General features: G+C 57.8%; 55 protein-coding genes and 3 pseudogenes (1 of these 58 cut by a window edge). 34 read left to right on the plus strand and 24 right to left on the minus strand.

The genetic code is table 11. The annotated features are described in order from the left end of the window. Window positions 1–197 precede the first annotated feature (197 nt). Complete coding sequence (locus ACI77D_RS21255) at window positions 198–920, minus strand: response regulator transcription factor (protein WP_064449988.1); 723 nt, start codon at window positions 918–920, stop codon at window positions 198–200. A gap of 283 nt (window positions 921–1203) precedes the next feature. Here ACI77D_RS21255 and ACI77D_RS21260 point away from each other — a divergent pair, with 283 nt between their 5' ends. Together ACI77D_RS21260 and ACI77D_RS21265 are read left to right on the plus strand one after the other, a co-directional pair. Further along, a complete protein-coding gene (locus tag ACI77D_RS21260; RefSeq protein WP_407017425.1) occupies window positions 1204–2148 on the plus strand; it encodes a FecR domain-containing protein in 945 nt (314 codons plus the stop codon). A gap of 3 nt (window positions 2149–2151) precedes the next feature. Continuing rightward, window positions 2152–4431 carry a CHASE2 domain-containing protein gene (locus ACI77D_RS21265; protein WP_407017426.1) on the plus strand — a complete coding sequence of 760 codons (2280 nt, stop codon included), beginning with the start codon at window positions 2152–2154 and terminating at the stop codon, window positions 4429–4431. A gap of 182 nt (window positions 4432–4613) precedes the next feature. On the opposite strand, the gene ACI77D_RS21270 is transcribed toward ACI77D_RS21265, so the two are convergent. From ACI77D_RS21270 to glyQ, 4 genes are all read right to left on the minus strand, one after another. Then, window positions 4614–5384, minus strand: a complete 771-nt coding sequence (locus tag ACI77D_RS21270; protein WP_064449991.1) for a 1-acyl-sn-glycerol-3-phosphate acyltransferase — start codon at window positions 5382–5384, stop codon at window positions 4614–4616. 82 nt (window positions 5385–5466) lie between these two features. Further along, on the minus strand, window positions 5467–6006 hold the full coding sequence (gmhB, locus tag ACI77D_RS21275) for a D-glycero-beta-D-manno-heptose 1,7-bisphosphate 7-phosphatase (RefSeq protein WP_208604456.1): 540 nt from the start codon (window positions 6004–6006) through the stop codon (window positions 5467–5469). Further along, window positions 6006–8060 (minus strand): glycine--tRNA ligase subunit beta, encoded by a 2055-nt coding sequence (glyS, locus tag ACI77D_RS21280; protein WP_407017427.1) that lies wholly within the window; start codon window positions 8058–8060, stop codon window positions 6006–6008. The genes gmhB and glyS overlap by 1 nt, the downstream gene beginning before the upstream one ends. Beyond that, window positions 8057–9010, minus strand: a complete 954-nt coding sequence (glyQ, locus tag ACI77D_RS21285) for a glycine--tRNA ligase subunit alpha (RefSeq protein ID WP_003213601.1) — start codon at window positions 9008–9010, stop codon at window positions 8057–8059. Before glyQ ends, glyS begins: the two co-directional genes overlap by 4 nt. Before the next feature lie 81 nt (window positions 9011–9091). On the opposite strand from glyQ, the gene ACI77D_RS21290 reads away from it, so the two are divergent. Together ACI77D_RS21290 and ACI77D_RS21295 are read left to right on the plus strand one after the other, a co-directional pair. Then, window positions 9092–9649 (plus strand): DNA-3-methyladenine glycosylase I, encoded by a 558-nt coding sequence (locus ACI77D_RS21290; protein WP_407017428.1) that lies wholly within the window; start codon window positions 9092–9094, stop codon window positions 9647–9649. A gap of 40 nt (window positions 9650–9689) precedes the next feature. Continuing rightward, entirely contained in the window at window positions 9690–10577 is an 888-nt protein-coding gene (locus ACI77D_RS21295) for a lysophospholipid acyltransferase (RefSeq protein ID WP_064449994.1), read from the plus strand. Window positions 10578–10707: 130 nt separating this feature from the next. Here the strand turns inward: ACI77D_RS21295 and ACI77D_RS21300 are convergent, their stop codons facing one another. The 5 genes from ACI77D_RS21300 to def all read right to left on the minus strand — a co-directional run bounded on the left by ACI77D_RS21300 (window position 10708) and on the right by def (window position 15387). Further along, window positions 10708–11019 carry a hypothetical protein gene (locus tag ACI77D_RS21300; protein ID WP_221295975.1) on the minus strand — a complete coding sequence of 104 codons (312 nt, stop codon included), beginning with the start codon at window positions 11017–11019 and terminating at the stop codon, window positions 10708–10710. 135 nt (window positions 11020–11154) lie between these two features. Then, entirely contained in the window at window positions 11155–12528 is a 1374-nt protein-coding gene (gene trkA / locus ACI77D_RS21305; protein WP_064449996.1) for a Trk system potassium transporter TrkA, read from the minus strand. A gap of 22 nt (window positions 12529–12550) precedes the next feature. Further along, window positions 12551–13861, minus strand: coding sequence for a 16S rRNA (cytosine(967)-C(5))-methyltransferase RsmB (gene rsmB / locus ACI77D_RS21310; protein WP_407017429.1), 1311 nt, complete (start codon window positions 13859–13861; stop codon window positions 12551–12553). Further along, window positions 13858–14811 (minus strand): methionyl-tRNA formyltransferase, encoded by a 954-nt coding sequence (fmt, locus tag ACI77D_RS21315; protein ID WP_262666630.1) that lies wholly within the window; start codon window positions 14809–14811, stop codon window positions 13858–13860. Before fmt ends, rsmB begins: the two co-directional genes overlap by 4 nt. A 69-nt stretch (window positions 14812–14880) precedes the next feature. Next, complete coding sequence (gene def / locus ACI77D_RS21320; protein WP_064449999.1) at window positions 14881–15387, minus strand: peptide deformylase; 507 nt, start codon at window positions 15385–15387, stop codon at window positions 14881–14883. Between the two features lie 135 nt (window positions 15388–15522). Here def and ACI77D_RS21325 point away from each other — a divergent pair, with 135 nt between their 5' ends. From ACI77D_RS21325 to ACI77D_RS21335, 3 genes are all read left to right on the plus strand, one after another. Next, window positions 15523–16302 carry a peptidoglycan-binding protein gene (locus tag ACI77D_RS21325; protein WP_407017430.1) on the plus strand — a complete coding sequence of 260 codons (780 nt, stop codon included), beginning with the start codon at window positions 15523–15525 and terminating at the stop codon, window positions 16300–16302. A gap of 63 nt (window positions 16303–16365) precedes the next feature. After that, complete coding sequence (gene dprA / locus ACI77D_RS21330; RefSeq protein ID WP_407017431.1) at window positions 16366–17460, plus strand: DNA-processing protein DprA; 1095 nt, start codon at window positions 16366–16368, stop codon at window positions 17458–17460. Window positions 17461–17514: 54 nt separating this feature from the next. Next, complete coding sequence (locus ACI77D_RS21335; RefSeq protein WP_053253621.1) at window positions 17515–18072, plus strand: L-threonylcarbamoyladenylate synthase; 558 nt, start codon at window positions 17515–17517, stop codon at window positions 18070–18072. 131 nt (window positions 18073–18203) lie between these two features. Here ACI77D_RS21335 and ACI77D_RS21340 read toward each other — a convergent pair whose 3' ends face one another. Beyond that, a complete protein-coding gene (locus tag ACI77D_RS21340; RefSeq protein WP_407017432.1) occupies window positions 18204–19181 on the minus strand; it encodes an NADPH:quinone reductase in 978 nt (325 codons plus the stop codon). Window positions 19182–19340: 159 nt separating this feature from the next. On the opposite strand from ACI77D_RS21340, the gene hemF reads away from it, so the two are divergent. Both hemF and aroE read left to right on the plus strand, forming a co-directional pair. Then, window positions 19341–20273 carry an oxygen-dependent coproporphyrinogen oxidase gene (hemF, locus tag ACI77D_RS21345; protein ID WP_407017433.1) on the plus strand — a complete coding sequence of 311 codons (933 nt, stop codon included), beginning with the start codon at window positions 19341–19343 and terminating at the stop codon, window positions 20271–20273. Further along, on the plus strand, window positions 20273–21097 hold the full coding sequence (gene aroE / locus ACI77D_RS21350; protein ID WP_064450004.1) for a shikimate dehydrogenase: 825 nt from the start codon (window positions 20273–20275) through the stop codon (window positions 21095–21097). The genes hemF and aroE overlap by 1 nt, the downstream gene beginning before the upstream one ends. A gap of 125 nt (window positions 21098–21222) precedes the next feature. Here aroE and ACI77D_RS21355 read toward each other — a convergent pair whose 3' ends face one another. From ACI77D_RS21355 to betC, 3 genes are all read right to left on the minus strand, one after another. Then, complete coding sequence (locus tag ACI77D_RS21355) at window positions 21223–22791, minus strand: SulP family inorganic anion transporter (protein ID WP_407017434.1); 1569 nt, start codon at window positions 22789–22791, stop codon at window positions 21223–21225. 155 nt (window positions 22792–22946) lie between these two features. Then, on the minus strand, window positions 22947–23867 hold the full coding sequence (gene choX / locus ACI77D_RS21360; RefSeq protein ID WP_407017435.1) for a choline ABC transporter substrate-binding protein: 921 nt from the start codon (window positions 23865–23867) through the stop codon (window positions 22947–22949). Window positions 23868–23883: 16 nt separating this feature from the next. Continuing rightward, window positions 23884–25398 carry a choline-sulfatase gene (betC, locus tag ACI77D_RS21365; RefSeq protein ID WP_221295980.1) on the minus strand — a complete coding sequence of 505 codons (1515 nt, stop codon included), beginning with the start codon at window positions 25396–25398 and terminating at the stop codon, window positions 23884–23886. A gap of 103 nt (window positions 25399–25501) precedes the next feature. Here betC and ACI77D_RS21370 point away from each other — a divergent pair, with 103 nt between their 5' ends. From ACI77D_RS21370 to ACI77D_RS21395, 6 genes are all read left to right on the plus strand, one after another. Then, complete coding sequence (locus tag ACI77D_RS21370) at window positions 25502–26452, plus strand: choline sulfate utilization transcriptional regulator (RefSeq protein ID WP_064450008.1); 951 nt, start codon at window positions 25502–25504, stop codon at window positions 26450–26452. Between the two features lie 30 nt (window positions 26453–26482). After that, window positions 26483–26809, plus strand: a complete 327-nt coding sequence (locus tag ACI77D_RS21375) for a DOPA 4,5-dioxygenase family protein (RefSeq protein ID WP_407017436.1) — start codon at window positions 26483–26485, stop codon at window positions 26807–26809. Between the two features lie 162 nt (window positions 26810–26971). Continuing rightward, a complete protein-coding gene (locus tag ACI77D_RS21380; RefSeq protein WP_407017437.1) occupies window positions 26972–27940 on the plus strand; it encodes a 2-dehydro-3-deoxygalactonokinase in 969 nt (322 codons plus the stop codon). A gap of 1 nt (window position 27941) precedes the next feature. Then, window positions 27942–28562, plus strand: a complete 621-nt coding sequence (locus tag ACI77D_RS21385) for a 2-dehydro-3-deoxy-6-phosphogalactonate aldolase (protein ID WP_407017438.1) — start codon at window positions 27942–27944, stop codon at window positions 28560–28562. 61 nt (window positions 28563–28623) lie between these two features. Continuing rightward, on the plus strand, window positions 28624–29772 hold the full coding sequence (dgoD, locus tag ACI77D_RS21390; protein ID WP_407017439.1) for a galactonate dehydratase: 1149 nt from the start codon (window positions 28624–28626) through the stop codon (window positions 29770–29772). Window positions 29773–29944: 172 nt separating this feature from the next. After that, on the plus strand, window positions 29945–31246 hold the full coding sequence (locus ACI77D_RS21395; RefSeq protein ID WP_064450012.1) for an MFS transporter: 1302 nt from the start codon (window positions 29945–29947) through the stop codon (window positions 31244–31246). A gap of 80 nt (window positions 31247–31326) precedes the next feature. Here ACI77D_RS21395 and ACI77D_RS21400 read toward each other — a convergent pair whose 3' ends face one another. The 3 genes from ACI77D_RS21400 to trpB form a co-directional block, all read right to left on the minus strand. Further along, window positions 31327–31779, minus strand: coding sequence for an anti-virulence regulator CigR family protein (locus ACI77D_RS21400; protein WP_064450013.1), 453 nt, complete (start codon window positions 31777–31779; stop codon window positions 31327–31329). 138 nt (window positions 31780–31917) lie between these two features. Next, window positions 31918–32727, minus strand: coding sequence for a tryptophan synthase subunit alpha (trpA, locus tag ACI77D_RS21405; protein ID WP_407017440.1), 810 nt, complete (start codon window positions 32725–32727; stop codon window positions 31918–31920). After that, complete coding sequence (gene trpB, locus ACI77D_RS21410) at window positions 32728–33954, minus strand: tryptophan synthase subunit beta (RefSeq protein ID WP_064450015.1); 1227 nt, start codon at window positions 33952–33954, stop codon at window positions 32728–32730. A gap of 110 nt (window positions 33955–34064) precedes the next feature. Between trpB and ACI77D_RS21415 the strand changes: the two genes are divergently transcribed. Further along, the gene (locus ACI77D_RS21415; RefSeq protein ID WP_407017441.1) at window positions 34065–34961 is read left to right on the plus strand and encodes a LysR family transcriptional regulator; all 897 of its coding nucleotides are present in this window, start codon (window positions 34065–34067) and stop codon (window positions 34959–34961) included. A gap of 8 nt (window positions 34962–34969) precedes the next feature. On the opposite strand, the gene ACI77D_RS21420 is transcribed toward ACI77D_RS21415, so the two are convergent. Beyond that, entirely contained in the window at window positions 34970–35296 is a 327-nt protein-coding gene (locus tag ACI77D_RS21420) for a YqjD family protein (protein ID WP_003170746.1), read from the minus strand. Between the two features lie 155 nt (window positions 35297–35451). On the opposite strand from ACI77D_RS21420, the gene ACI77D_RS21425 reads away from it, so the two are divergent. Next, the gene (locus ACI77D_RS21425; RefSeq protein WP_016969657.1) at window positions 35452–35667 is read left to right on the plus strand and encodes a dodecin; all 216 of its coding nucleotides are present in this window, start codon (window positions 35452–35454) and stop codon (window positions 35665–35667) included. A gap of 113 nt (window positions 35668–35780) precedes the next feature. After that, a complete protein-coding gene (locus ACI77D_RS21430; protein WP_407017442.1) occupies window positions 35781–36005 on the plus strand; it encodes a DUF1161 domain-containing protein in 225 nt (74 codons plus the stop codon). Window positions 36006–36064: 59 nt separating this feature from the next. Here the strand turns inward: ACI77D_RS21430 and ACI77D_RS21435 are convergent. After that, window positions 36065–37066, minus strand: a pseudogene (locus ACI77D_RS21435) (LLM class flavin-dependent oxidoreductase). Between the two features lie 216 nt (window positions 37067–37282). Between ACI77D_RS21435 and ACI77D_RS21440 the strand changes: the two are divergent. Continuing rightward, the gene (locus tag ACI77D_RS21440; protein WP_064450019.1) at window positions 37283–37714 is read left to right on the plus strand and encodes an OsmC family protein; all 432 of its coding nucleotides are present in this window, start codon (window positions 37283–37285) and stop codon (window positions 37712–37714) included. 250 nt (window positions 37715–37964) lie between these two features. Continuing rightward, a complete protein-coding gene (locus ACI77D_RS21445; protein ID WP_064450020.1) occupies window positions 37965–38204 on the plus strand; it encodes a DUF1161 domain-containing protein in 240 nt (79 codons plus the stop codon). Here the strand turns inward: ACI77D_RS21445 and ACI77D_RS21450 are convergent, their stop codons facing one another. Further along, window positions 38205–38627, minus strand: coding sequence for a hypothetical protein (locus ACI77D_RS21450; RefSeq protein ID WP_221295985.1), 423 nt, complete (start codon window positions 38625–38627; stop codon window positions 38205–38207). A gap of 142 nt (window positions 38628–38769) precedes the next feature. On the opposite strand from ACI77D_RS21450, the gene ACI77D_RS21455 reads away from it, so the two are divergent. Beyond that, a complete protein-coding gene (locus tag ACI77D_RS21455) occupies window positions 38770–39813 on the plus strand; it encodes an aminopeptidase (RefSeq protein WP_407017443.1) in 1044 nt (347 codons plus the stop codon). A gap of 95 nt (window positions 39814–39908) precedes the next feature. Here the strand turns inward: ACI77D_RS21455 and ACI77D_RS21460 are convergent, their stop codons facing one another. Together ACI77D_RS21460 and ACI77D_RS21465 are read right to left on the minus strand one after the other, a co-directional pair. Then, window positions 39909–40568 carry an HAD family hydrolase gene (locus ACI77D_RS21460; protein WP_262666648.1) on the minus strand — a complete coding sequence of 220 codons (660 nt, stop codon included), beginning with the start codon at window positions 40566–40568 and terminating at the stop codon, window positions 39909–39911. Beyond that, complete coding sequence (locus ACI77D_RS21465; protein ID WP_407017444.1) at window positions 40565–41107, minus strand: gamma carbonic anhydrase family protein; 543 nt, start codon at window positions 41105–41107, stop codon at window positions 40565–40567. Before ACI77D_RS21465 ends, ACI77D_RS21460 begins: the two co-directional genes overlap by 4 nt. Before the next feature lie 54 nt (window positions 41108–41161). Between ACI77D_RS21465 and prlC the strand changes: the two genes are divergently transcribed. Together prlC and ACI77D_RS21475 are read left to right on the plus strand one after the other, a co-directional pair. Beyond that, window positions 41162–43261: an oligopeptidase A gene (prlC, locus tag ACI77D_RS21470; protein WP_208604448.1), complete on the plus strand. Its 2100-nt coding sequence runs from the start codon at window positions 41162–41164 to the stop codon at window positions 43259–43261. Further along, complete coding sequence (locus ACI77D_RS21475) at window positions 43258–43530, plus strand: YheV family putative zinc ribbon protein (RefSeq protein ID WP_027608125.1); 273 nt, start codon at window positions 43258–43260, stop codon at window positions 43528–43530. The genes prlC and ACI77D_RS21475 overlap by 4 nt, the downstream gene beginning before the upstream one ends. Before the next feature lie 9 nt (window positions 43531–43539). Here ACI77D_RS21475 and ACI77D_RS21480 read toward each other — a convergent pair whose 3' ends face one another. Further along, window positions 43540–44226 (minus strand): dual specificity protein phosphatase family protein, encoded by a 687-nt coding sequence (locus tag ACI77D_RS21480; RefSeq protein ID WP_064450026.1) that lies wholly within the window; start codon window positions 44224–44226, stop codon window positions 43540–43542. A gap of 275 nt (window positions 44227–44501) precedes the next feature. Here ACI77D_RS21480 and ACI77D_RS21485 point away from each other — a divergent pair, with 275 nt between their 5' ends. The 9 genes and pseudogenes from ACI77D_RS21485 (at window position 44502) to ACI77D_RS21525 (ending at window position 52620) form a co-directional block, all read left to right on the plus strand. After that, entirely contained in the window at window positions 44502–45254 is a 753-nt protein-coding gene (locus tag ACI77D_RS21485; protein WP_221295989.1) for a gluconate 2-dehydrogenase subunit 3 family protein, read from the plus strand. 2 nt (window positions 45255–45256) lie between these two features. Beyond that, window positions 45257–47041 (plus strand): GMC family oxidoreductase, encoded by a 1785-nt coding sequence (locus ACI77D_RS21490; protein ID WP_064450028.1) that lies wholly within the window; start codon window positions 45257–45259, stop codon window positions 47039–47041. Between the two features lie 12 nt (window positions 47042–47053). After that, complete coding sequence (locus ACI77D_RS21495) at window positions 47054–48352, plus strand: cytochrome c (RefSeq protein WP_262666653.1); 1299 nt, start codon at window positions 47054–47056, stop codon at window positions 48350–48352. An 81-nt stretch (window positions 48353–48433) separates the two neighbouring features. Next, window positions 48434–48682 (plus strand): annotated as a pseudogene (locus ACI77D_RS21500) (radical SAM protein); the annotation flags it as partial. Between the two features lie 77 nt (window positions 48683–48759). Next, entirely contained in the window at window positions 48760–49065 is a 306-nt protein-coding gene (locus ACI77D_RS21505) for a hypothetical protein (RefSeq protein ID WP_407017445.1), read from the plus strand. A gap of 687 nt (window positions 49066–49752) precedes the next feature. Continuing rightward, window positions 49753–50364: a replication/maintenance protein RepL gene (locus ACI77D_RS21510; RefSeq protein ID WP_407017446.1), complete on the plus strand. Its 612-nt coding sequence runs from the start codon at window positions 49753–49755 to the stop codon at window positions 50362–50364. Continuing rightward, complete coding sequence (locus tag ACI77D_RS21515; protein ID WP_407017447.1) at window positions 50357–50767, plus strand: hypothetical protein; 411 nt, start codon at window positions 50357–50359, stop codon at window positions 50765–50767. Before ACI77D_RS21510 ends, ACI77D_RS21515 begins: the two co-directional genes overlap by 8 nt. 106 nt (window positions 50768–50873) lie before the next feature. Continuing rightward, on the plus strand, window positions 50874–51236 hold the full coding sequence (locus ACI77D_RS21520; RefSeq protein WP_407017448.1) for a hypothetical protein: 363 nt from the start codon (window positions 50874–50876) through the stop codon (window positions 51234–51236). Window positions 51237–51579: 343 nt separating this feature from the next. Next, window positions 51580–52620, plus strand: a complete 1041-nt coding sequence (locus tag ACI77D_RS21525; protein ID WP_407017449.1) for a hypothetical protein — start codon at window positions 51580–51582, stop codon at window positions 52618–52620. A 69-nt stretch (window positions 52621–52689) separates the two neighbouring features. Here the strand turns inward: ACI77D_RS21525 and ACI77D_RS21530 are convergent, their stop codons facing one another. Further along, a complete protein-coding gene (locus tag ACI77D_RS21530; protein ID WP_407017450.1) occupies window positions 52690–54423 on the minus strand; it encodes a recombinase family protein in 1734 nt (577 codons plus the stop codon). Between the two features lie 20 nt (window positions 54424–54443). On the opposite strand from ACI77D_RS21530, the pseudogene ACI77D_RS21535 reads away from it, so the two are divergent. Together ACI77D_RS21535 and ACI77D_RS21540 are read left to right on the plus strand one after the other, a co-directional pair. Further along, window positions 54444–55280 (plus strand): annotated as a pseudogene (locus ACI77D_RS21535) (PA0069 family radical SAM protein); the annotation flags it as partial. Between the two features lie 228 nt (window positions 55281–55508). Beyond that, window positions 55509–55831 carry the 5' portion of a carbonic anhydrase gene (locus tag ACI77D_RS21540; RefSeq protein ID WP_064450031.1) on the plus strand. The gene runs 409 nt beyond the window's last position, so the window shows 323 of its 732 coding nt (coding positions 1–323); it begins with the start codon at window positions 55509–55511; its stop codon lies off the right edge, out of view.

Here is a 55831-nt window from a genome sequence, read left to right on the forward strand (position 1 = left end):
ACCTGCGCATACAGGTAGGGGTTTTGTTTGTCCGAGAAAAAATTATCCAGGTTTGCCGGGCTTCCCGAGTCGTCTATTTTTAGGAACCTGCGCCAGGTGATGCTGCAAAAACAAAAAGGCCAACGCTCAGCGTTGGCCTTTTTTATTGGGTGATGAATAGGCGCTTTTCAAATGCTCCACGTGGAACATCGCTATTTTTAGCTTGGGGTCGCAGGCGCAACACTCTCCAATCGGTAGCCGTATCCATAGATCGTCAGCAGTTGCCAGCCTCTGTCAGCGGTCAATCCCAGCTTGTTCCGCAACCGATAGATATGGGTATCCAGTGGCCTTGAAGACACCATTTCCTCATGGGACCAAAATCGTTCATACAGGTATTCGCGAGAGAGCGGTCGAGCCAGGTTGGCGAACAAGCAACTGGCCAGTCGGTACTCTCGCTCGGTCAAATTGATCGGCTTGCCTGCCCGCGTGACAGTCAATTCGGCGTCATCAAAGGTCAGGTCGTTGAAGCTTTGCAGCTCATTATTGGCTGATTTTTGCAGCCCATGACGACGTAAGACCGCACTAACCCGAGCTTTGAGTTCGTTAGGCCTAAAGGGCTTACTGACGTAATCATCCGCCCCGCTGTTCAACGCCGTGACGATATCGCTCTCGGCATCCCGGCTGGTGAGCATGATCACGGCGGGCGGTGAATCCATGTGTTCGCGCGTCCAGCGCAGCAGTGCGATACCCGTGATATCGGGCAATTGCCAGTCCAGTATCAACAGGTCAAAAGTTTCCCGGCGCAATTGCCGCAGCAGGTCTTCACCGCGCTCGAAGCAATGCAGGGACCAGGGTTGTTCTGCGGTGCCGGGGATCTGTCGCAGTGTCTGTTCAACCCGGCGCAATTCAGCGGGTTCATCGTCCAGTATTGCGACACGCATGGGTGGGTCCTTCTCCAAAAAAATACGGCAGCCGACGGCCTGTTCAATCACCTACATACAGCGCAGGGTCGGTGGGTGAATCTGAATAATTGTGGCCAGACTCAACGCCTCCTTGGATCTGTCGGTACGCTGATATCAAAGGGCCGTTAATCCGTTTAAAGTCTTCGGTACCTAAGTGGGAAAGATACCGGCTCCCACCCCAGAGGAAAAGGATCAGCCGACACATGCACTGCCGCAGCCATGTGCGTCTTGATGCCAGTTGCCTTCTCGAACCACCAACGTGATGAGCTCCATGACCTTTTCTGCCAACCGATTATGCGGTGCCCTGCCCTCGTTATTAATTTTGGTCATAGGGGCTACGCAGGCTTCTACGGTGCACCGCGCTGCCTATATCGACGATCAATTATTGTGTCGTGCGCAACCGTTGCCGGCGGTTGTGCAGCATCTGACGGGGGAAGCCTGGAAGCTCGATGCCAAGGGCAAGGCACAGCCGCTGCAGGAAGGCATGACCATTGATGAGCAAGAAGGTGTGAAGACATCAACGTCGGCGTTTGTCAGCCTACTGTTGGGGGACGGTTCGAGGGTGGTGCTGCCCTCCAGTTCACACGTGCGATTGCACCTGGTGGAAAAACAGTCGATTCCTCAGGTCATTCTCGAGCAAGGCCAAGTCGAGACGTATGTGATCAAGCGGGTCAGTGATTACGACCGTTTCCAGATCGTGACACCCGTGGGTGTTCTGGGCGTGCGCGGTACACACTTTCGCGTGCGCAGCGATGGCGAGCAATCGGTGTTGGAGGTGCTCAACGGACAGGTCGCGGTCAATCGCGAGATAAAAACCTGGCCCGTCGAAAGTGAAGTAAAGGTGGGTGCACGACAAGGTTTGCTCATCAAAACACAGGGTGAGCTCAAGCCCGTGGAGCTTCTCCCTGCGCCTGAGTTAATCGGTCAAGATGGCCAGAAAGGCGAGGCACCGATCTGGAGTTTGTACCTGCGGCCATTACCCGGTGCACAGCGTTATCGCGCCCAGGTCGCTACCGATACGGCCTTCATGAACATCAAGCAGGAAAACTTTTCCAGTGAGCCGAAAATGCGCTTCACTGGGCTCAAAGCATCGTTCTATCACGTGCGCCTGTCAGCCTACGACGCGGACGGCCTGGAGGGGGAAACCGGGGTTTATGACATCTTCTATTACCCACCTGCTACCCAGGTTCAGGTGTCCGGTGGCTGACCAATGATGCTTTGGCACAAGGCAGAGAAACGCCAACCCACCCACGCCCAACGTTTATTCCATGGGTTGGTTCGCGAGTGGTTGTGGATAGGGCTGTTGTTGTTGCCTATCACTGCCTACCTATCGTTGAGCCCGGGCCTGGCGCTGAACAATCCGTTGTACGACAGCCTTCGGCGTCTGGCGCCGCTGCCGGTGGATCCACGTATCTTGCTGGTGACCATCGACGACCAAAGCTTGAAAGAGCTGGGGCGATGGCCCTGGCCGCGCAATTTGCATGCTGACCTGATCGATCGCCTAAGTGCCGCGCAACCGTCAGCCATCCTGTTCGATGTGATTTTCAGTGAACCTGGCGTACCCGCCAATGACCAACGCCTCGCAGCAGCGGTGTGTCATGCCGGCAATGTCGTGTTGCCTTTGCTGCGTGAAGAAGTCGCCAGTTACAGCCAACCGGAAGCGGAATTGTTGCCGCTGCTCAATTGCGCCAGGGGCCTTGGGCATATCAATGTCGAAGCGGACAGCGACGGCGTAGTACGCAGCCTGTTCATGCGCGAAGGGCCACCCGATAACATGGCGCCGCAACTGGCATGGCTGGCTTACACGGTGAGCGGTCAAGTCTCTGAAATGCCCGGGACGCCTCTGCAGCCGGTTAGTCAGTACTGGCATCGAGAGAATGCCATTCGTATTCCTTTCGTCGCTGCCAATACCCACTTTCCCAGTGTGTCCTACGCCAGCGTATTACGCGGTGAAGTGCCTCCAGGGCGCCTGCGCGGTCGCCTTATCCTGGTGGGCTCCACTGCAACCGGTATGGGCGATCGCTTCGTTACGCCGCTCTCCTCCACCGTCGGCACGACAGCGGGCGTCGAGATCCAGGCCAACGTCCTCAATGGTCTCTTGCTGGAGCGCAGCATTGTCGACCTTCCTGGTGGGGTGTCGGCACTCATGGCGACCGCCTTGGTGGCTCTGTTGCTGGGCTTGTTGCTATACCGCCCACGCTACGCGCTGTGGATGACCCTGGGCTGTATGACTAACGCGTTGCTTGGCGCGTGGGTGTTGTTGCGCCTGGACTACTGGTGGTCGCCTGCTGCGTGTTTGATTGGGTTGCTGCTCAGCTACCTGATCTGGAATTGGCGCCGCCTCAGCGTGATCCTTGCCTACTTCGGCTGGGAGCTCGCGCGGTTGGATAACGAACCCAAGGTGCTTCCCGAACGTCGCCGTGCGCCCGCCAGTAAGGGTGATGTGTTGCAAGCGCGGATCTTTGCCCTGGAGCAAGCGGTAAGCCGCACACGCGACACCCGACGGTTTATGGCTGACGGTCTGGAATGCTTGCCGGTGGCAACTCTCATTACAGACCCCAAAGGCAACATCCTGCTGGCTAACCGTATTGCGCGTGAGGTGTTCGGTAATGACCTGGTGAACGAAAATCTGCTCGAGCAACTTGCCGACCTGGGCTATCCACCGCTGCACAATGGCGTACGCCCTGCTCTGTCAGAGTTAGAGCTCGTTGAGTTTCGTGACATCCACCAACGCAGCCTGCGCATGGAGCTTGCGCCCTTGCTGCCGGCTGAAGGCGACCTCGCCCTTGGCTGGCTGCTGAGCCTGACGGACCTGAGCAAGGAACGTGAAGCCCAATTACACCGCGAGACGATGCTGCGCTTTCTTTCCCACGACCTGCGTGCGCCACACTCGGCGATCCTGGCGATGCTGGATGTGCACAACGACCAATCCCCCATATTTTCCCAGATCGAACAACAGGTGAAGCGCGCGTTGAGCCTCACTGAGTCCTTTGTGCAGTTGGCCAAAGCCGAGGCTGATGGCTACCACTTCCATCCCTCTCTGTTCGCCATGCTGGTAATGGATGCTTTTGACCAAGTGGCGGTGATTGCGCAGCTCAAGGGTATTCACTTGGTTCACGACCTGGACGAGGCGGATGAGGGCATGGTCTCAGCCGATCAATCACTGCTGACTCGGGCGCTGTTCAACATGCTGGAGAACGCTATTAAATATTCCCCATCCGGTACCACTGTCACGTTGAGCCATAGCAGTACGCAAGGGTGGTTGGAATGCAGTATCAGCGATCAGGGGCCCGGCATTGCGCCAGAAGACTTGCCCGAACTGTTCAGCCAGTATCGACGCTTCGACTCGGCCCAGGGCAGTGAGGGTCTGGGGTTGGGATTGACCATGGTCAAGGCCGTGGTGGAGCGTCATGGCGGCCGCATCAGGTGTGAAAGCGAGCTGGGTAAAGGCTCAACCTTCAGCCTGCAACTGCCTCTGCTTGACGAGTGAAAAACGTACCTTTCGCCTGTGCATAAAAAACCGGTCACTAGGACCGGTTTTTTAATGCGCAAAAAAACTTATGCACGTTTTTCGAGATTTTATGAGCTTGAGAAATATGTAATTAAATCAGCTTGTTATGAATCAAAAACGCCAATTCGCCAACAAACCGTACACAGGTTATCCACAGATCCTCAAATCTCAGGTGTCTCGACTACAACAGCCTGCGCAGGCAACGAACCCATGGCCCGTTGCTGCGCTTCATTCCATGCTGCCGCGCGGTCGTTCAACGCGGCAATGGCACGCGGCCCTTCACCTTCGGCGTACATCGGTTCGCCGATGACTACGGTGATGGTGCCTGCAGTTTTGGCCCAACCGGACTTCGGCCAGAATTTGCCGGCGTTATGTGCAATCGGCAATACCGGCAGATTGGCATTGACCGCCAACGCGGTGCCGCCTCGCGAAAACTTGCCCACGGTGCCATAAGGCACCCGAGTACCTTCCGGGAATATCAGCACCCAAACGCCATCCTTGAGCAGCTCGTCACCCTTCTTGGCCACGTGCTTGAGCGCAGCCTTCGGGTTGTCACGGTCGATCGCAATCGGACGCAACATGGCCATCGCCCAGCCGAAGAACGGCACGTACAGCAACTCACGCTTGAGCACCTGGCTCAGCGGCGAGAAGTACGCTGAAAGGAAGAACGTTTCCCAGGTGCTCTGGTGGTTCGACAGAATCACGCAGGGTTGGTCCGGGACGTTTTCAGCGCCCTTGATCTCGAAACGGATGTTCAGGAACACCTTGGTCAGCCATAACGCGCAGCGGCACCAAAAGACGTTGATAAAACGATAGCGCGCCTTGAACGGCAGGAATGGCGCGATAAAAAAGCTCAGGGTGCACCAGAGAAACGAACTGGTGCCCAACAGCAGGTAAAAGAAGAAGGTTCTGATGGCCTGCAAAATCGACATGGCGGCATTTACCGTTGCGGGACAGGGCCCGCCTGTTAAAAGCGCACTCCCGAACAATCCTTGGTCAGGAAGTCGAGGGCGGCTAGTTGTTGATAAGTTCTGCGGCAACGGCCGCCAGATCGTCAAAAATCAAGGTGCCTACCGGCAGGTTTTTCGCCTGGGTCTTTTCGCCTTTCCCGGTTTTAACCAAAACTGGCTGAGAGTCGACGGCTTTGGCCGCCTCCAGGTCACCGAGGCTGTCCCCGACGAACCATAGCCCAGCTAATGGCACCTTGTAATGTTCTGCAATGGTTTTCAACATGCCAGGCTTGGGCTTGCGGCAATCGCAGCCCTCATCCGGCCCATGGGGGCAGTACACCACCAGCCCCACGTCACCGCCCTGCTCAGCCACTAACATGCGCAAGCGCGCGTGCATGGCGTCCAGGGTGGCAATGTCGTAGTAACCGCGGGCGATGCCGGACTGGTTGGTGGCGATGGCCACCGTCCAGCCGGCTTTGCTCAACTGCGCAATGGCCTCGATCGAGCCCGGCAGGGGAATCCATTCCGCCACCGACTTGATGTAAGCGTCGGAGTCGTAATTGATGACACCGTCCCGATCGAGAATCAGCAGTTTCAACATGATCAGCCCAGTACGGAAATGTCAGCGATATTGATGAACAAGCCACGCAGACGCGCCAGCATGGCGTAGCGGTTTTTCCGCACGCCCGCATCTTCGGCATTGATCATCACCGCTTCGAAGAACGCATCCACCGGCTCACGCAAGGTGGCCAGGCGCGCCAATGCTTCGGCGTAGTTGCGTTCGGCGAGCAGCGGTTTCACTGCGTTTTCTGCCTTGGCGATGGCCGAGTTCAGCGAGAACTCCTTGGCATCGGCAAACAGGCCTGGGTCGACTTCGGCATTGCCGAGGTTGTCGGCCTTGCTCAACAGGTTCGACACACGCTTGTTCACAGCGGCCAGTGCCCCGGCTTCCGGCAGTTTGCGGAACGCCTGAACGGCTTGTACGCGTTGGTCGAAGTCCAGCGCCGAACCCGGCTGCAGGGCACGTACCGACAGGTAGACGGAAACGTCCACGCCTTCGTCTTCGTAACGCGCACGCAGGCGGTCGAACACGAATTCCAGCACTTGCTCGGCCAGGCCAGCTTGCTTGACCTTGCCACCGAACTGGCCGACAGCGAACACCACGGCCTGGGTCAGGTCGAGGTCAAGCTTCTTGTCGATCAGGATACGCAGCACGCCCAGCGCGGCACGGCGCAGGGCATACGGGTCTTTGCTGCCGGTAGGCAGCATGCCGATACCAAAAATACCCACGAGGGTGTCCAGCTTGTCGGCGATGGCCACGGCCGCACCGGTCAGGGTGGTCGGCAGTTCAGCACCGGCACCGCGTGGCATGTACTGCTCGTTCAGCGCCAGCGCCACATCGTTCGGCTCGCCGTCATTGAGGGCGTAGTAGTAACCGGCAACACCTTGCATTTCCGGGAACTCGCCGACCATCTCGGTGGCCAGGTCGCACTTGGACAGCAACCCTGCACGCGCGGCCCAGGCAGCGTCACCGCCAATGCGCGGCGCAATGTACGCGGCCAGTTTGGAAACACGCACAGCCTTGTCGTAGACGCTGCCGAGTTTTTCCTGGAACACCACGTTTTGCAGGCGCAGGTTGAAATCTTCGAGCTTCTGCTTCTTGTCTTGCTTGAAGAAGAACTCGGCGTCGGTCAGGCGCGGGCGAACGACTTTCTCGTTACCAGCGATGATCTGCTGCGGGTCTTTGCTTTCGATGTTGGCCACGGTGATAAAGCGCGGCAGCAACTTACCGTCAACGTCCAGCAGGCAGAAGTACTTCTGGTTGTCCTGCATGGTGGTGATCAGGGCTTCTTGCGGCACATCGAGGAAACGCTCTTCGAACGAGCACACCAGCGGCACCGGCCATTCAACCAGCGCGGTCACTTCGTCGAGCAGGCTTGGCGGCACGATGGCGGTGCCTTCCTGCAGGCGCGCCAGTTCTTCGGTGCGCTTGCTGATCAGCTCACGACGCTCATTGGCATCGGCCAGTACATAAGCGGCGCGCAGGTCAGCGGCATAGTTGGCGGGCGAGGTGATGCGCACCGCTTCTGGATGGTGGAAGCGGTGACCGCGCGAATCACGGCCAGCCTTCTGAGCCAGGATCGTGCAGTCGATGACTTGGTCACCGAGCAGCATCACCAGCCATTGGGTCGGGCGTACGAATTCTTCCTTGCGAGCACCCCAGCGCATGCGCTTGGGGATCGGCAGGTCGTTCAGCGAGTCTTCAACAATAGTGGGCAACAGGCTGGCGGTCGGCTTGCCGGTGATGACCTGGCTGAACCGCAGTTTCGGGCCGCTCTGGTCGATCTCGCTCAGCTCGACGCCGCACTTCTTGGCGAAACCAAGGGCCGCTTGAGTCGGGTTACCTTCAGCGTCAAAAGCCGCCTGACGCGGCGGGCCGTCGAGGTTGATGCTGCGGTCCGGCTGCTGGGTTTCCAGCGCGGTCAGCAACACGGCCAGGCGACGTGGCGCGGCGTAGACTTTCTTTGCAGCGAACTTCAAGCCGGCGGTTTGCAGGCCTTTTTCGATACCGGCCAGGAACGCGTCGGCCAGGGTATTCAGTGCCTTGGGTGGCAGCTCTTCGGTGCCCAGTTCAACCAGGAAATCTTGAGCACTCATTGTGCAGCCTCCAGCTTAGCCAACACTTCATCACGCAGGTCCGGGGTAGCCATCGGGAAGCCCAGCTTGGCGCGAGCCAGCAGGTAGGCTTGGGCGACGGAACGCGCCAGGGTGCGTACACGCAGGATGTATTGCTGGCGCGCGGTTACCGAGATGGCACGACGGGCGTCCAGCAGGTTGAAGGTATGGGACGCCTTCAACACCATTTCATAGCTTGGCAACGGCAGCGGCTGGTCGAGTTCGATCAGGCGCTTGGCTTCGCTTTCATAGAAGTCGAACAGTTCGAACAGCTTCTCGACGTTGGCGTGTTCGAAGTTGTAGGTGGACTGCTCAACCTCGTTCTGGTGGAACACGTCACCGTAGGTCACTTTGCCGAACGGGCCGTCAGCCCACACCAGGTCGTAGACCGAGTCCACGCCTTGCAGGTACATGGCCAGGCGCTCGAGACCGTAAGTGATCTCGCCGGTCACCGGGTAGCACTCGATGCCGCCGGCTTGCTGGAAGTAAGTGAACTGCGTCACTTCCATGCCGTTGAGCCAGACTTCCCAGCCCAGGCCCCAGGCGCCGAGGGTTGGCGATTCCCAGTTGTCTTCGACGAAACGGATGTCGTGTACCAGCGGGTCCAGGCCGACATGTTTCAGCGAGCCCAGGTACAGCTCCTGGAAGTTGTCCGGGTTCGGCTTCAATACCACCTGGAACTGGTAGTAGTGCTGCAGACGGTTCGGGTTTTCGCCGTAGCGGCCGTCAGTCGGGCGACGACTGGGCTGCACATAAGCGGCGTTCCAGGTTTCCGGGCCGATGGCCCGCAGGAAGGTAGCGGTGTGGAAAGTGCCGGCGCCTACTTCCATATCGTAGGGCTGAAGTACCACACAACCTTGCTCGGCCCAGTATTGCTGGAGGGCGAGGATCAAGTCTTGGAAGGTACGCACGGCTGGCGTAGGCTGGCTCACGAAATTCACCTGTTACTTGGGCTGCGATTTAAAGAGCGGGAGTATACCCGATTCGGCCGCGCCACCATCCCCTGGAGCCTTATGCCACGCTGCTTTTGGTGTTCTGAAGATCCGCTGTACATGGCTTATCACGATCAGGAGTGGGGAACGCCGCTGCGCGATGCGCAGGGTCTGTTCGAGTTGCTTTTGCTCGAAGGGTTCCAGGCGGGCCTTTCCTGGATCACCGTTTTACGCAAACGCGAGCATTATCGGAAGGTCTTGTTCGGTTTTGATGCCCAGCGTTTGGCGCGACTGACCGACGCTGAGATCGAAGCGTTGATGCTCGACCCTGGCATCGTACGCAATCGCCTCAAGCTCAACGCCACCCGCCGCAACGCCGCTGCCTGGCTGGCCCTGGAAGACCCGGTTGGCTTGCTCTGGTCGTTTGTCGGCGGCGTGCCCAAGGTCAATCACTTCAAGGATCGCAGCCAAGTCCCGGCTATTACGCCAGAGGCTGAAGCCATGAGCAGAGCTCTGAAAAAAGCCGGTTTCACGTTCGTCGGGCCGACCATTTGCTACGCGTTCATGCAGGCCTCGGGCATGGTCATGGACCACACTCAAGACTGCGACCGTTACGCGGACTTGGCCAACGCCGGTTAGAATGGCGGCTTTGCGCACCACACACGATCAGGAGTGACCTGTGGAAAAGTTTAAAGGCGCCTTGCTGGTAGGCGCTCTTCGGTTGTTTGCCCTATTGCCCTGGCGCGCGGTTCAAGCGGTCGGCACGGCGATTGGCTGGATCATGTGGAAAACCCCCAACCGTTCCCGCGAGACGGTGCGGATCAACCTGTCCAAATGCTTCCCCGACATGGACCCCGCCGCACGCGAGCGCCTGGTCGGCCAGAGCCTCATGGATATCGGTAAGTCCCTGACTGAAAGCGCCTGCGCCTGGATCTGGCCCGCCCAGCGTTCCATCGACCTGGTGCGTGAAGTCGAAGGCCTGGAGGTGCTGCATGAAGCATTGGCCTCGGGCAAAGGCGTGGTCGGCATCACCAGCCACCTGGGTAACTGGGAAGTGTTGAACCACTTCTATTGCAGCCAGTGCAAACCGATCATCTTCTACCGACCGCCGAAGCTGAAAGCGGTGGACGATTTGTTGCGCAAACAGCGGGTGCAGTTGGGTAACCGAGTAGCCGCGTCGACCAAGGAAGGCATTCTCAGCGTCATCAAGGAAGTGCGCAAAGGTGGTCAGGTGGGCATTCCCGCCGACCCGGAGCCGGCGGAATCGGCAGGCATCTTCGTGCCGTTCTTTGCTACCCAGGCGCTGACCAGCAAGTTCGTGCCTAACATGCTCGCGGGCCACAAAGCCGTGGGCGTGTTCCTGCATGCCCTGCGACTGCCGGACGGCTCGGGTTACAAAGTGATTTTGGAAGCGGCGCCGGAAGATATGTACAGCACCGACACCGCCACGTCCTGCGCGGCGATGAGCAAGGTGGTGGAGCGCTATGTCGGCGCCTACCCGAGCCAGTACATGTGGAGCATGAAGCGCTTCAAGAAACGCCCGCCCGGTGAGGCGCGGTGGTATTGATGCTCATAGATCTATAAATCAATGTAGATCTAATGTAGGAGCTGGCTTGCCTGCGATGGCATCACCTCGATCTGACTGAAAGACCGAGTCGCCCGCATCGCAGGCAAGCCAGCTCCCACAGGGGTTCCGCTTAGGCCTGGCGATCAAGTTTCTTCAGAAACACCGTCATCTCTTTCTCGGCCTGCTTGTCGCCATGCGCCAGGGCCGCTTCGATACCCTTTTCCCACGCCTGCCGTGCTGCCGCATTATCCCCCAGCCCTTGCTGCGCCTTGCCCAACAACTTCCATGCCGCCGAATACTTCGGGTCAAACTCGACGCATTTTTGCAGATGCTCCGCCGCCTTGGCGTTGTCCTTCACGTCCAGATAACCCTTGCCCAAGCCAAAGCGCAGCAGTGAATTATCCACACCCGTGGCGAGCATTTTTTCCAGGGATTCGAGCATGGCTGTGCATCCTTTAGCTAGGTAGGGGTTTCAATAACGCACCGAGGGCAAACCCGCTCCCACAGCAGCTATCCGATTACCTGTGGGAGCGGGCTTGCCCGCGATGACGGCCGCAGGCTCAGCTGAATGTGTTGATCAGAAAAAGCTCAACCCCACGTGGAACAACTTCTCCACATCGCGGATATGTTTTTTATCCACCAGGAACAGAATCACATGGTCACCCGTGGCGATCACCGTATCGTCGTGGGCGATGATCACCTCTTCGTCACGAATGATCGCGCCGATGGTGGTGCCCGGCGGCAGGCCGATATCGCGGATGGCCTTGCCGATGACCTTGCTCGACTTTGAATCACCATGCGCAATCGCCTCAATGGCTTCCGCTGCGCCCCGGCGCAGGGAGTGCACGCTGACGATATCGCCACGGCGCACGTGGGCGAGCAAAGTGCCAATGGTGGCCAACTGAGGGCTGATGGCGATGTCGATATCGCCGCCCTGGATCAGGTCGACATAGGCCGGGTTGTTGATGATGGTCATCACCTTCTTGGCCCCCAGCCGCTTGGCCAAGAGCGAGGACATGATGTTGGCCTCGTCATCGTTGGTCAGGGCCAGGAAGATATCGGCATCGGCGATGTTCTCTTCCATCAATAGGTCGCGGTCTGAGGCGCTGCCTTGCAGTACGACGGTGCTGTCGAGGGTGTCGGACAAATGCCGGCAGCGTGCCGGGTTCATCTCGATGATCTTCACCTGGTAGCGGCTTTCGATCGCCTCCGCCAAACGCTCGCCGATCTGCCCGCCGCCGGCGATGACGATGCGCTTGTAGGTCTCATCCAGGCGGCGCATTTCGCTCATGACCGCGCGAATATTCGCTTTGGCGGCTATGAAAAATACTTCGTCGTCCGCTTCGATCACCGTATCGCCCTGGGGCAGAATCGGCCGATCGCGACGGAAAATCGCCGCTACGCGGGTTTCCACATTCGGCATGTGCTCGCGCAGTTGGCGCAGTTGCTGGCCCACCAGCGGGCCGCCGTAGTAAGCCTTAACCGCCACCAGTTGCGCCTTGCCCTCGGCAAAGTCGATCACCTGCAAAGCACCGGGGATTTCGATCAGGCGCTTGATGTAGTGGGTCACGACTTGCTCGGGGCTGATCAACACGTCCACCGGAATCGCGTCGTTGTCGAAAAGCCCTGCACGAGTCAGGTAAGCCGCCTCACGTACGCGGGCGATTTTGGTTGGGGTGTGGAACAGAGTGTGGGCGACCTGGCAGGCGACCATGTTGGTTTCGTCGCTATTGGTGACGGCCACCAGCATGTCGGCATCGTCGGCACCCGCCTGGCGCAGCACCGTCGGGAATGACGCGCGGCCTTGCACGGTGCGGATGTCCAGGCGGTCACCGAGGTTGCGCAGGCGCTCGGCATCGGTGTCGACCACGGTGATGTCGTTGGCTTCGCTGGCCAAATGTTCAGCCAGCGTGCCGCCGACCTGCCCAGCTCCAAGGATGATGATTTTCATCCGGTCACTCCCTTAAACCCATTCAGCCGCGTGCGGCGGCAATCTTGATCAGTTTGGCGTAGTAGAAGCCATCGTGTCCGCCTTCCTGTGCAAGCAATTGGCGGCCGTGGGGCTGCTTGATGCCGGCCGTTGTAGCGAGGTCCAGCTCGCGCGCGCCGCTGTTGCGGGCGAGGAAGGCTTCGATCACCTCTGTGTTTTCGGTGGGCAAAGTGGAGCAGGTGGCGTAAAGCAGGATGCCGCCAACTTCGAGGGTCGGCCACATGGCGTCGAGCAGTTCGCCTTGCAGTACGGCCAGGGCGGCGATGTCGTCGGGCTGGCGGGTCAGCTTGATGTCCGGGTGGCGACGGATGACGCCGGTGGCGGAGCATGGCGCATCCAGCAGGATGCGCTGGAACGGTTTGCCGTCCCACCAGGTGGCAGTGTCGCGACCGTCGGCGGCGATCAGGTCGGCACTCAGGCCCAGGCGCGCGAGGTTTTCGCGTACGCGCACCAGGCGCTTGGCTTCCAGGTCGACGGCGACCACACCGGCGAGGTCTTTTTCGACTTCCAGAATGTGACAAGTCTTACCGCCTGGCGCGCAGCAGGCGTCGAGTACGCGCTGGCCTGGCGCCAGGTCGAGCAGGTCGGCGGCCAGTTGCGCGGCTTCGTCCTGCACGCTGATCCAGCCTTCGGCAAAGCCCGGCAGGCTGCGTACGTCGGCGGCGGCTTCCAGCACGATGCCATCAGGGCTATACACACACGGTGTGGCGCTGATGCCGGCCTCGGTGAGCAATTGCAGGTAAGCGTCACGGCTGTGATGACGGCGGTTAACCCGCAAAATCATCGGCGGATGTGCATTGTTGGCCGCGCAAATGGCTTCCCATTGTTCAGGCCAGAAGGCTTTCAAGGACTTTTGCAGCCAGCGCGGGTGCGCGGTGCGCACCACGGGGTCGTGTTCCAGTTCGGCCAGCAGCGCTTCGCTCTCGCGCTGAGCACGGCGTAGCACGGCATTGAGCAGGGCTTTGGCCCAGGGCTTTTTCAGTTTGTCGGCGCAACCAACGGTTTCACCGATGGCGGCGTGGGCCGGCACGCGGGTGTAGAGCAACTGATACAGGCCGACCAGCAGCAGCGCTTCCACGTCGGCATCGGCCGCCTTGAATGGCTTTTGCAGCAGCTTGGCCGCCAGCGCCGACAAGCGTGGCTGCCAACGGGCCGTACCAAACGCCAGGTCCTGGGTGAAGCCGCGATCGCGGTCTTCGACTTTATCCATTTGCGTAGGCAGCGAACTGTTCAACGAAGCCTTGCCGTTGAGGACGGCGGCGAGGGCCTTGGCGGCGGCCAGACGCGGGTTCATTGAGCGACCGCCCCGAGAACCGTGCCCAGGGCGAATTTCTCACGACGGCTGTTGAACAAATCGCTGAAATTAAGCGCTTTGCCACCGGGCAATTGCAGACGCGTCAGACACAACGCCTGCTCTCCGCAGGCGACCAGCAGGCCTTCCTTGCTGGCACCGATGATTTCACCGGGAGCGCCTTTGCCGTCAGCCAAGGTGGCGGCCAACACTTTCAAGGCTTCACCGCTGAGGGTGCTGTGGCAGATCGGCCATGGATTGAACGCGCGCACCAAGCGTTCCAGCTCCACGGCCGGGCGGCTCCAGTCGATACGCGCTTCGTCTTTGTTCAGTTTGTGCGCGTAAGTGGCAAGGCTGTCGTCCTGCACTTCGCCTTCCAGGGTGCCGGCAGCCAGGCCGGCGATGGCCTGGAGCACGGCAGGTGGGCCCATCTCGGCCAAGCGGTCGTGCAGGCTGCCGCCGGTGTCTTCGCCGGTGATCGGGGTGGTGACTTTGAGCAGCATCGGGCCGGTGTCCAGACCCGCCTCCATGCGCATCACGGTCACGCCGCTTTCGCTGTCACCGGCTTCCACGGCGCGCTGGATCGGCGCCGCACCGCGCCAGCGTGGCAGCAGCGAAGCATGGCTGTTGATGCAGCCCAGGCGCGGAATATCCAGCACTGCCTGAGGCAGGATCAAGCCATAGGCCACGACCACCAGCAGGTCTGGCTTCAACGCGGCCAGCTCTGCCTGGGCATCGGTGTTACGCAGGGTCGGTGGTTGCAGCACGGCAATGTTGTGCTCAAGCGCCAGCTGCTTGACCGGGCTCGGCATCAGTTTTTGCCCGCGACCGGCCGGGCGATCCGGCTGGGTGTACACCGCGACGATGTCATAAGGGCTGGCAAGCAGGGCCTTTAGGTGTTCGGCGGCAAATTCAGGAGTGCCGGCAAAAACAATGCGCAGTGGCTCGGTCATGGGAGTTCTCGGTTAAAAACAGTCACAAAAGAAAAAGGCTTGCCGCAGCAAGCCTTTGGAAGAAGGGCATCAAGCTTGCTGGCGATGCTTTTTTTCCAGCTTCTTCTTGATCCGGTCGCGTTTAAGCGTGGACAGGTAATCGACAAACAGTTTGCCGTTGAGGTGGTCGCATTCGTGCTGAATGCACACCGCCAGCAGGCCCTCTGCGATCAGCTCGTAGGGCTTGCCGTCACGGTCCAGGGCTTTGATCTTCACGCGCACCGGGCGTTCGACGTTCTCGTAGAACTCCGGCACCGAGAGGCAGCCCTCCTGGTATTCGCCCATCTCCTCGGTCAGCGGTTCGAACTCGGGGTTGATAAACACCCGAGGCTCGCTGCGATCTTCCGACAGGTCCATGACCACGACGCGCTGATGCACGTTGACCTGGGTCGCGGCGAGGCCGATGCCCGGGGCTTCATACATTGTTTCAAACATGTCATCGACCAACTGACGAACCTTGTCGTCCACTACGGCCACCGGTTTGGCGATCGTGCGCAGGCGCGAGTCGGGGAATTCGAGGATGTTCAAAATAGCCATAAGCGTAATTGCTGCACATGTGAGGTAGAGGCAAATCGGCGGTGGGATGGACCCAGACAGCCGGTGTGAAAGGTTCGAAAGCCGCGAAGGCTATGGCATTTCACGCGAACGTACATAATAAAGGAGATTCACCCCATGAGGAAATCGCTACTCGTCTTGCTGCTGTGGGCGCCGCTCACCATGGCGCTGCTGAAACCGCCCGAACAGCGCCTCAATCAAGCGGCGCAACAGGCCATACAGCGCTTTTTGCTGCATAACCGCATCCTCGATACGCCTCAGGATCTGGATAACGCCCCTTATATTGTTGCGGCCGAGGCGGGTCGAGTGCTGGGCGCCAATGGCGAACGTGTGCACGCCAGGGGCAACCTGGACCCGGTCCAGCCAAGCTATGGAATCTTTCGCCGAGGCAAGGTTTACACCGACCCGGACACCCAGGAACTGCTGGGGGTCAACGCCGACGACATCGGCACCGCGCGGTTTTTGATGGCCGGCGACCTCACCACCCTTGCAGTGCAGCGAGTGACCCAGGAAGTCCGCCCAGGCGACCGATTGCTGCGCGCCGAACCTGGCGTCGAGTTGTCCAGGCTGCAAACGCCGCCGCACCCCGCGGCCCTTATCAAAGGGCACATCATCGACGTTCCCAAAGGCGTGACCCAGATCGGCGTGTTGGACTCCGTCACCTTGAACAAGGGCCGCCGCGACGGCCTGGTCGAAGGCCAAGTGCTCACGGTGATCAAGCAGGGCGCCACCGTAAGGGATGTCCTCAGCGGCGCTTTGACGAAACTTCCTGATGAGCGCGCCGGCACCCTGCAGGTGTTCCGCACCTATGAAAAGCTCAGTTATGGCCTGGTTCTCAGCGCTTCAAGGTCGCTGGCGGTGATGGACCGTTTTGAGACTGCCCAACAAACACAATAAATAGCCTGCTAAATAAGTTACCAACAGAGTTATCCACAGCTTGTTCCGATCAAGGATGATCAAATGTATCCGACAAACAGCCATGAAATTTCCCCGTCAGAACTGGAAGCCCGACTACGCTTGCACAGGCTGCCAGAACTGGGCCCCAAGCGTTTTCGTGTGTTGATCGAAGCATTCGGTTCTGCCTCAAAGGCTATCAGTGCGCCTGCCAGTGCCTGGCGCTCCCTCGGGTTACCGCCTGGCAGTGCGGATGCCCGACGCAGCCCACAAATCCGTGACAGCGCCAGTGACGCGCTCGCGTGGTTGGAGCATCCCGCCCAGCATTTACTGATGTGGGACCAACCTGAGTACCCTGCCTTGCTTGCGCAGATTGACGACGCCCCACCGTTATTGTTCGTCGCCGGCGACCCCAAAATCCTGGAAAAACCGCAGTTGGCCATGGTCGGCAGTCGGCGCGCTTCCAGACCCGGGCTGGACACGGCCGCCGCCTTTTCCCGCAGCCTGGCGAGCGCCGGTTTTGTCATCACCAGCGGGTTGGCCTTGGGCATTGACGGCGCTGCGCATCAAGCGGCATTGGACGTCGGCGGGCAGACAATCGGCGTGCTTGGCACCGGCCTGGAAAATTTTTATCCACAGCGACACCGGCAGCTCGCAGCCGCGATGATTGCCGAAGGTAGCGCGGTGGTTTCCGAGTTTCCGCTGGACGCCGCGCCCCAGGCCGCTAACTTTCCACGGCGCAACCGGATCATCAGTGGCCTGTCGCTGGGGGTGCTGGTGGTGGAAGCCAGCATGGCCAGCGGCTCGCTGATCACTGCAAAGCTCGCCGCCGAGCAGGGGCGTGAGGTGTATGCGATCCCCGGCTCCATCCATCATCCGGGCGCCAAGGGCTGTCATCAGTTGATTCGCGATGGTGCGACGTTGGTCGAGTCCATCGAGCATATTCTTGAAGGGTTGCGCGGCTGGCAGGCCTTGTCTCGCCCGGCACCGATGCCGGTGGCTCACCCGCTGGTAGCGCTGCTGCATGCCGCGCCTCATACCAGCGAGGCTCTGGCGATTGCCAGCGGGCGACCCTTGTCCCACGTGCTGGCGGCCCTTACCGAGCTTGAGCTCGAAGGCCAGGTGATCTGTGAAAGCGGGCGGTGGCTTGCGCGCTGCTAGGTTTTGTAAAGAACATCGGTAAACTGCGCAGAGCTTTAGTTCGGAGAGTGAGCAATGGTCAACAGGTGGCGTGTGCTGGAAACCGCACGAGAAATTCGCGCAGGCGCGGTGATCGCCTACCCGACCGAAGCGGTCTGGGGCCTTGGCTGCGACCCGTGGAATGAAGAGGCGGTGGACCGATTGCTGGCGATCAAGAATCGGTCGGTGGACAAGGGGCTGATCCTGGTGGCGGACAATATTCGCCAGTTCGATTTTCTTTTTGAAGATTTCCCGGACACCTGGATCGAGCGCATGGCCAGCACTTGGCCTGGGCCGAATACCTGGTTGGTTCCCCATCAGGACTTGCTGCCTGAATGGGTGACAGGTGTGCACGACACAGTCGCCTTGCGGGTCAGCGATCATCCGCTGGTGCGGGATTTATGCTCATTGGTCGGGCCGCTGATTTCCACGTCGGCCAACCCGCAGGGCCGCCCGGCAGCACGCACGCGGCTTCGTGTGGAGCAGTACTTCCGTGGCCAGGTTGATCGGGTATTGGGCGGCGCCCTGGGTGGGCGCAAGAACCCAAGCCTGATTCGCGATTTGGCGACAGGCGAGGTTGTGCGGCCCTCCTGATACCGAGGCGTGGCCATCGCGGGCAAGCCCGCTCCCACATTCGATCGCGTTCCTTCAGTTGGAATCCGATCAAAATGTGGGAGCGGGCTTGCCCGCGATGAGGCCCTCACAGCCCCGGTAGATCAGTCGCCTTACGGCAACAGAATGGTCGACCCCGTCGTCCGCCGGCCCGACAATTCCGTCTGCGCCTTCGCCGCCTCAGCCAGCGAAAACCGCTGGTTGATATCAATGCGCACCTTGCCGCTCTTGATCATCGAGAACAGGTCATCGGCCATGGTCTGCAAGTCTTTTGGATTGCTGGCATAGGTCGCCAAGGTCGGCCGGGTGACATACAGCGAGCCCTTCGCGGCCAGAATGCCCAGGTTCACCCCTTCCACAGCGCCTGACGCATTGCCAAAACTCACCACCAGCCCACGCGGCGCCACGCTGTCCAGCGAGGTCAGCCACGTGTCCTTGCCGACGCCGTCGTACACCACAGGCACTTTTTTGCCGTCGGTCAATTCCAGTACGCGTTGTGCGACGTTTTCCTTGCTGTAGTCGATGGTTTCCCAGGCACCGAGAGATTTGGCCAGGGCGGCTTTTTCCGGGGAGCTCACGGTACCGATCAACTTAACGCCCAAAGCCTTGGCCCATTGGCAGGCCAGGGAGCCCACGCCACCGGCAGCGGCGTGGAACAGAATGGTTTCGCCACCCTTCAACTCGTAGGTCTGGCGCAGCAGGTACTGCACGGTCAGGCCTTTGAGCATGGCGCCGGCGGCTTGTTCGAAGCTGATCTCATCCGGCAGGTGCACCAGGTTGGCGGCGGGCAATACATGCAGCTCGCTGTAGGCGCCAAGTGGGCCACTGCCGTAGGCCACGCGGTCACCGACCTTGAACTGGGTGACCTCGCTGCCCACCGCATCCACCACACCGGCACCTTCTGCGCCCAGGCCCGATGGCAGGGCTGGCGGCGCATAGAGACCGCTGCGGAAGTAGGTGTCGATGAAGTTCAGGCCGATGGCCTCGTTGCGCACGCGAACCTGCTGAGGGCCCGGTTCTGCCGGGGTGTAGTCCACATACTCAAGCACTTCGGGGCCGCCATGGGCACGGAACTGGATACGTTTGGCCATCTGCACTTCTCCTGAGGTCGATTCGCGTAGCCCTCTATCGGACTCCTAAGCTTGATCTTCGTCAACTGCGGCTTACTGGAGTGCGGTGGTATCCTGTGCGCCCATTTGCCGCCGACGCCCAATGGCCTCGCGTAGCTTTGCCCGATTCAAGGTGATGCCATGACTACCCGCACCGAGGCTGTTAAAGCCTACCTGCTCGACCTGCAAGACCGCATTTGCAGCGCCCTGGAAACCTTTGAGACGGACACTCGCTTTATCGAAGACGCCTGGACCCGGCCTGCGGGCGGCGGCGGTCGCACCCGTGTGATCGAAAACGGTTCGGTGATCGAAAAAGGCGGCGTTAACTTTTCCCACGTGTTTGGCAGCGGCCTCCCACCGTCCGCCAGCGCGCATCGTCCTGAGCTGGCCGGCCGTGGGTTTGAAGCCCTCGGCGTGTCGCTGGTGATCCATCCGCACAACCCCCATGTGCCGACGTCCCACGCCAACGTGCGCTTTTTCATCGCCGAAAAAGAAGGCGAAGAGCCGGTGTGGTGGTTCGGTGGTGGCTTCGACCTCACGCCGTACTACGGCAATGAAGAAGACTGTATCCATTGGCACCGCGTGGCCGAGCAGGCCTGTGCGCCGTTCGGTGCGGATGTGTACTCGCGCTACAAGGCCTGGTGCGACACCTACTTCCACATCAAACATCGCAATGAGCCACGCGGTATTGGCGGCCTGTTCTTCGATGATTTGAACGAGTGGGACTTCGACACCTGCTTCGCCTTCATCCGCGCCATCGGCGACGCCTACATCGACGCCTACCTGCCGATCGTGCAGCGCCGCAAGGCCGCCGCCTACACCGAGCAGCAGCGTCACTTCCAGGAGTTCCGCCGTGGGCGCTATGTCGAGTTCAACCTCGTCTACGACCGTGGCACGCTGTTTGGCCTGCAATCGGGCGGCCGTAACGAGTCGATCCTGATGTCGCTGCCGCCGCAGGTGCGCTGGAGCTACGACTGGAAGGCCGAGGCTGGCAGCGAAGAAGCGCGCCTCACCGATTACTTCCTGCAAGATCGCGACTGGCTCGGCATCGTTGCGCCCAAGGCGGCTGTCTGATGGACCGTTATGTCGTCTTCGGCAACCCCATCGGCCACAGCAAGTCGCCGCTGATTCACCGTATGTTCGCCGAGCAAACCGGTGAGCAATTGGACTACAGCACCCTGCTCGCGCCGCTGGAGGATTTCACCGGCTGTGCCCGTGAGTTTTTTCAGCAAGGCCGTGGCGCCAACGTCACCGTACCGTTCAAGGAAGACGCGTATCGCCTGGCCACTCGCCTGACCGAACGCGCTCAGCGCGCCGGGGCGGTGAACACCTTGAGTAAGTTGGCCGATGGCGGCCTGCTCGGCGATAACACTGACGGTGCGGGCCTTGTGCGGGACCTGACGGTGAACGCCGGGTTGAGCCTGAAAGGTAAACGCATCCTGCTGCTGGGCGCCGGTGGCGCAGTACGCGGGGCGCTGGAGCCATTGCTGGCTGAGCAACCGGCTTCGCTGATCATCGCCAATCGGACGGTGGAAAAAGCCGAGTTGCTTGCCGAGCTGTTCGACGACCTGGGCCCGGTGTCTGCCAGCGGTTTCGACTGGCTGCGTGAGCCGGTGGACGTGATCATCAATGCCACGTCCGCCAGCCTGTCAGGCGATGTACCGCCGATTGCCGGCAGCCTGATCGAGCCGGGCAAGACCTTCTGCTACGACATGATGTACGCCAAGGAACCGACCGCGTTCTGCCGCTGGGCCTCTGAGCAGGGCGCAGCGGTGTCGATGGATGGCCTGGGCATGCTGGTGGAGCAAGCAGCGGAAGCCTTCTTCCTGTGGCGCGGTGTGCGCCCGGATTCGGCGCCTGTATTGGCCGAGTTGCGCACACAGTTGGCGGCCAACTGATTCCCACCTTGTGACGATCTAATGTGGGAGCTGGCTTGCCTGGCGGTAGTGGTGCATCAGCTCACTCATCTGGTACAGACACACCGCCATCGCATGCAAGCCAGCTCCCACAGTTTTAATCGCGTTCAGTCTTCGAAATGGATGGGGCACTTGTCGGCCCCTTCCAATTTCTTTAACTCCTCCACCACCGGCGGCCGGGCCCGGCGCAGCGTCAAACTACGCCCTAACCCCCGCAAGCGCCGCGCCTCCTGGTGCAACATTTCCACCCCGGAATAGTCGATAAAGTTGATCTGCTGCGCCTCGATCACCACCCGCTCGCCTTGCAGGCTTTGCAGGCGCACTTGCAGGTAATGGCTGGCGCCAAAAAAGATCGAGCCGCCGACCCGCAATACATCCTCGTCACCGTCACGCCATTGCTGAACCCGTGGTTGCGACGTGCGTTTGAGGTAGAAAAACAGCGACGCCAGCACCCCCGCGTAAATCGCCGTCTGCAGCTCCAGCAACAAGGTGGCGACGCAGGTCAGGCTCATCACCACAAACTCGGCACGGCTCACGCGAAACAATGCGCGAATGCCGCGATGGTCCACCAGGCCCCAGCAAATCAAAAGGATGCTCGCGGCCATGCTGGGAATCGGAATGTGCGCGATCAACGCCGCGCCGAACAGCGCAAACAGCGCCACCCACGCTGCGGAAAACACACCCGCCAAGGGCGAACACGCACCCGCTTCATAGCTGAGGCCGGACCGCGTAAAGGAACCGGCTGACAAGTAGCCAGAGAAAAATCCGCCCACGATATTGGATAAACCCTGCGCCCGGACTTCCTGATTGGCGTCGAGTAACTGCTGCGAGCGCGCCGACAGCGAGCGGGCAATCGACAGGCTCGTCACCAGCCCCAGCATGCCCACCGCCACGGCGCTGGGCAGCAGGCGCAGGAGCATATCCAGGTCCATCGGCAATGGGCTGAACGGCGGCAGTTTGCCCACGAATGAACTGACCCGCGCCACCTGCCCGAACATCGTCGGCCATAGCCACGCGGCCAGGCTGCCCAGAGCCAGAGCGATCAATAGCGTGGGCCAGCGTGGCACCAGGTACTTGAGCAAAGCGCCCACCAGCAAGGTGCCCAAGCCGAGGGCGAGTGAGGCATGGTCCCACTCGCCGGCATGGTTGATCAGCGCCAACAGGCTATTGATCGCCGTGGCCTCGCTTGGTGAATCCAGCCCCAGCAGGTTGGGTAACTGCCCCAATGCAATCACCACGGCAGCACCCAGGGTGAAACCCAGCACCACGGAATGGGAGACGAAATTCACCAGCGCACCGAAGCGCAGCATGCCCAGCAACCACTGGAAAACGCCGGCGAGGAAGGTCAGCAGCAGGATCAAGGTGATGTAGTCCTGCGACCCCGGCACGGCCAAGGGACTGATACTGGCGTAGAGCACGATGGAAATTGCCGCTGTAGGGCCGCAGATCAGGTGCCAGGAGGAACCCCAGAGGCAGGCGATCAGCACCGGAATAATCGCGGCGTACAAGCCGTATTCGGGTGGCAGGCCGGCGATCAGCGCGTAGGCAATCGACTGCGGCAAGGCGAGTACCGCGCCGCTGAGGCCGACCATCGCGTCCCGGCCGACACTGGCGCGGGTTTGGCGCGGGAGCCAGGCGAGGAAGGGGAAGAGTGTATGGCGGTTGAGCCGGGGCATCGCAAACTCGGTAGAAAGGGTTAGCTCAGAGTATCAGTCCACACCGACCCCTGTGGGAGCTGGCTTGTCTGCGATCCAGGCACCTCGGTATTACTGATACACCGCGGTGATGCTATCGCAGGCAAGCCAGCTCCCACAGGGATTAGCGTTTGGCTTTAGAGTTTGGCTTTTACCGCCGCTAACGCATCCTGGCCATCCACGGTTTTTACGCCATCGAGCCATTTATCCAGCACCGCCGGGTTCGCCTTGATCCATGCCTTGGCGGCATCAGCATTGCTGACTTTTTTATTCACCACTTCAGCCATGATGCTGTTTTCCATGTCCTGGGTAAAACTCAGGTTGGTCAGCAGCTTCCCGACATTCGGGCAGGCCTGTGCATAACCCTTGCGGGTCAGGGTAAACACGCTGCCTTTGTCACCGAAGTACTTCTCGCCACCCTTGAGGTAATGCATTTTCAACTGCACGTTCATCGGGTGCGGCGTCCAGCCGAGGAAGGTGACGAAACGCTGTTTCTTCACCGCGCGTGATACCTCAGCCAGCATCGCCTGCTCACTCGACTCGATCAGCTTCCACTTGCCCAGGTCGAAGTCGTTCTTTTTGATGATTTCCTGCAGCGAGATATTCGCCGGCGCACCGGAGCCGATGCCGTAGATCTTTTTGTCGAACTTGTCCGCAAACGTGTTCAAGTCGGCAAAATCATGCACCCCGGCGTCCCATACGTAGTCCGGGACGGCGAGGGTGAACTGGGTGCCGTCGAGGTTTTTCGCCAGTTGCACCACATCGCCGTTGGCCACGAACTTGTCATAGAAGCCCTGCTGCGCCGGCATCCAGTTACCCAGGAACACATCCACCTGGCCGTCCTTGAGCCCGCCAAACGTAATTGGCACCGCCAGGGTGTCGACTTTGGCCTTGTAGCCCATGCCGTTTAACAGAAAACCGGTGATGGCATTGGTGGCGGCGATATCACTCCAGCCCGGATCGGCCATCTTCACGGTATCGCAGCTTGAGTCCGCATAGGCGCCGGCGCTGCTAAACGCTAGCAGTGCAACGCTCAACACGGTGGATAACTTTTGCATGGCCTTCCCCTTAGTTTTATTGGTTTTGGCAGGGTTGTGGATAACGTGCCTTGCGCTCCAGATCGTCGAGGTCGATATGGTTGCGCATGTATTGCTGACTGGCGTCTACCAGTGGCTGGTGGTCCCAGCTCTTCAGCTTGCCCTGGGTCAGCGCCTCAAACACCAGGCGACGACGGCGTTGGCTGGCGAGCACCTGTTGGTGGATCGCCGGGATGTCCCATTTGGCCCGCGCCTCACGCAAAAACGCCTCGAACAGTGGCCGGTGTTCCGGTGACTGGCTGAGGTTCTCCCGCTCGTGCGGGTCGTTGTGCACATCGAACAGTAGACAAGGGTCGTCTTCGCTGTAGATGAACTTGTAAGCGCCACGGCGAATCATCATCAGCGGGCTGATGGTGCCTTCGGCCATGTATTCGCCGAACACTTCGTCGTGCCCGCCCAGCCCCTGCAAGTGCGGGACCAGTGAGCGGCCGTCCAGCGGCAAACGCGGGTCCAGCTCGCCGCCGGCCAGTTCCACCAGTGTCGGCAACAGGTCGGCCGTCGAGACGGCCCGGGACACGCGGCCAGCGGCAAACTGGCCCGGCGCACTGACCAGCAGCGGCACGCGGGCGGCCATTTCAAACCAGTGCATTTTGTACCAGAGGCCGCGCTCGCCGAGCATGTCGCCGTGGTCGCCGGAGAAGATGATGATGGTGTCATCGGCAAGGCCGGTGTCTTCCAGCGTCTGCAGGAGTTTGCCGACGTTGCTGTCGATGTAGCTGCACGCGCCGAAGTAGGCGCGGCGGGCATCGCGGATCTTGTCCAGCGGCAGCGGCTTGTCCCACAGGTCATACACCTTGAGCAGGCGCTGGGAGTGCGGGTCGAGGTCGACCTGGGCTGGCGTCGTAGGCAATGGGATGTCGCTGTCGTCGTACAGGTCCCAGAACGGTTTGGGAATGGTGTACGGGTCGTGTGGGTGAGTCATCGACACGGTCAGGCAGAACGGCTGGTCGCCGTCTTCACGGATATGGTCGAACAAATACTGTTGGGCCTTGAACACCACCTCTTCGTCGAAATCCAGCTGGTTGGTGCGCACGCACGGCCCGGCTTGCAGCACCGAGGACATGTTGTGATACCAGGTGGGGCGCACGTCCGGTTCATCCCAATTCACCGCCCAGCCATAGTCGGCGGGGTAGATGTCGCTGGTCAGGCGTTCTTCGTAACCGTGCAGTTGGTCTGGCCCGCAGAAGTGCATCTTGCCGGACAGTGCGGTGCGGTAGCCCAGGCGACGCAAGTAATGGGCGTAAGTCGGCACATCGGCGGGGAAATCCGCCGCGTTGTCGTAGGCGCCGATCTTGCTCGGCAACTGGCCACTGACCAGGGTGAAACGTGACGGCGCGCACAGGGGGCTGTTGCAATAAGCGGCGTCGAATACCACGCCCTGTGCAGCGAGGCGGCTCAGGTTGGGCAACTTGATCGGGGAAGGTCCGTAGAACGGAAGCATCGGCGCGGCCATCTGATCGGCCATGATGAAAAGAATGTTCTTGCGCTTCATGAGTCTTCGGCATTCCATAGACGGTGTTTATGCGAATGAGCATGCAGCCCATGGAAAATGGGGTAAAGCCCATGAAAGGCAATGTCTAGGATAAGCACAGCTTATGTATGAAGCCCTCGGTGATGTGTCGCTCGACCTGCTGCGTGCCTTCGAAGCGGCGGCGCGCCATCGCAGCTTCACCGCCGCCGCGATGGAGTTGGGCACCACTCAGCCGGCCATCAGCCAGCAAATCAAGCGCCTCGAAGAACAGCTGGCGATCCGCCTGTTTGATCGCATCTACCGCGGCATCGAACTGACCGACGCCGGGGCTCTGCTGTTCGAGCACGTCCAAGGCGGTTTGCAGACCATCAATCAGGGCCTGAGCGCGATCAGCCAACAGGGCCAGCATGAAGTGCTGCAAGTGGCCACCGACTTCGCCTTCGCCGCCTATTGGCTGATGCCGCGCCTGCATCGCTTCCACCAGGCCAACCCGCAAGTTGATGTGAGCCTGGTCACCAGCGAGCGCAACCATGCCACCTTGCGCAGCGATATCGACGTGGCGGTGTTGTTCGGCGACGGTCGTTTCAAGCAGGGTGACAGCCTGTGGCTGTTCAATGAGGAAGTGTTCCCGGTGTGCAGCCCGCAATGGCTCAAGGAGCAGGCCACGGCGCTGACCGTGCAGACCTTGCCGGAGTATCCGCTGCTGCACCTGCGCCAGGAAAACAACAGCCAATGGTTCGACTGGAGCGGTGTGTTTCGCGAGCTGGGCATTACCACTGCGCCGACGCCCGGCCAACTGCGTTTCGACAACTACACATTGCTGATCCAGGCGGCGATTGCGGGTCAGGGCGTGGCCATCGGCTGGCGCCATTTGGTGGATAACCTGCTCGAACAGAACTGGCTGTGCCGACCGATCACCGACACGGTGATCTCGCGCTTCGGCTATTACGTGGTGCAGCCCCAGCGCAAACGCCGCGGGCAGTTGGTCGAGCGCTTTGTCGACTGGCTGGTGGCCGAACAAGCCAGCAGCGCGCAGTCGTTGACCGGGCTGGCCCTGCCGTCGATTGCGGTCTAGGATCGGGGCATATTGGATCCGGATTTCGCCATGCAACGTATCAAGGGCTATCACGCCCATATCTACTTCGACGCCAGCACTATCACCCAGGCGCGCAGCCTGTGCGAAGACGCCGCACGCCTGTTCCCGCTGCGCATGGGCCGTGTGCACGAACGGCCAGTGGGCCCGCACCCTGACTGGAGCTGCCAACTGGCATTCGAGCCGGAATACATCGGCGTGGTGCTGCCGTGGCTGGCGTTGCATCGCGAAGGGCTGGTGGTGTTTCTGCACCCTGAAACCGGCGATGACTTGAAGGATCACACCGATTACGCGATCTGGATGGGCGCAATGCGCGAACTGGACCTGTCTATTTTTTAACCACTATCCAGACGAATCCCGTTCCCTTGTGCAAAGGCGACGGGATTTTTTACGTATTTACCCAATATATGGGACTGTTATTTATATATTGAGATATCGCCAGTCATAGGTTTATATTCGCCCATCTGCTTTTTTCAGCACCCACTCATTTCAGGTGAAGCGATGCAGGCGCAATTGATCGCGCTCGACTGGGGGACCAGCTCCCTTCGTGCTTATAAACTCGGCTCGGCTGCCGAGGTGTTGGAACAGCGCTCGCTGGCGTTCGGCATCATGCACCTGCCCAGCGAACCGCGGGAGATTGCCGGCGTTCGCTGCAGCGATGGCTTCGAGTTGGCGTTCGATGCCGCCTGCGGCGATTGGCTCGACGCCGAGCCCAACTTGCCGGTAATCGCCTGCGGCATGGTGGGCAGCGCCCAGGGTTGGAGCGAGGCGGCCTATCGCAATACCCCAGTCGATGTTGCCAGCCTGGGCCAGGCGCTCCACACAGTGCGCAGCCTGCGCAGCCTGCGCGGTGTGGAGGTGCATATCGTGCCCGGCGTTATCGAACAGGTCGGCTTGCCCAATGTGATGCGTGGCGAAGAAACCCAGGTGCTGGGCGTGCTGCAAGGCCTTGAGGCCGAGGTCCTGATCGGCCTGCCCGGCAGCCATTCCAAATGGGTCGAGGTGATGGGCGGCTGCATCACTCATTTCGACACCTTCATGACCGGCGAGCTGTTCGCGGTGCTGAGCAAGCACAGCATCCTCGGGCGTACGCAAAGAACATCCGAACACTTCCAGGCCGAGGCGTTTGATCGAGGCGTGAACGTGGCGTTATCAGCAGATGGCCAACGTGGCGTGCTATCGACACTGTTCAGCGCGCGCACCCTGGGATTGACCGCCGAACTGGCACCCGAGCAGCAACCGGATTATCTGTCCGGCCTGCTCATCGGCCATGAACTCGCCGGTTTGCCGGACCAGGCGAAACACAAGCCCATCGTTCTAGTCGGCGCCGCACCGCTCTGCGCCCGCTACCAACGCGCCCTCGCCCTGTGCGGTTTCGCCCATGTCAGCCTGGCGCAGGAAGCCACCGAGCGCGGCTTGTGGCAACTGGCAGTCGCGGCCGGGCTCACTCAACGTGTATCGGAGGCCTGACATGCTCAAGCAAGCACTCGCACACAACGGTTTGATCGCAATCCTGCGCGGTATACGACCGGACGAAGCTGAGGCAGTTGGCCAGGTGCTCTACGAGGCTGGCTTTCGCGTGATTGAAGTGCCGCTGAACTCCCCCGACCCTTACACCAGCATCCGCACGCTGCGCGACAGCCTGCCCGCCGATTGCCTGATCGGCGCGGGTACGGTGTTGACTGCGGAGCAAGTGGAGCACGTGAAAGCGGCCGGCGGCCAAGTGATCGTCATGCCCCACAGCGACGCCAAGGTGCTACGTGCTGCGAAAGCGGCGGGCCTGTACCTGTCGCCGGGTGTGGCCACGCCGACCGAAGCCTTCGCCGCGCTGGCCGAGGGCGCCGACGTATTGAAACTGTTCCCTGCCGAGCAAATGGGCCCGGCGGTGATCAAGGCGTGGCTGGCGGTATTGCCGACGGGCACGTTGCTGCTGCCGGTCGGCGGTGTGACCCCGGACAACATGCAGGTGTATTTCGACGCTGGCGCGAAGGGCTTCGGCCTGGGTTCCGGGTTGTTCAAACCGGGTATGTCGGTGGCGCAAGTGGCGAGCAGTGCCCAGGCCTATGTCGCGGCCTGGAACGCGCTTAACTGATGCCCCTGAACTGAGTGCAAGCATTGCGCCCTGGGCGCTGCATCGACAAGAGAGATAAGAGATGAAAATCACCAAACTGACTACCTCCATCGTCCCGCCGCGCTGGTGCTTCCTCAAGGTTGAAACCGACCAGGGCGTGACCGGTTGGGGCGAGCCCGTGGTCGAAGGCCGCGCCCACACGGTGGCCGCTGCCGTCGAGGAACTCTCCGACTACCTGATCGGCAAAGACCCACGCAATATCGAAGACATCTGGACCGTGCTCTACCGTGGTGGCTTCTACCGTGGCGGCGCCGTGCACATGAGCGCCCTCGCCGGTATCGACCAGGCGCTGTGGGACATCAAGGGCAAGGCGCTCGGCGTGTCGGTCAGCGACCTGTTGGGCGGCCAGGTGCGCGACAAAATCCGCGTGTATTCATGGATCGGCGGCGACCGCCCGGCCGACACCGCCCGCGCCGCCAAAGAGGCGGTGGCCCGTGGTTTTACCGCGGTGAAGATGAACGGCACCGAAGAGCTGCAGTTCGTCGACAGCTTTGAAAAAGTTGACCTGGCCCTGGCCAACGTGGCCGCCGTGCGCGACGCCGTCGGCCCTAACGTTGGCATTGGCGTCGACTTCCATGGCCGCGTGCACAAGCCGATGGCCAAGGTGCTGATGAAAGAGTTGGACCCGTACAAACTGATGTTTATCGAAGAGCCGGTGCTCAGCGAAAACTATGAAGCGCTGAAAGAACTGGCGCCGCTGACCAGCACACCGATTGCCCTGGGCGAGCGGCTGTTCTCGCGTTGGGACTTCAAGCGCGTGCTCAGCGAAGGTTACGTCGACATCATCCAGCCGGACGCGTCCCACGCCGGCGGCATCACCGAAACCCGCAAGATCGCCAACATGGCCGAAGCCTACGACGTAGCCCTGGCCCTGCACTGCCCGCTGGGCCCGATTGCCCTCGCGGCCTGCCTGCAATTGGACGCGGTTTGCTACAACGCGTTTATCCAGGAGCAAAGCCTGGGCATTCACTACAACGAGAGCAATGACTTGCTCGACTACGTGCGCGACCCGGGCGTGTTCGACTACGACAAAGGCTTTGTGAAGATCCCCAATGGGCCGGGCCTGGGCATCGAGATCAACGAGGAATATGTGATCGAACGCGCGGCCATCGGCCACCGCTGGCGCAACCCAATCTGGCGCCATGCCGACGGCAGCTTTGCCGAGTGGTAAGCCCCTCCTGAGGAAACACAGTCAATGTGGGAGCTGGCTTGCCGGCGATATCGGTGGGCCAGCTTGCATCTCTGGCGCAGGTATACCGCCATCGCAGGCAAGCCAGCTCCCACACTGACCGCGCTCGTTCAGCCAGATTTGTCCTCAATAACCATAAGAAGAGGCACCCCCCATGCACCCTGAATCCTTCACCGGGCAGGCGTCTTTAGTCACGCCCAGCAGAAAGCGCTTCTTCATCATGGTGTTGCTGTTTATCACCGTGGTGATCAACTACCTCGACCGCAGCAACCTGTCGATTGCCGCCCCGGCGTTGACCAGCGAGCTAGGCATCGACCCGGTGCACGTCGGGCTGATCTTCTCTGCTTTCGGCTGGACCTACGCCGCCATGCAGATCCCCGGCGGCTGGCTGGTGGACCGAGTGCCGCCCCGCATTCTCTACACCGTCGCCCTGCTGCTGTGGTCGATTGCCACCGTGATGCTTGGGTTCGCCGCCAGCTTTATCGCGCTGTTCGTGTTGCGCATGGCCGTCGGTGCCCTGGAAGCGCCGGCCTACCCGATCAACAGCCGCGTGGTCACCACGTGGTTTCCCGAGCGTGAGCGCGCCACGGCGATTGGTGTTTACACCTCGGGGCAATTTGTCGGGCTCGCCTTTCTTACGCCGGTGCTGGCCTGGCTGCAGCATGCGTTTGGCTGGCACATGGTGTTCGTCGCCACCGGTGGCGTGGGCATTCTATGGGCGCTGATCTGGTACGCGGTGTACCGCGAGCCGAAGGATTTCAAAGGCGCCAACGCGGCTGAAATCGAACTGATCCGCGACGGCGGCGGGCTGGTGGATATCCAGGCGCAAACCAAGGCGCCGTTCAGTTGGGTCGACCTGGGGGTCGTGCTGAGCCAGCGCAAGTTGTGGGGCATCTACCTGGGGCAGTTCTGCCTGAACTCCACGCTGTGGTTCTTCCTGACGTGGTTCCCGACCTACCTGGTGAAATACCGTGGCATGGACTTCATCAAGTCCGGGCTGTTGGCGTCGTTGCCGTTTCTGGCTGCGTTTGTCGGCGTGCTGTGTTCGGGGATTTTTTCTGACTGGCTGATTCGCCGGGGCGCGTCGGTAGGTTTCGCGCGCAAGCTGCCGATCATTGGCGGGCTGCTGATTTCCACGGCGATCATTGGCGCCAACTATGTGGACTCGACGGCGTGGGTGATTGCGTTTTTGGCGGTAGCGTTTTTCGGCAATGGCTTGGCGTCGATTACCTGGTCACTGGTATCGACGTTGGCACCCGCGCGGTTGCTGGGGCTGACAGGGGGCGTGTTCAACTTTATCGGTAACTTGTCGGCGATTACCACGCCGATAGTGATCGGCTTTTTGGCCAGTGGTGATTCATTTGCGCCAGCGATTACCTATATCGCGGTGCTGGCATTGCTTGGGGCGCTTTCCTACGTGTTGCTGGTGGGCAAAGTCGAACGCATCGAACTGTGAACCCATTATCAGGGGGGCGACTGACCCCTGTGGCAAGCCCGCTCGCGACGACAAGCCGACTTGCCACAAAAGCATTGGTGTCAGTTGAGCACGCCGTTCAGGATTTCGTAGACGATACCCGTGCCCACTGCGATCAACACCACGTCCGGCCCGGAACGACGCCATTCATACCCTTGGTAAACCGGCAGGCGTGACAGGGCGCGATTGTCGAGGCGTTCACCGTAGTAGCCGCGGGGCAGCGGCTGGCCGCGGACCAGGCGTACATTTGGCGGCGGTGGTGCACCGCGCGAGAATTGGCCGTGGTTGTCGTGGATGATCTGCCGCACCGGGCCGAAGTCCTGAGGCGGGCCGCCGCGACGGTTGTCCTGCGGGCCGCGATGGTCATCGCCACGTTGTTCGTGCTGGCCTTGCGGGCCGCCACGGCCTGGGCCGTCGCCATCGCCCCGTTGGTCAGGCGGAGCGGCCTGCACCAGGGCACTCGCGCCGAGCATCAGCACGCCGAGACCAGCGATCAAGCGTTTAGGCATTTTCATGGGGTGTTTCCTCAGTACTGCACGAACAAAAAAGGGATTTCGAACCGGGTTCGAAATCCCTTGGTCTTGTCAGTTTAGGTACTGATTCGACAGTATGATTCCTCTGTATCAGGAACTTTACCTACCGCTACACGGCGTTTACTTACGGGCGTTACGGACACCATCCGACAATGCCGCGCACAAGCTCAACACGCCATCAATCGCTTGCTGATCATTTTTGGCATTGGCAATGTGGTCGATCAGTGCCGAACCCACCACCACGCCGTCAGCCAAGCGTGCGATGGCCGCAGCCTGTTCCGGGGTGCGAATACCAAAACCGATGCTGATCGGCAGGTCGGTGTGGCGGCGCAGACGGGTCACCGCTTCTTCAACGTGTTCCAGGGTGGCCGCGCCGGCGCCGGTCACACCGGCTACCGACACGTAATAAACAAAGCCCGAGCTGCCGTTGAGCACGGTCGGCAGGCGCACGTCATCGGTGGTTGGCGTGGTCAGGCGGATAAAGTCGAGGCCCGCAGCCTGGGCCGGGTCGCACAGCTCGCCGTTATGCTCAGGCGGCATGTCGACCACGATCAGGCCGTCAACGCCGGCTTCTTTGGCGTCGGTGATGAACTGTGGCACACCGTATTTGTGGATCGGGTTGAAGTAACCCATCAACACCAACGGCGTGTCGTTGTTGTCCTGGCGGAACTCGCGAACCATCTGCAGGGTTTTCGCCAGGTTCTGCTTGGCTTCCAGCGCGCGGATGTTGGCCAGTTGAATCGCCGGGCCGTCGGCCATCGGGTCGGTGAAGGGCATGCCCAGCTCGATCACGTCGGCGCCGGCTGCCGGCAAACCCTTGAGGATCGCCAGCGAGGTGTCATAGCCCGGGTCGCCGGCGGTAACGAAGGTCACCAGGGCCGCGCGGTTTTGTTCTTTCAGCTGCGCAAAGCGGGTTTGCAGGCGGCTCATTTAGTGTTTCTCCTGCTGAGACTGTTCCATGTGATGCATCACGGTCTGCATGTCTTTGTCGCCACGGCCGGAGAGGTTGACCACCATCAGGTGATCCTTCGGCAGATTCGGTGCGCGTTTGAACACTTCGGCCAAGGCGTGAGCGGTTTCCAGTGCCGGAATAATCCCTTCCAGGCGGCAGCATTTGTGGAATGCGATCAGGGCCTCGTCGTCAGTCACCGAGGTGTATTGGGCGCGGCCGATATCATGCAACCAGGCGTGTTCAGGGCCGATGCCGGGGTAATCGAGGCCGGCGGAAATCGAGTGGGCGTCGATGATCTGGCCGTCGTCGTCCTGCAGCAGGAAGGTGCGGTTGCCGTGCAGCACGCCCGGTACGCCGCCGTTGAGGCTGGCGGCATGCTTGCCGGTTTCGATGCCGTAGCCGGCCGCTTCAACGCCGATAATCTCGACGCTGGCGTCATCCAGGAACGGGTGGAACAGGCCCATGGCGTTGGAGCCACCGCCGATGCAGGCCACCAGGCTGTCCGGCAAGCGGCCTTCCTGGGCTTGCATCTGGGTGCGGGTTTCCTTGCCGATCACGGCCTGGAAGTCGCGCACCATCGCCGGGTAGGGGTGCGGGCCGGCCACGGTGCCGATCAGGTAGAAGGTGTCGTCGACGTTGGTCACCCAGTCACGCAGGGCTTCGTTCATCGCGTCTTTGAGCGTGCCGGTGCCGGCGACCACCGGGATCACTTCGGCGCCCAGCAGCTTCATGCGAAATACGTTGGCCTGTTGACGCTCGATGTCGGTGGTGCCCATGTAGATCACGCAGTCGAGGCCAAAGCGTGCGGCCACGGTGGCGGTTGCCACGCCGTGCATGCCGGCGCCGGTCTCGGCGATGATGCGTTTTTTGCCCATGCGCCGTGCCAGCAGGATCTGGCCGATGCAGTTGTTGATCTTGTGCGCGCCGGTGTGGTTCAGCTCTTCGCGCTTGAGGTAGATCTTGGCGCCGCCGCAGAACTCAGTCAGGCGTTCAGCGAAATACAGCGGGCTTGGGCGTCCGACGTAGTCGCGCTGGAAGTAGGCCAATTCTTCGTTGAAAGCCGGATCGATCTTGGCCGCTTCGTATTCGCGGGCCAGTTCGAGGATCAACGGCATCAGGGTTTCAGCGACGTAACGGCCGCCAAACGCGCCAAAGAGGCCGTTGGCGTCAGGGCCGTTGCGCAGATCGGTCTGGGACTGAGTCATGGGGCGCTCCAGGAAATAATTCGTGTGAGAGGCAATGACGGTCACTCTACCCCTCACATCCGGCGCTGAAAACCGATAAGATCGCCGTAACCTGTCAGGAAAACTCACAGATGAGCCGAGACCTTCCGCCCCTCAATGCCCTGCGCGCGTTCGAAGCCACTGCCCGGCTCAACAGCGTGAGCCAGGCTGCTGAGCAACTGCATGTAACCCACGGGGCCGTCAGTCGCCAGTTGAAGGTGCTGGAAGAGCACTTGGGCGTCAGCCTGTTCGTCAAGGATGGGCGCGGCCTTAAACTCACAGATGCCGGTATCCGCCTGCGAGACGCGAGTGCCGAAGCCTTCGAGCGCTTGAGGGGTGTGTGCGCAGAACTCACCCAAGCCAGCGCCGATGCCCCCTTCGTGCTGGGCTGCTCGGGCAGTTTGTTGGCCCGCTGGTTGATCCCGCGCCTGGGCCGCTTGAACGCAGACTTACCGGACTTGCGCCTGCACCTGTCCGCCGGTGACGGCGACCTCGATCCTCGGCGCCCCGGTCTTGACGCCCTGCTGGTCTTCGCCGAACCGCCGTGGCCGGCGGATATGCAGGTGTATGAACTGGCCTGCGAGCGAATCGGCCCTGTGATGAGCCCGCGCTTCGCCGGTTATGAACACCTGCGTCATGCGCCGGCCTCGGCGTTGTGTGGCGAAGCGTTGCTGCACACCACCTCACGCCCGCAGGCCTGGCCCAGTTGGGCACAGCAACACGGTATCGATCCCGGCGCGCTGAAACTCGGCCAGGGTTTTGAGCATTTGTATTATTTGTTGGAGGCGGCGGTTGCGGGTCTGGGGGTGGCGATTGCGCCTGAACCGCTGGTGGCAGAGGACCTGCGAGCGGGTCGCCTGGTGGCGCCGTGGGGTTTCAGTGAAACCCCGGCGCACCTGGCGTTGTGGCTACCCAAGCGCGCCGCAGACGGGCGCGCCGGTCAACTGGCGCAGTGGCTCAAGGCAGAGCTGCTGCGCCAGCCGCTGTAGCCGGTCAATCAGTCACCGCGTTTGCACAGCAGGTAAGCAGCCAGCAGGCCCAGTGCGCCAACGGCGACGCCGGCGGTAGTCCACGGGTGCTCTTGTGCGTAGTCCCGGGTTGCGACGCCGGTTTCGCGGATTTTGACTTTGCTTTCTTCGTAAGCATCGCTGATCAGGTGGCGGGAGTGCTTGAGGGCATTCTCGGCATTACTTTTCAGGGCCTTCAGCGTTTTGCGCGACTCATCGGACGCATCATCCTTGAGGCTCTCAAGGGACTTGAGCAGGCTCGAAATCTCGGCTTCCATGCTTTCCAGCGACGCTTTGCGTAAAGAAGTGTTGGCCATGTGGGCTCTCCTGAAGTAATTGAGTGGCATGTGTAGATACCGACTACGGCGTTTTCAGAAAGTGCAGTAAATCTGAACTTTCACGTAGGAATGGCCGCCAGAAGCAGTACGAACATTGACTGCTACGCTTCAGTAGAGACCTCAGGAGAAACGCTATGTCAGATCATCACACCTACAAGAAAGTCGAACTGGTGGGCTCGTCGACGACCAGCATCGAAGACGCCATCAACAACGCCATTGCCGAAGCGCATAAGAGCATCAAGCACTTGGAGTGGTTTGAAGTGACCGAAACCCGTGGTCACATCAAGGACGGCAAGGCCGCGCATTTCCAGGTCACGCTGAAGGTGGGATTCCGAATTGCCAGTAGTTGATCACGTTGGTTGAACTTGCTGACTGGCCGATTGCCATAACCTGCGCTACAACCTTGGGGTGCCGATGCAATGCGTCGGCACGCTCTTTTTGATCAGCGCAAGGAAAGTATCGGATGAAGAAGTTCCTGTTAGCGGTAGGTTTGTTGAGCATTGCGGGTACAGCCCTGGCGGCGGGCAAGCCTTGTGAAGAGCTGAAAAGTGAACTCGCAACGAAGCTTGATGCGAAAGGCGTTCAGCATTATTCCCTGGATGTTGTCGATAAAGGCGCTGCAGCCGGTGGAAAGGTGATTGGCTCCTGCGAAGGCGGCAGCAAGGAAATCGTCTACAAACGCGGTTAATCCCGTGTTCCAGACATAAAAAACCGACGCGAGTGCGTCGGTTTTTTTTCGCCTGAGGGTTACCCCTTCATCAGTTGTGCGAGCAACTCGTAGGAATGAATCCGGTCAGCGTGCTCGTACAGGTCACTGGTGAAGATCAGCTCATCGGCACCGGTTTGTTCGATCAGCACTTCCAGTTTGGCGCGGATCTTGGCCGGGCTGCCGACCATGGCCAAGCCGAGGAAGCTGCCGACGGCGTCTTTTTCATGGGGCAGTCACAGGCCATCCATGGTTCTCACCGGTGGGCGCTGCACCAGGCTTTGCCCGCGCATCAGCGCCAGAATGCGTTGGTACACGGACGTGGCGAGGTAATCGGCCTGCTCGTCGGTATCGGCCGCCACCAGCGGAATGCCGAGCATCACGTAGGGCTTGTCCAGCACGGCTGAAGGCTTGAAGTGATTGCGATACACGCGAATCGCCTCGTGCATCAAACGCGGTGCGAAATGCGAGGCGAAGGCGTAGGGCAAACCCCTCTCTCCCGCAAGCTGCGCGCTGAACAGGCTGGAACCCAGCAGCCAGACCGGTACGTTGGTGCCGGTGCCGGGCACGGCGATCACCCGTTGGTCTGGCGTGCGCGGGCCGAGGTAGGCCATCAGTTCGGCCACGTCTTCGGGGAAATCGTCGGCGCTGCCCGAGCGTTCACGGCGCAGGGCGCGGGCGGTCATCTGGTCGGAACCGGGCGCGCGGCCCAGGCCCAGGTCGATACGGCCGGGGTACAGGCTTTCCAGCGTGCCGAACTGCTCGGCGATTACCAAGGGCGCATGGTTGGGCAGCATGACGCCGCCGGAGCCGACGCGAATGGTCGAGGTGCCACCGGCCAAATAACCCAGCAAAACCGAGGTGGCCGAGCTGGCGATGCCGTCCATGTTGTGGTGTTCGGCCACCCAAAAACGGTTGTAGCCGAACTTTTCCACGTGCCGGGCCAGGTCCAGAGAGTTGTGCAACGATTGCGCGATGCTCCCGTTGGCGCGCACGGGCACGAGGTCGAGGGTCGAGAACTTCACGTCGGACAGCGATTTCATAAGCCTGCTTCTCCATTAGGTGCGCAGGCTTATAGACCAACCAAAACCTGCCGCTTCATGTGCATGCTCTATGCAATGAGGGCATATACCCGAGATTCAATAGAGATTGCGAAATTTCCTACTAAAAAGCTAGGTTTCTCCGACAAGATGAACTTTGCCAGCGCATCTATCCTCAGAACCCTTACTGAAGCAAAACCACCGTTCGAGGAGACAGCTATGAGTATTGTTAAAAAAGCATCCGCGCATTGGGAAGGTGATCTGAAGACAGGCCTGGGTTCCATTTCCACCGAAACCGGCGTGCTGCGCGAAGCGCCTTACGGCTTCAAGGCCCGTTTCGAAGGCGGCAAGGGTACCAACCCTGAAGAACTGATCGGTGCGGCCCACGCGGGCTGTTTCTCCATGGCGTTTTCGATGATTCTCGGCGACGCCGGCCTCAAGGCCGACAGCATTGACACCCAGGCTGAAGTGACCCTGGACCAAGTGGAAGGTGGCTTTGCAATTACCGCCGTGCACCTGATCCTCAAGGCCAAGATCCCCGGCGCGAGCCAGGCCCAGTTCGACGAACTGAGCAAAAAGGCCAAGGAAGGGTGCCCGGTGTCCAAGGTACTGAATGCGAAAATCAGCCTGGATGCCACGCTCGTCAGCTGATGCGGTCTGCGTAACACCGTAGATCCTCTGTGGGAGCGGGAGTGTGTGGGAGCCGGGCTTGCCCGCGATAGGTTCACCTCGGTGTTTCAGTTATGCCGAGGTGGCGCCATCGCAGGTCAAGCCAGCTCCCACACACCCGCTCCCACATTTAGTTGTGCGTTAAATCAGAACTCGTGTTTCCCGGATGTGGTCCTATACGCTATGCAGCCTAGGCGCACACCCGTGCGCATGCATTCAGGGAGCTACACACATGAAACGTTTTGCCTTGGCGATCATCTGCGGTGTTTTGGCCACGTCGGCCGTGGCCGCGCCAAAAGATTGTGAAGAGCTCAGGAAAGAGATCGAGGTCAAAATCCAGGCTAACGCAGTGCCGTCCTACACCTTGGAAGTCGTCAGCAAAGAAGAAGCCGACAAGCACGACAGTGCCATGGTCGTCGGCAGCTGTGAGAACGGTACCAAAGCTATCGTCTACCAAAAGAACAACGACTGATCAGATGCAGTTGACGCTGCGCTCTTGCGCCAGCAACTGCCGCGCTGTGTTGTACAGCCGGATGTTGGGCGTAAAGCCCAGCGAGCGGCCCTCCAGCACATAGCGCTGGCCTGCCTGGAAACTGTCGTACTGCAAGGTCATGAAGCAGGTCCGGTCCTGGGTCTGCGACAACCCGCCCAAACTGCCCCCGGTCGGCACCTCGAAATCAAAGCGCACCATCAGTTCGTGGCTGCCGGGTGGCACCTGAAAGAAACGCCCGTCGTTGAGGTTCTTGCCGTCCAGGCGCTGGGCCATCACCAGTTTGGCGCCCGGGGTCGGGGTGGCGAAATCGACCCATGCCTGATGCGGATCAACCGGTGGCAATGGGGTCGAAGCACAGGCGCTGAGAAACAGGGCAGTGACGGGAAGCAAGAGCTGGCGCATGGCAGGCACTCAACGGAAGGAAAGAATTAAGCCCGGCGCACAGGGCGGCAGACTCTCTATGAGTATAAACACGTCACGGCATGGAAAAATCCCGCACAGGCAGGATAGTCTGGCGAGCCAATTACCCAGGAGCGGTCGGAGCATGTTGAGGCGTTTTCTTCCAGGGTTAATGGTCGTGTTGCTCAGCGGCTGCTCCAGCGTCAGTTATTACAGCCAGTTGGCTGACGGCCAATGGCAGTTGCTGAGGGCGCGGGAGCCGGTTTCCGAAGTCATCGCCGACTCCTCTCGCCCACAGGCGCTGCGCGATCACCTGGAGCAATCGCAGAAGGCGCGTGCCTTTGCCAGCGAGCACCTGCACTTGCCTGACAACCAGAGTTACCGGTTGTACGCGGACATTGGCCGACCCTATGTGGTCTGGAATGTGTTCGCCACGACGGAATTCTCTCTATCCCCGCAAACCCACTGTTTCCCGATCGCCGGCTGCGTTGCTTATCGCGGCTATTACAATCAGGGCGCTGCACGCGGCGAGGCGGCGTTGTTGCAGCAACGGGGCATGGACGTGTCGATTGGCGGTGTCGAGGCCTATTCCACCCTGGGGTGGTTCAACGACCCGATCATGAGCTCGATGATGCACTGGGGTGATGAGCGACTGGCCACGCTGATTTTTCATGAGTTGGCGCACCAGCGTTTTTATGTGAAGGACGACACCGAGTTCAACGAGTCTTATGCCAACTTCGTCGAGCAGGGAGGCACCCGCCAATGGCGTGCAGCAAGGGGCTTGGCGCCTGTCAGCGATGCAGCGTTGCAGCAGCGTGACCAATTTATCCGGCTGATTCTTGATACCCGCAAACGCCTGGAGGCGTTGTACGCAAAACCGTTGGTGGCGGACGTGATGCGGCAGGCCAAGGCAGCGGAATTTGAGCGATTGCGCAGCGAGTACCGGCACATGCGCGATAGCCAATGGGGCGGGGATAAACGTTACGACGTGTGGATCAACCAGCCGATGAACAATGCGCGGTTGTTGCCATTCGGGCTGTATGACCAGTGGGTGCCGGCGTTTGCGGCGTTGTTTGCGCAGGAAGGCGGGGATTGGGTGAGGTTTTTTGCGGCGGTTGAGAAATTGGGTGGGTTGCCGGTGGCGCAGCGTAAGGCGGCGTTGAGGCAATTGGAGAGTGGTGGCCGTTAGGGCCTCTTCGCAGGCAAGCCAGCTCCCACAGTTGATCGATTTCCAAACTTGGAATGCGGTCAAGTGTGGGAGCTGGCTTGCCTGCGATAGCGGTCTCAAACCCGCTGCAAAAACGCCTGATGCATCTCATCCAACGTCTCAAAATGCCAAGTCGGCGCCTCGGCATTCAACTCTTCAAAACTGCCGAACCCATACCCTACAGCCGCCGAGTCCAGCCCATTGCTGCGCGCCCCGATCAGGTCGTGCTTTCGATCACCAATCATCAAGGTGGTCGCCGGGTCCAGGCCCTCTTCGCTGATCAAGTGAGCGATCAGCTCGACTTTATGGGTGCGCGTCCCATCCAGCTCGCTGCCGTAGATGACCTTGAAGTGCTTGGCAAAATCGAAATGGCGGGCGATCTCGCGGGCGAACACCCACGGCTTGGACGTAGCCACATACAGCTGACGGCCCTGGTTGTTCAGCGCTTCCAGTAACGGCATCACGCCGTCGAACACGCGGTTTTCATACAGGCCGGTGACCTTGAAACGCTCGCGATAAAAATTCACCGCCTCCCACGCCTTGGCCTCGTCGAAGCCGTAGAACTGCATGAAGGCTTGCAGCAACGGCGGGCCGATAAAGTGCTCTAGTTTGGTCAGGTCCGGCTCGTCGATACCCAGTTTACCGAGGGCATACTGGATCGAGCGGGTGATGCCCTCACGCGGGTCGGTTAGGGTGCCATCCAGGTCGAACAGGACAGTTTGGTAACGCTGGGTCATTGGTCGAATCCTTCAGCCAGGTGCAGGTCTTTAAGCTTCACGTAGTTCGCCGCGCTGTAAGCGAAAAAGGCGCGCTCCTTGTCAGTCAGCGCGCGGATTTGTTTAACCGGGCTGCCCACATACAAAAAGCCGCTGTCGAGTTTCTTGCCCGGCGGCACCAGGCTACCGGCGCCGATGATGACGTCGTCTTCGACCACGGCGCCGTCCATCACGATGCTGCCCATGCCGATCAAGATCCGATTGCCCACGGTGCAGCCATGCAGCATGAACTTGTGGGCGATGGTCACGTCATCGCCGATCAGCAGAGGGAAGCCGTCCGGGTTGAACGGCCCGGCGTGGGTGATGTGCAGCACGCAGCCATCCTGCACGCTGGTGCGCGCACCGATGCGGATGCGGTGCATGTCGCCGCGAATCACGGTCAGCGGCCAAACCGAGCTGTCGGTGCCGATTTCGACATCGCCGATCACCACCGCCGAAATATCGACAAAAGCCCCGGCGCCCAGGGTTGGCGTGTGGTTCTGATAGGTGCGAAGGGTCACGATAGCCTCTCTCTCTTCTGCTGATAGCTGCGGTGGGCGTTGATTGTAATTAAGATGGCCCCATCTTTGTTCTTACATGTTTCTTCAGCCAAGGTGTCAACCGTGAGCGCGAACAACCCTCTTCTACAGTCCTACGACCTGCCGCCGTTCTCGGCGATCCGTGCCGAGCACGTGCAGCCGGCCATCGAACAGATCCTCGCCGACAACCGCGTTGCCATCGAAGGCATCCTGCAAAGCCAGGGCAAAAATCCGACATGGGCCGGTCTGGTGCTGGCCATGGACGAGCTGAATGACCGCCTGGGCGCCGCCTGGAGCCCGGTCAGCCACCTCAACGCCGTGTGCAACAGTGCTGAGCTGCGCGAAGCTTACGAAGGCTGCCTGCCTGCGTTGAGTGCCTACTCCACCGAGATGGGCCAGAACCGCGCACTGTTCCAGGCCTTCGAAGCCCTGGCCAACAGCCCCGAAGCGGCCGGCTTCGATGTGGCGCAAAAAACTATCCTGGAACACGCCCTGCGCGACTTCCGCCTGTCGGGTATCGATTTGCCGCCCGAACAGCAAAAGCGTTACGCGGAAGTGCAAAGCAAGCTTTCCGAACTGGGCAGCAAATTTTCCAACCAACTGCTGGATGCGACCCAGGCCTGGACCAAACACGTCACCGATGAAGCCACTCTCACCGGCCTGACCGACTCCGCCAAGGCGCAAATGGCTGCCGCCGCTCAGGCCAAAGGCCTCGACGGCTGGCTGATTACCCTCGAATTTCCGAGCTACTACGCGGTGATGACCTACGCCCAGGACCGCGCCCTGCGTGAAGAAATCTACGCGGCCTACTGCACCCGTGCGTCGGACCAAGGCCCGAATGCCGGTCAGAACGATAACGGCCCGGTGATGGAGCAGATCCTCGATCTGCGTCAGGAACTGGCCAAGCTATTGGGCTATGCATCGTTCTCCGAGCTGAGCCTGGCCACCAAAATGGCTGATTCCAGCGATCAGGTACTGAGCTTCCTGCGTGACCTGGCCAAGCGCAGCAAGCCGTTTGCCGCTCAGGACCTGCAACAGCTCAAGGCCTACGCCGCCGAACAAGGCTGCGCCGACCTGCAAAGCTGGGACAGCGGTTTCTACGGTGAAAAACTGCGCGAGCAGCGCTACAGCGTTTCCCAGGAAGCCCTGCGCGCCTACTTCCCGATCGACAAAGTGCTCGGCGGGCTGTTTGCCATCGTCCAGCGCCTGTACGGCATCGAAATCGCCGAGCAAAAAGGCTTCGACACCTGGCACCCGGATGTTCGCCTGTTTGAAATCAAGGAAAACGGCCAGCACGTCGGGCGTTTCTTCTTCGACCTGTATGCCCGCGCCAACAAGCGGGGCGGTGCCTGGATGGACGGCGCGCGCGACCGTCGCCGCACGATCGACGGCGTATTGCAAAGCCCGGTGGCCAACCTGGTGTGCAACTTCACCCCGGCCGACAGCGGCAAGCCTGCGCTGCTGACCCACGATGAAGTCACCACGCTGTTCCACGAATTTGGCCACGGCTTGCATCACCTGCTGACCCGCGTTGAACACGCTGGCGTGTCCGGCATCAACGGCGTGGCGTGGGATGCAGTGGAATTGCCGAGCCAGTTCATGGAGAACTGGTGCTGGGAGCCGGAAGGCCTGGCGCTGATCTCTGGCCACTATGAAACCGGTGAGCCGCTGCCCCAGGACCTGCTGGAAAAAATGCTGGCGGCGAAGAATTTCCAGTCCGGCCTGATGATGGTGCGCCAGCTGGAGTTCTCGCTGTTCGACTTCGAGTTGCACGCCACCCATGGCGATGGTCGCACCGTGGCGCAGGTGCTTGAAGGCGTGCGCGATGAGGTCTCGGTCATGCGTCCACCGGCCTACAACCGTTTCCCTAACAGCTTTGCGCACATCTTCGCCGGCGGTTACGCGGCGGGTTATTACAGCTACAAATGGGCTGAAGTGTTGTCGGCGGATGCCTTCTCCAAGTTCGAGGAAGAGGGTGTGCTCAACGCTGAAACCGGCCGTGCATTCCGCGAAGCGATTCTGGCGCGGGGTGGTTCCCAGGCGCCGATGGTGCTGTTCGTCGACTTCCGCGGACGTGCGCCGTCGATTGACGCACTCTTGCGCCACAGCGGCCTGAGTGAGGACGCGGCAGCATGAGTGAAGGGCCTGTGATTACCAAAAAGCAATTTATCGCCGGGGCGGTTTGCCCGGCGTGCAGCGAGCCGGACAAGTTGAAGATGTGGACCGAGGACAGCGTGCCGCACCGTGAGTGTGTGGCCTGCGGTTATACCGACACGCTCAATGATCAAGGTTTGTCGGTGCCCAAGGAGTTGGGCACGCGGGTCAATACATCGGCGTTGAAAGCGCCGGACCCGAAGGTGCAGGCCGTGCAGTTTTTCCCCAATCCCAAGCTGAAAAAAGACTGATACCCGTTCTTAGGGTGTGAGCACTAATTCAGCATCTTTCTTTGGCTCAACACGGCTGCTGGTGGCCGTGTTGAGCCAACTGTTCATCGAGCACAGGGCAAACGCGCTGGTGCTGCAATCGCCATTCGCCAAGGCTGTACGCAACTTGTCGATATCGGCTTTCATCATGTAGCGAACGCCGTCCTTGAAGCCGTTACTGGTGCCGAAACCGCCCAAGGTCATCTCGTTCAGCGCGTCTTCTTTGCTCCACCCCTGAATCACCACCCGATACATCGCGGCCATCAGGCCAGTGCGGTCGGAGCCGTGTTTGCAGTGCATCAGCACCGGGCCGTTGGCTTCTGCTTGCTGGATGGCCCTGAGCGCCGCCAGCACGTCGGAATCGTCAACGTGGTTAGTGCGATAAGTCAGCTGCACCTGTTTGATATCAGATGTCTTCAGCCATGCCGCATCAGATTCCGGCAAAAAGTTGATCACCGTGCCGATCTTGAGTTTTTCCAATACGGGCACTGCACTGCTGTCCGGCAGTGCGCTGCGATACAGCGTCGGCGTCATCTGGTGCAGGTTGAATTGGTCGCCCACAGGCTGGGCCCATTCTGCTGAGCGCAGGGACGTGGCCTCGTCGGCTTGGGCCTGAAGCGTGCTGAGCAGAGCCATGAACGCCAGGCCGAGGGCAGGCAGCAAACGAATTGTGAACATGCGCATTGGGACCGAATAGGGAAATGGCTGATGGGCCACAGATTCGCCTGCGAGGGGTCAACGCGGCGTGAGGTACTCGTCAAAGAATCGTGAATACCCGACCTGATCCGGTGTTTTTCTCGCTTAATCGATTCTTCTCAATTCTTAGCCTGCTATCATTTGTAACTATTGTTTGCCAGTCTGCTCTAGCCCATTGGATCCTATTTGCTCGGCAAGCCTTCACGCTGCTCTCAGAAGCGGCTGATCAACCCGTGACCACATGATGAGGTGCACCCATGTCTGATCAAGATCAAGACAACCCCCGGCGTGACTTTTTGCGCAAATCCTTGACCTTGATCCCGGTGGTCACGGTTGCCAGCACTGGCCTTGGCGGCTCGATATTGATGGCCACGCCGGAGCCGGTTCAGGCCGCTCCTGCCAAGCCGTCCGTCAACGACAAAGCCTATGAGCCGAGCTATTTCACCGCCGAAGAGTGGGCGTTTATCAACGCGGCCGTCGCACGCCTGATTCCCGCTGACGCCCAAGGCCCTGGCGCCCTGGAAGCCGGCGCGCCGGAATACATCGACCGCCAGATGAACACGCCGTATGCCGCGGGCGCGCTGTGGTTCATGCAAGGCCCGTTTAACGCCGATGCGGCGCCGGAGATGGGCTGGCAGAGCAAACTGGTACCCAAGGACATCTATCGCCTGGGCATTGCCGCGACGGATGCCTGGTCGAAGGCGTTCAATGGCAAGGCTTTTGCCGCGCAAGACAGCGCTACCCAGGACGACATGCTGCGGCGTATGGAGGCTGGCGGCAGTGAAATGACGGCGCATTTCGAAGCCGTGCCGGCAAAGATGTTTTTCAACCTGCTGCTGCAAAATACCAAGGAAGGGTTCTTCTGCGACCCGATCCACGGCGGCAATAAAGGCATGGTCGGCTGGACGATGATCGGCTTCCCCGGCGCCCGCGCCGATTTCATGGACTGGGTTGAACGCAACGAGCAATACCCCTTCCCGGCTGTTTCCATTCGCGGCGAGAGGGCATAAACGTGGCGACCATCATGAAGAAAGTGGACGCGGTGATCGTGGGTTTCGGCTGGACCGGCGCGATCATGGCCAAGGAACTGACCGAAGCAGGCCTCAACGTGGTAGCGCTGGAGCGCGGCCCGATGCAGGACACCTACCCCGACGGCAACTATCCGCAGGTCATCGACGAACTGACCTACAGCGTGCGTAAAAAACTCTTTCAGGACATCTCCAAGGAGACGGTGACCATTCGCCATAGCGTGAATGACGTTGCCTTGCCCAACCGCCAATTGGGCGCGTTCCTGCCGGGCAATGGCGTGGGCGGCGCGGGCCTGCACTGGTCGGGCGTGCATTTTCGCGTCGACCCTATCGAGCTGCGCATGCGTAGCCACTATGAAGAGCGCTACGGCAAAAATTTCATTCCCAAAGACATGACCATCCAGGACTTCGGCGTGAGCTACGAAGAACTGGAGCCGTTTTTCGACTACGCGGAAAAAGTCTTCGGCACCTCCGGCCAGGCCTGGACCGTAAAAGGTCAGGTGGTGGGCGAAGGCCGTGGCGGCAACCCATATGCACCGGATCGTTCCAACCCGTTCCCGTTGGAGTCGCAGAAAAACACCGTGTCCGCACAGCTGTTTCAGAAGGCGGCTGCCGAGGTCGGTTACAAACCCTACAACCTGCCGTCGGCCAATACCTCGGGGCCGTACACCAACCCCTACGGCGCGCAGATGGGCCCGTGCAACTTCTGCGGGTTCTGCAGCGGTTACGTGTGCTACATGTATTCCAAGGCCTCGCCAAACGTAAACATTCTGCCAGCACTGCGCCAGGTGCCGAACTTCGAGCTGCGGCCCAATTCCCACGTGCTCAAGGTCAACCTCGACAGCACCAAGAGCAAGGCCACCGGCGTGACCTATATCGACGGCCAGGGGCGGGAATGCGAGCAACCGGCGGATCTGGTGATCATCGGCTCCTTCCAGTTCAACAACGTACGCCTGATGCTGCTGTCCGGTATCGGCAAGCCCTACGACCCGATTACCAATGAGGGTGTGGTGGGCAGGAACTTTGCCTACCAGAACATGGGCACCATCAAGGCCTTTTTCGACAAGGACACCCACACCAACAACTTCATCGGTGCGGGCGGCAATGGCGTGGCCATTGATGACTTCAACGCGGATAACTTCGACCACGGGCCGCACGGCTTTGTGGGGGGCTCGCCGATGTGGGTCAACCAGGCTGGCAGCCGGCCGATCGCCGGTACGTCCAACCCGCCGGGCACCCCCGCGTGGGGCAGTGCCTGGAAACGCGCCACCGCCGATTACTACACCCACCAGGTGTCGATGGACTCCCACGGCGCGCATCAATCCTACCGGGCCAACTACCTGGACTTGGACCCGGTGTACCGCGATGCCTACGGTCTGCCATTGCTGCGGATGACGTTCGACTGGCAGGAAAACGACATCAAGATGAACCGTTTCATGATGGAGAAAATGGGCAAGGTCGCCCAAGCGATGAACCCCAAGGCCATTGCCGTGCTGGGCAAAAAGGTCGGAGAGCAATTCAACACTGCGGCCTACCAGACCACTCACCTCAACGGCGGCGCGATCATGGGCACCGACCCCAAAACCAGCGCGCTGAACCGCTACCTGCAGAGCTGGGATGTGCACAACGTGTTTGTCCCGGGCGCGTCCGCTTTCCCACAAGGCTTGGGTTACAACCCTACCGGCCTGGTGGCGGCGTTGACCTACTGGTCGGCGCGGGCGATCCGCGAGCAGTACCTCAAGAATCCCGGCCCACTGGTTCAGGCATAAGGAGCGATGACCATGAAAGCACTCGTTATCGCCACCCTGGCGTTGCTCAGCAGTTGCTCGGTAAGCGCCGCCGAAACCGACTTGATCAAGCAGGGCGAATACCTGGCCCGCGCGGGTGACTGTGTGGCCTGCCACACCGCCAAGGGCGGCAAGCCGTTCGCTGGCGGCCTGCCGATGGAAACGCCCATCGGCGTGATCTATTCCACCAACATCACCCCGGACAAGACGGGCCTGGGCGACTACAGCTTCGAAGACTTCGACAAGGCCGTGCGCCATGGTGTCGCCAAGAACGGTAGTACGCTTTACCCGGCGATGCCGTATCCGTCCTACGCGCGCGTCAGCGACAGCGATATGCAGGCGTTGTATGCGTACTTCATGAAAGGTGTTGAGCCGGTCGCCCAAGAGAACAAGGACAGTGACATTCCGTGGCCCTTGAGCATGCGTTGGCCGTTGGCGGCCTGGCGCTGGATGTTTGCCCCGACGGTTGAGGAGCATCCGGCACAGGTCGCCGCCGACCCGGTGATCAGCCGTGGCGCCTACCTGGTTGAAGGCCTCGGCCACTGTGGCGCCTGCCATACGCCGCGCGCGCTGACCATGCAGGAAAAAGCCCTGAGTGCCGCGGACGGCGCTGCCTTCCTGTCCGGCAGCGCGCCGTTGGAAGGCTGGATCGCGAAAAGCCTGCGTGGCGACCACAAGGACGGTCTCGGTAGCTGGAGCGAGGAGCAACTGGTGCAGTTCCTCAAGACCGGTCGCAGTGACCGCAGCGCGGTGTTTGGCGGCATGAGTGATGTTGTCGTGCACAGCATGCAGTACATGTCGCAGGACGACCTGACCGCTATCGCCCGTTACCTCAAAAGCCTGCCGGTGGTCGATCCCAAGGATCAGCCGCATCAGTACGATAAGCAGGTGGCCGAGGCGCTGTGGAAAGGCGATGACAGCAAGCCGGGCGCGTCGGTGTATATCGACAACTGCGCCGCCTGCCACCGTACGGACGGCCATGGTTATACGCGGGTGTTCCCGGCACTGGCGGGTAACCCGGTGTTGCAGACGGCGGATGCCACGTCGTTGATCAACATTGTGTTGAACGGTGGAACCTTGCCGGCGACTCACACGGCGCCGTCGACATTCACCATGCCGGCTTTTGCCTGGCGTTTGTCGGACCAGGAAGTGGCGGATGTCGTCAGCTTTGTTCGCGGCAGCTGGGGCAACAAAGGCGCGCCCGTGAAAGCCAGTGACGTGGCGGACCTGCGCAAGAGTGATATGCGCACCACCTCGGGCGATGACCTGGGGCAGGTGACGCAGAAGCACTGATCCTGCCCTGACCGCCAAACGGCACTGGTCAGAACCCCCGCGCCTCGATACTGTATATAAAAACAGTATCGAGGCGTTTTCATGTCTACTCCGCTGCCGCCCCGTGGCCGGGGCACGGCCACCAACCTGCACAACCGTTTTGCGCCGACCACCAGCGTGGTCGAGGACGACGGCTGGTTTCAGGAAGTGCCGCCGACCCAGGGCACCGAAGTGCGTATCGAGACGGCCAAGAGCATCATCACCCGCAACAACTCGCCGGACTTGCCCTTCGATCGCTCAATCAACCCTTATCGCGGCTGCGAGCATGGCTGTATCTATTCTTCAATAAGACACTGAGATGTTGTGTTAGGTTGAATCTGAATATGTGATGATGGACCTTTGAAAACCCTAAAAGGTATGGTGATGTGATGGTTCCAGAACTGTTTCAATACCCAGATGGAAAAACTAATTATCAAATCTTAAATGAACAGGGCGAGAAAACGACTGTTACGTTAGATAAGTGGGTAGCCGATATACTTCAAATAGAGCTTGATGATGTGCATGAGAGAATTCAAAAAGCATATGACAAGATTTTATCTGATAAACCCGAGCTTTCCCGGAGGGAAAGAGGGAATATCATTCGTCTACGTGCCATCCACTCGGCTGATAAGTTTCAAAGTACCAAGAAGAAGGTTTTAGGCTGGAACGATGAAGATCTTCTTGCTTCTTTATAGGCAGGCGCCCCTTTGGGGTGTCATGTTCGACGGTCAATAGCCAAGGAATGATTCATTAGCTGGGTTCGCCCGGAAACGCCGCATAGGCGCGGGCGCAGTATCTGGGCGTTAGTAATTCACCTTGACCCCTGTGGGGTCAATGTTATGGATGAATCATTAAGAGAGAATACCAAAATCGCTTTTATTGCTTTTCTGCTTTATTGCTTTTAAAAAATAAAGTAAGTTAACGGCAGTTTATGCCGTGTATTTTTTAATCCTCTCTTACGGGTCTTATTAAACCTTAAAAGCCTTACCTCATTACCATCTTAAGCAACCCTCAAAGCCACGTATAACGTGGCTTACAGCCCTTCGCTATTGACTAAAAAATCAATGTCTATGTGCTTTTTAATCAATGATTATATACCTTTTCATCAATAGTCATTGATTTTTTAATCAATGCTTATGACTTTTTTATCAATGCACTTTTACTTTTTCGTCAATGACGTTGACTTTTTCGGCAATGACTATTTCGACAATACAATTAACTTCTCAATCAATAAATAAACCTTCTTCAATCTCTCTTAAACAAGCAAAATTGCTCATATAGAAATTTTAATTTCAAAAAAGTTAATTATTTTGTCGTTTAAGTCTTTATTTCTCAAATCTAAATGCTACGCTATGATTATAACTAGCAAAATGAGGAAATAAATGAATGAGTTTATAGATGTTAATAGTGCAAATACTGAACAAGATGATAATTTTAGACCTGCAGACTCTGACAATGCAACAGCCATATCAGAGCAAGTTAATCGTGCTGTTGAATTAGCAATGTCTGTATTACATAGCAGATATGTAAATGACAAGAAAAACGCTAATGACGATGATAAACAAATCAATGCAAAAATATCTACAAAGATAGAATTAGAGAAAGAAAATTCGTTAAAGAAAGACGTTAAATATTTTTATGGCTTTTCAGAAAATCTCTTAAAGCTAGATTTAACACCGACAGAATTCAAAATCATCATTCACATTTTAGACACTCTAAAATGGGGTAATGTTGTTTCAATGACACAAGCATCAATCGCAGCAAAAACGAAAATCAGCGCCTCTGTCATAAACAGAAACTGGAAAACACTCATAAATAAAAAAGTGTTAATTATTGACGAAAACAACAGCATTTATTTCAATACGAATTATTTTTTCATTGGGCTTTATCAGAGAATGGATAAAGAGCGTCGTGCAGATTTTGAAAAAGCATCTGTCTATGATGATGTTCAAATTAAGCATATGCATAATTCGAAAGGCATTAAACATGAATGACGGATTTGGTGTTTTCGTCATACTTTGTCTAGTCTTTATCTTTTTGCACCAGTCTGGCGAAGATAGAAAAGTTAATGTGCGTGATATACAAAATAGACAAGTAGAGCTTGCACAGCAAAAAGCACAAAAAGAAGCATATGCAAAAGCAGCAATTGCTAAAAAACAAGCAATTGCAAATGCAGAAGCTGATTGTAGAAGCAGAAAATACATCGAAGGGGGGAAAGGCGCATCAATCAAAATAACGCATTACTTTGATTTTTTGTGGTTTGAAAAAGACGTAGCTGTTTGCAAAGAATCAATATCAAAACGTAAAATTGTTGGACAGGGTAATGAAGATTTTTTCTATATCTCTGATTCTGAAACTGAAAAAAAGGCTGTTGATGTTCAGACATACAGATTTTAAATTGTTTTCTTTTGCCGCAGATACTGCGGTATCTACCTTTCTCCCCCCTTCCCCCCGCTGGGGGGTTAAGGTAATTATTGTATAATGATAGAAAATACAAATCACTATGAATGAAATAGAAGTTAGAGCAAAAGCAGAAAATCTTGTTAGTTCTATAAGAGACTTGAAAGTCGTCAGTGCGTTTCAGATATTATTGAGTAATGCGAATAACATTCAGCAACTACTTTTGCTGATTGAACTTGTCGAAACATATCAAGCAAGTTCAAAAAACAAAGAGCGGAAAATTGTTAAGCAAGTAGTTTTTCTTGGGCAAGAACGTAGCAGTATGTCAGAACGTCTTGCGTTGATTTTTATTGTGAACGACGTTTTGCGTCTTTTTTTTAAATCTCGTAAAGTGCGTCCAAAATCGACTGTTGATAAACAGCAGATTTTGAACACGCGCAGAGATAAATCTTTTAGACGATTTTGATTCTTTGCCTTTGCCTTTGCCTTTGCCTTTGCCTTTGCCGTAGATTTTGATCTTGGGTTCTAGGGGTATCCCCTAGCAAATAGGAAGGCGAAGCCGTCAACTCGCAGAGTTGTCCTATCTTGAACACCACCTTTTCGGATGAACAACTATGAAATTTCGTTGTTACGATATGCTAATATAAAAGCATAACAACTTTAAACGCAATGAATAATTTATATTTACTATGCACGAACTGCAAGAAAAAAACACAGCATGGTTTGCTTTGGCATACAAACACAGAGTTTGATTTTCCAAGATTTTCAATAGTTTGTAAGACTTGTCGAACAAAGTTCGAGGGTTCGATATGAGCATAAAAAATTGGACTGTAACGACAGAGCGAGTCAAAAATAAAGATTTTGGATTGTCTGAATATGTCAGTTATTTAGTAAGTGAAAAGCACAAAAATCACAAAAATACGACTATCTATGCACTGTTTAACTCTGACGCAAATACATTTCTTAATAACACTATTCAAGAAACGATTACATTTGACGCAAAAAATAAAAAAGGTGGTAGAAAAGTTGAGTCTTTTGCTCAATCTTTTAATTTCATATTACCGCCACCCCATCAGCCTACGGCTGAACAATGGACAAAAATATCAAAAGATTTGGTTAATACAATTCACAAAGAATTAGAGATTAAAGAAGACGTGAATCGTTTTGGTCGAGCGTGTTTTTTGAATATACACGACCAGGCAAATCCTCACTTAAATCTTCTTGTTCCAAGGATTTTTTTAGGGCAGAGATTGGCTGATTTGGATAGAAAGAACGTTTTAGCGAAATTGAAATTACAGTTTAATCAGTCAGTATTGAAGCATTGTAATATCGATCATACACACCATAAACCGCTAAGAGTCAACGTGGGCAGACGCAAGACTGCACAGCGTTACGAGTATGACAAAGCAAAAGAAGAAGCTCAAAACTCTTCAAAACTCGTTTTGGACGCGCAGAACTCTACTGCTGTGGCTGTTCTTGTACAGAAAGAAGCACAGGCAAAGCTGAAAGAATTAGAGATTAAAGAGATTGAGTTAGACAATAAAAAATCCCAAATAATGCTTGAAAGAGCGAAGTTGAATTTTATTGTAAAGGCATTTAATGATTTTAAATCGAGTTTGATTAACTGGGTAAATAGCATAAGAAATGATTCGACACTTGATGTTTTAATCAACAGACAAGATGTTGAAGCAAAAGCAAATAAAATCACTGAAAGTGATAAAACTGATGAAAGTGATATTTTGCTTGTTGATAATATGATTGATGCAGAAGTTTCAGAGCTTGAAAAAGAAGGTTTGGAAGTAACAAGACCTACTTATCGTAGACGTAACAAACTTGATAGTTCCACGTGAAACTTTTTCGAATCGAAGTCCTTTTGGTTAGACAATTTCTAATTGTCCAACTAAAAGGACTCACTGTATCTATTTCAGAACCATTTTTTGGTGCATATCTTCTAAAATTTGCAGATAAAGTTCTGCACCACCAGACTGTTCACCTACGTCTTTTATTAATTCATTTTCAACAATGACCCTCACTGCGCCATTTTTAAATTTTACTATCATTGTTGGAATTAAAGTGGAGCGTTTATCTTCAACGCCGGTAATAGGGTTTTTCTTTGAATAACCACGGCAAAAAAATTGGATATTCTCAATTAGCTGTTTCAGATGATTGTTAATATTAATTCTTTTTCGTGTTGCTTCATCACTCTTGTCATTGAGCAGTTCCAGAATGTTTTCCTGATTGAAATTTCTAGAAACTTCAATCTGTGCTACTGACGTTTCTTTTTCTTCTTTCAGCGTTTTAAGTGCGTTGATTTGTTCACGCTGTAACGTTTCAAACTCGATAAGCATTTCGTTCAATGTGTCAGATATATTTTTGCCAGTGCGAAGCATTTCTCTGATTTGCTTCTTTAACTGTTCAAGCTGATTGTTTGTATTTTTTAAAGCTCTTTCAGCATCTCTGATTGAGTTGTTGAGACGTAAAATATTTTCATCATTTTCAAAGATTTCGGACAGATTTAACCGATCTGTTTTTTCAAAGAAAAATTGCATTGCTTCACTTGCGTTGTATGTGAGTCGTTTACCTAACACGCATTTCCCAGACATTGAATTTGTACAAACGAAATAGTGCTTATTGCTTCTTTCAGTGCTGGATTTGTCCATGTATCGAATTGTCCCGGCACAGTGATAGCAGGTGATAAACCCTTGAAAGATATTCAAGCGTGATTTATTAAATTTTCCCGAAAATGGCTTACGTCCTGAAATTTTTTCTTGTACTTCATCAAAAATGGACTTATCAACAATGGATGGATAATAATCGTGAATTGTTGGTCCTTCTGGCATTAGCTTCATCTGCCCATTTTCACTTTCGTGAAACTTCATCGGCTGATGCTCACCAATCAATTTCCTATTTTTAAGCAGGTATTGGATTTGATGAATAGAGTATTTTTTCTCGTCAGGTTCAAGCCATTCGTTAACAGACCTTGCAGTTTCACTCAAACCTTTAAACAAAGCCAATTCAAATATTTTCGTTATTTTCCGTGCTTCATTTTCTATGATATAGAATGAAGCTGGTTCTTCACCTGGGCGAGCCTTGACTACTCCTGAAACACCTATCCAAGAAGGTGTTTTTTTGGTTTTAACAGCCTTGGTTTTGCGCATTTCAGAGCGATGAATATTCCAAGCTGCACTTGTAAAATCGCTTTTTCGTGATGATTCTGCGTTAGCTCGTTCAAATTCAATTATTGCTATAAAAAAATCAGATGATAAAAGCGTATCTTTTGAGTAGATTTTTCCCGTGTCAAGAACAGCTATATCTACCCCACGGTTCAAAAGGTTGATAAAAATTTGCGTGGATTTAATAACCTTCTGTCTTGATAGACGGTCGAAGTTTTCAATCAGCAAAATCGAATTTTCTTCAATCAGCCCATTTTCAACAAGGTCAATGAAATCACCCAACTTACCTTTCTGTGAGTTTTTGCCACGAAAAGCAGAAACGCCCAAATCTTCAAGCTTCGTATCTACTATGAGATTGTGTTTCTCTACGAAATGCTGAATATCACTTTGTCGAGCAAATGACGTTCCAAGCTCTTGTTTTTTATGAGAAAAACGAACGTATGAATAGCATTTCCGTTGCATAGCTTGGATACCTAGCATGTGAGTGTCTTATAGCGTAACACAGGTGCATCTACTGCTATGCGCGGCCCAGCCATGCCTACTGGGACATGTCGCCGGGGCTGGATTTCGAAACCAAACTGATCGCAAAAACCAATGCCGCCGACGTGCTCGAACAGCAGCTGTCGAAGCCGGGTTATGTGTGTGCACCGATCAATCTGGGCTCCAATACCGACCCGTACCAGCCTATCGAGCGCGAATACAAGATCACCCGGCAGACCCTCGAAGTGCTGCTGCGTTATCGGCACCCGGTGACGATCATCACCAAGGGCTCGCTGATCCTGCGCGATCTCGATTTGCTCACTGAATTGGCGCGCCAACGTCTGGTGGCGGTGATGATCAGCCTCACCAGCCTGGACGACGAACTCAAGCGCATCCTGGAGCCGCGCACGGCGGCGCCCAAGGCGCGATTGCGGGCGATTCGAGTGATGCGTGAGGCAGGCATACCAGTGGGTGTGCTGTGTTCACCGATGATTCCGATGATCAACGACAGTGAATTGGAAAGCCTGCTGACCGAAGCCCACGCGGCGGGTGCGCAGAGTGCGGCGTATATGATGCTGCGGTTGCCATTGGAAGTGGCGCCGTTATTCGAGGAGTGGCTGGCGGCGCATTACCCGCAGCGTGCGGCCCATGTGATGAGCCTGGTGCGGCAGGTACGTGGGGGTGAGGTGTACGACAGCCGCTTCGGTGTGCGCATGCGCGGCGAGGGGCCGTTTGCTGATTTGCTGGCGCAGCGCTTCAGCAAGGCGATCAAGCGGCTGGGGCTCAATCGCCGGGAGGGTTTTAACCTGGATTGTTCGGTGTTTTGCCCGCCTGGCAGGCAAATGGCATTGTTGTAAACTGACGAGGAAGAACGCATTATTTCTGTAGGAATAGTCGCGTTTTGACATCAGTGAAACCCTCGATCTAGAGCGGTTCATTCAGTTTGAGTTAAGTTTCGATGGTTACCTTGTTCAGCGAGTGACTGATGAGTCGGCGCCTCGGTTTGTGTAGTTTGCTAACTATTTCAAAGGCTGGGCGTCGAATAGACCTGAACACTCACCCTGCATTAATCAAGAGGATGAATCATGAGTGACAAGGATAAACAGCCGTTGGCTGCGTCGGCTTCAGCCCCTCAGGTGGCGGAAACCGCCGATGCAGCGCTAAAGCACATCGTTGACGGCTTTTTGCATTTCCATCACGACGTCTTCCCTCAGCAGGAAGAACTCTTCAAGAAACTCGCCACGGCCCAGAGCCCGCGCGCAATGTTCATTACCTGCGCCGACTCACGCATCGTGCCCGAGCTGATTACCCAAAGCTCGCCCGGCGACCTGTTCGTGACCCGTAACGTGGGTAACGTGGTGCCGCCTTACGGCCAGATGAATGGTGGTGTTTCCACGGCCATCGAGTA

This window comes from Pseudomonas sp. O39 (assembly GCF_045447295.1).
GTDB lineage: Bacteria > Pseudomonadota > Gammaproteobacteria > Pseudomonadales > Pseudomonadaceae > Aquipseudomonas > Aquipseudomonas antarctica_A.

What these genes read in the sequence shown, in the direction of transcription:
- ACI77D_RS21480 (WP_064450026.1), bottom strand. Translation starts at nt 44,226, where the DNA reads ATGTTCACAATTCGTTTGCTGCCTGCCCTCGGCCTGGCGTTCATGGCT.
- ACI77D_RS21430 (WP_407017442.1), top strand. Translation starts at nt 35,781, where the DNA reads ATGAAGAAGTTCCTGTTAGCGGTAGGTTTGTTGAGCATTGCGGGTACA.
- hemF (WP_407017433.1), top strand. Translation starts at nt 19,341, where the DNA reads ATGACTACCCGCACCGAGGCTGTTAAAGCCTACCTGCTCGACCTGCAA.
- ACI77D_RS21425 (WP_016969657.1), top strand. Translation starts at nt 35,452, where the DNA reads ATGTCAGATCATCACACCTACAAGAAAGTCGAACTGGTGGGCTCGTCG.
- ACI77D_RS21340 (WP_407017432.1), bottom strand. Translation starts at nt 19,181, where the DNA reads ATGGCCAAACGTATCCAGTTCCGTGCCCATGGCGGCCCCGAAGTGCTT.
- choX (WP_407017435.1), bottom strand. Translation starts at nt 23,867, where the DNA reads ATGCAAAAGTTATCCACCGTGTTGAGCGTTGCACTGCTAGCGTTTAGC.
- ACI77D_RS21485 (WP_221295989.1), top strand. Translation starts at nt 44,502, where the DNA reads ATGTCTGATCAAGATCAAGACAACCCCCGGCGTGACTTTTTGCGCAAA.
- ACI77D_RS21530 (WP_407017450.1), bottom strand. Translation starts at nt 54,423, where the DNA reads ATGCTAGGTATCCAAGCTATGCAACGGAAATGCTATTCATACGTTCGT.
- trkA (WP_064449996.1), bottom strand. Translation starts at nt 12,528, where the DNA reads ATGAAAATCATCATCCTTGGAGCTGGGCAGGTCGGCGGCACGCTGGCT.
- ACI77D_RS21300 (WP_221295975.1), bottom strand. Translation starts at nt 11,019, where the DNA reads ATGCTCGAATCCCTGGAAAAAATGCTCGCCACGGGTGTGGATAATTCA.
- dgoD (WP_407017439.1), top strand. Translation starts at nt 28,624, where the DNA reads ATGAAAATCACCAAACTGACTACCTCCATCGTCCCGCCGCGCTGGTGC.
- ACI77D_RS21510 (WP_407017446.1), top strand. Translation starts at nt 49,753, where the DNA reads ATGAATGAGTTTATAGATGTTAATAGTGCAAATACTGAACAAGATGAT.
- ACI77D_RS21400 (WP_064450013.1), bottom strand. Translation starts at nt 31,779, where the DNA reads ATGAAAATGCCTAAACGCTTGATCGCTGGTCTCGGCGTGCTGATGCTC.
- ACI77D_RS21420 (WP_003170746.1), bottom strand. Translation starts at nt 35,296, where the DNA reads ATGGCCAACACTTCTTTACGCAAAGCGTCGCTGGAAAGCATGGAAGCC.
- ACI77D_RS21460 (WP_262666648.1), bottom strand. Translation starts at nt 40,568, where the DNA reads ATGACCCAGCGTTACCAAACTGTCCTGTTCGACCTGGATGGCACCCTA.
- ACI77D_RS21355 (WP_407017434.1), bottom strand. Translation starts at nt 22,791, where the DNA reads ATGCCCCGGCTCAACCGCCATACACTCTTCCCCTTCCTCGCCTGGCTC.
- ACI77D_RS21495 (WP_262666653.1), top strand. Translation starts at nt 47,054, where the DNA reads ATGAAAGCACTCGTTATCGCCACCCTGGCGTTGCTCAGCAGTTGCTCG.
- ACI77D_RS21520 (WP_407017448.1), top strand. Translation starts at nt 50,874, where the DNA reads ATGAATGAAATAGAAGTTAGAGCAAAAGCAGAAAATCTTGTTAGTTCT.
- ACI77D_RS21525 (WP_407017449.1), top strand. Translation starts at nt 51,580, where the DNA reads ATGAGCATAAAAAATTGGACTGTAACGACAGAGCGAGTCAAAAATAAA.
- ACI77D_RS21375 (WP_407017436.1), top strand. Translation starts at nt 26,483, where the DNA reads ATGCAACGTATCAAGGGCTATCACGCCCATATCTACTTCGACGCCAGC.
- dprA (WP_407017431.1), top strand. Translation starts at nt 16,366, where the DNA reads ATGTATCCGACAAACAGCCATGAAATTTCCCCGTCAGAACTGGAAGCC.
- ACI77D_RS21505 (WP_407017445.1), top strand. Translation starts at nt 48,760, where the DNA reads ATGGTTCCAGAACTGTTTCAATACCCAGATGGAAAAACTAATTATCAA.
- trpA (WP_407017440.1), bottom strand. Translation starts at nt 32,727, where the DNA reads ATGAGCCGCCTGCAAACCCGCTTTGCGCAGCTGAAAGAACAAAACCGC.
- ACI77D_RS21450 (WP_221295985.1), bottom strand. Translation starts at nt 38,627, where the DNA reads ATGCGCCAGCTCTTGCTTCCCGTCACTGCCCTGTTTCTCAGCGCCTGT.
- ACI77D_RS21290 (WP_407017428.1), top strand. Translation starts at nt 9,092, where the DNA reads ATGCCACGCTGCTTTTGGTGTTCTGAAGATCCGCTGTACATGGCTTAT.
- ACI77D_RS21260 (WP_407017425.1), top strand. Translation starts at nt 1,204, where the DNA reads ATGAGCTCCATGACCTTTTCTGCCAACCGATTATGCGGTGCCCTGCCC.
- fmt (WP_262666630.1), bottom strand. Translation starts at nt 14,811, where the DNA reads ATGACCGAGCCACTGCGCATTGTTTTTGCCGGCACTCCTGAATTTGCC.
- ACI77D_RS21515 (WP_407017447.1), top strand. Translation starts at nt 50,357, where the DNA reads ATGAATGACGGATTTGGTGTTTTCGTCATACTTTGTCTAGTCTTTATC.
- ACI77D_RS21395 (WP_064450012.1), top strand. Translation starts at nt 29,945, where the DNA reads ATGCACCCTGAATCCTTCACCGGGCAGGCGTCTTTAGTCACGCCCAGC.
- trpB (WP_064450015.1), bottom strand. Translation starts at nt 33,954, where the DNA reads ATGACTCAGTCCCAGACCGATCTGCGCAACGGCCCTGACGCCAACGGC.
- ACI77D_RS21475 (WP_027608125.1), top strand. Translation starts at nt 43,258, where the DNA reads ATGAGTGAAGGGCCTGTGATTACCAAAAAGCAATTTATCGCCGGGGCG.
- aroE (WP_064450004.1), top strand. Translation starts at nt 20,273, where the DNA reads ATGGACCGTTATGTCGTCTTCGGCAACCCCATCGGCCACAGCAAGTCG.
- ACI77D_RS21380 (WP_407017437.1), top strand. Translation starts at nt 26,972, where the DNA reads ATGCAGGCGCAATTGATCGCGCTCGACTGGGGGACCAGCTCCCTTCGT.
- betC (WP_221295980.1), bottom strand. Translation starts at nt 25,398, where the DNA reads ATGAAGCGCAAGAACATTCTTTTCATCATGGCCGATCAGATGGCCGCG.
- ACI77D_RS21335 (WP_053253621.1), top strand. Translation starts at nt 17,515, where the DNA reads ATGGTCAACAGGTGGCGTGTGCTGGAAACCGCACGAGAAATTCGCGCA.
- def (WP_064449999.1), bottom strand. Translation starts at nt 15,387, where the DNA reads ATGGCTATTTTGAACATCCTCGAATTCCCCGACTCGCGCCTGCGCACG.
- ACI77D_RS21270 (WP_064449991.1), bottom strand. Translation starts at nt 5,384, where the DNA reads ATGTCGATTTTGCAGGCCATCAGAACCTTCTTCTTTTACCTGCTGTTG.
- glyS (WP_407017427.1), bottom strand. Translation starts at nt 8,060, where the DNA reads ATGAGTGCTCAAGATTTCCTGGTTGAACTGGGCACCGAAGAGCTGCCA.
- ACI77D_RS21455 (WP_407017443.1), top strand. Translation starts at nt 38,770, where the DNA reads ATGTTGAGGCGTTTTCTTCCAGGGTTAATGGTCGTGTTGCTCAGCGGC.
- ACI77D_RS21265 (WP_407017426.1), top strand. Translation starts at nt 2,152, where the DNA reads ATGATGCTTTGGCACAAGGCAGAGAAACGCCAACCCACCCACGCCCAA.
- ACI77D_RS21325 (WP_407017430.1), top strand. Translation starts at nt 15,523, where the DNA reads ATGAGGAAATCGCTACTCGTCTTGCTGCTGTGGGCGCCGCTCACCATG.
- ACI77D_RS21415 (WP_407017441.1), top strand. Translation starts at nt 34,065, where the DNA reads ATGAGCCGAGACCTTCCGCCCCTCAATGCCCTGCGCGCGTTCGAAGCC.
- ACI77D_RS21385 (WP_407017438.1), top strand. Translation starts at nt 27,942, where the DNA reads ATGCTCAAGCAAGCACTCGCACACAACGGTTTGATCGCAATCCTGCGC.
- ACI77D_RS21255 (WP_064449988.1), bottom strand. Translation starts at nt 920, where the DNA reads ATGCGTGTCGCAATACTGGACGATGAACCCGCTGAATTGCGCCGGGTT.
- ACI77D_RS21440 (WP_064450019.1), top strand. Translation starts at nt 37,283, where the DNA reads ATGAGTATTGTTAAAAAAGCATCCGCGCATTGGGAAGGTGATCTGAAG.
- prlC (WP_208604448.1), top strand. Translation starts at nt 41,162, where the DNA reads ATGGCCCCATCTTTGTTCTTACATGTTTCTTCAGCCAAGGTGTCAACC.
- rsmB (WP_407017429.1), bottom strand. Translation starts at nt 13,861, where the DNA reads ATGAACCCGCGTCTGGCCGCCGCCAAGGCCCTCGCCGCCGTCCTCAAC.
- ACI77D_RS21445 (WP_064450020.1), top strand. Translation starts at nt 37,965, where the DNA reads ATGAAACGTTTTGCCTTGGCGATCATCTGCGGTGTTTTGGCCACGTCG.
- ACI77D_RS21370 (WP_064450008.1), top strand. Translation starts at nt 25,502, where the DNA reads ATGTATGAAGCCCTCGGTGATGTGTCGCTCGACCTGCTGCGTGCCTTC.